Source organism: Gilliamella sp. X-57, assembly GCF_057063565.1.
The window spans coordinates 1-44735 of the sequence record NZ_JBXSQI010000025.1 but is presented as its reverse complement, the minus strand read 5'-3'; the positions used below and the strand labels follow the sequence as shown (position 1 = coordinate 44735).

35 protein-coding genes, 4 tRNA genes and 1 rRNA gene are annotated in these 44735 nt (G+C 36.1%); 11 read left to right on the top strand and 29 right to left on the bottom strand.

The genetic code is table 11. The features are described from left to right. Positions 1 to 110: 110 nt before the first annotated feature. From ACYIAL_RS11205 to ACYIAL_RS11160, 10 genes are all read right to left on the bottom strand, one after another. Positions 111 to 494: an integrase arm-type DNA-binding domain-containing protein gene (locus ACYIAL_RS11205; RefSeq protein ID WP_483751717.1), complete on the bottom strand. Its 384-nt coding sequence runs from the start codon at positions 492 to 494 to the stop codon at positions 111 to 113. A 183-nt stretch (positions 495 to 677) separates the two neighbouring features. After that, positions 678 to 753 (bottom strand) — tRNA-Ala (locus tag ACYIAL_RS11200). A 126-nt stretch (positions 754 to 879) separates the two neighbouring features. Continuing rightward, positions 880 to 1875 (bottom strand): protein translocase subunit SecF, encoded by a 996-nt coding sequence (gene secF / locus ACYIAL_RS11195; protein WP_174796752.1) that lies wholly within the window; start codon positions 1873 to 1875, stop codon positions 880 to 882. 15 nt (positions 1876 to 1890) lie between these two features. Further along, positions 1891 to 3747: a protein translocase subunit SecD gene (gene secD, locus ACYIAL_RS11190; protein WP_174796717.1), complete on the bottom strand. Its 1857-nt coding sequence runs from the start codon at positions 3745 to 3747 to the stop codon at positions 1891 to 1893. Positions 3748 to 3807: 60 nt separating this feature from the next. Next, complete coding sequence (yajC, locus tag ACYIAL_RS11185) at positions 3808 to 4137, bottom strand: preprotein translocase subunit YajC (protein ID WP_160430672.1); 330 nt, start codon at positions 4135 to 4137, stop codon at positions 3808 to 3810. Positions 4138 to 4321: 184 nt separating this feature from the next. Next, on the bottom strand, positions 4322 to 6064 hold the full coding sequence (locus ACYIAL_RS11180; RefSeq protein ID WP_483747907.1) for an NADH-quinone oxidoreductase subunit N: 1743 nt from the start codon (positions 6062 to 6064) through the stop codon (positions 4322 to 4324). A 6-nt stretch (positions 6065 to 6070) separates the two neighbouring features. Further along, a complete protein-coding gene (locus tag ACYIAL_RS11175; RefSeq protein ID WP_483751716.1) occupies positions 6071 to 7615 on the bottom strand; it encodes a complex I subunit 4 family protein in 1545 nt (514 codons plus the stop codon). Positions 7616 to 7632: 17 nt separating this feature from the next. Beyond that, a complete protein-coding gene (locus ACYIAL_RS11170) occupies positions 7633 to 9480 on the bottom strand; it encodes an NADH-quinone oxidoreductase subunit 5 family protein (protein WP_483751715.1) in 1848 nt (615 codons plus the stop codon). Beyond that, positions 9477 to 9779 carry an NADH-quinone oxidoreductase subunit NuoK gene (gene nuoK, locus ACYIAL_RS11165; RefSeq protein WP_174796721.1) on the bottom strand — a complete coding sequence of 101 codons (303 nt, stop codon included), beginning with the start codon at positions 9777 to 9779 and terminating at the stop codon, positions 9477 to 9479. The genes ACYIAL_RS11170 and nuoK overlap by 4 nt, the downstream gene beginning before the upstream one ends. A 1-nt stretch (position 9780) precedes the next feature. Next, positions 9781 to 10272: an NADH-quinone oxidoreductase subunit J gene (locus ACYIAL_RS11160; protein WP_160430667.1), complete on the bottom strand. Its 492-nt coding sequence runs from the start codon at positions 10270 to 10272 to the stop codon at positions 9781 to 9783. Between the two features lie 351 nt (positions 10273 to 10623). Here ACYIAL_RS11160 and ppc point away from each other — a divergent pair, with 351 nt between their 5' ends. After that, on the top strand, positions 10624 to 13269 hold the full coding sequence (gene ppc / locus ACYIAL_RS11155) for a phosphoenolpyruvate carboxylase (RefSeq protein WP_483751714.1): 2646 nt from the start codon (positions 10624 to 10626) through the stop codon (positions 13267 to 13269). Positions 13270 to 13831: 562 nt separating this feature from the next. Here the strand turns inward: ppc and ACYIAL_RS11150 are convergent. The 5 genes from ACYIAL_RS11150 to aspS all read right to left on the bottom strand — a co-directional run bounded on the left by ACYIAL_RS11150 (position 13832) and on the right by aspS (position 19244). Beyond that, positions 13832 to 14896 carry an SEL1-like repeat protein gene (locus ACYIAL_RS11150; RefSeq protein ID WP_483751713.1) on the bottom strand — a complete coding sequence of 355 codons (1065 nt, stop codon included), beginning with the start codon at positions 14894 to 14896 and terminating at the stop codon, positions 13832 to 13834. Between the two features lie 147 nt (positions 14897 to 15043). Beyond that, a complete protein-coding gene (gene ubiD / locus ACYIAL_RS11145; protein ID WP_483751712.1) occupies positions 15044 to 16507 on the bottom strand; it encodes a 4-hydroxy-3-polyprenylbenzoate decarboxylase in 1464 nt (487 codons plus the stop codon). An 89-nt stretch (positions 16508 to 16596) separates the two neighbouring features. Then, positions 16597 to 17013, bottom strand: a complete 417-nt coding sequence (locus ACYIAL_RS11140) for a hypothetical protein (protein WP_483751711.1) — start codon at positions 17011 to 17013, stop codon at positions 16597 to 16599. A 14-nt stretch (positions 17014 to 17027) separates the two neighbouring features. Next, a complete protein-coding gene (nudB, locus tag ACYIAL_RS11135; protein WP_483747912.1) occupies positions 17028 to 17477 on the bottom strand; it encodes a dihydroneopterin triphosphate diphosphatase in 450 nt (149 codons plus the stop codon). A 9-nt stretch (positions 17478 to 17486) separates the two neighbouring features. Then, the gene (gene aspS / locus ACYIAL_RS11130; protein WP_483751710.1) at positions 17487 to 19244 is read right to left on the bottom strand and encodes an aspartate--tRNA ligase; all 1758 of its coding nucleotides are present in this window, start codon (positions 19242 to 19244) and stop codon (positions 17487 to 17489) included. A 277-nt stretch (positions 19245 to 19521) separates the two neighbouring features. Here aspS and ACYIAL_RS11125 point away from each other — a divergent pair, with 277 nt between their 5' ends. The 5 genes from ACYIAL_RS11125 to dusC all read left to right on the top strand — a co-directional run bounded on the left by ACYIAL_RS11125 (position 19522) and on the right by dusC (position 23910). Then, complete coding sequence (locus tag ACYIAL_RS11125; protein ID WP_065638865.1) at positions 19522 to 20313, top strand: DUF3100 domain-containing protein; 792 nt, start codon at positions 19522 to 19524, stop codon at positions 20311 to 20313. Continuing rightward, positions 20310 to 20759, top strand: a complete 450-nt coding sequence (locus ACYIAL_RS11120) for a hypothetical protein (RefSeq protein WP_174796729.1) — start codon at positions 20310 to 20312, stop codon at positions 20757 to 20759. Before ACYIAL_RS11125 ends, ACYIAL_RS11120 begins: the two co-directional genes overlap by 4 nt. A 20-nt stretch (positions 20760 to 20779) precedes the next feature. Further along, positions 20780 to 22099, top strand: a complete 1320-nt coding sequence (locus tag ACYIAL_RS11115; protein WP_483747914.1) for an amidohydrolase — start codon at positions 20780 to 20782, stop codon at positions 22097 to 22099. 78 nt (positions 22100 to 22177) lie between these two features. After that, complete coding sequence (locus ACYIAL_RS11110) at positions 22178 to 22951, top strand: molybdopterin-synthase adenylyltransferase MoeB (RefSeq protein ID WP_483558681.1); 774 nt, start codon at positions 22178 to 22180, stop codon at positions 22949 to 22951. Further along, positions 22948 to 23910: a tRNA dihydrouridine(16) synthase DusC gene (dusC, locus tag ACYIAL_RS11105; protein ID WP_483751709.1), complete on the top strand. Its 963-nt coding sequence runs from the start codon at positions 22948 to 22950 to the stop codon at positions 23908 to 23910. The genes ACYIAL_RS11110 and dusC overlap by 4 nt, the downstream gene beginning before the upstream one ends. Before the next feature lie 1041 nt (positions 23911 to 24951). Here the strand turns inward: dusC and ACYIAL_RS11100 are convergent. Both ACYIAL_RS11100 and murJ read right to left on the bottom strand, forming a co-directional pair. After that, the gene (locus tag ACYIAL_RS11100; RefSeq protein ID WP_483751708.1) at positions 24952 to 25758 is read right to left on the bottom strand and encodes a hypothetical protein; all 807 of its coding nucleotides are present in this window, start codon (positions 25756 to 25758) and stop codon (positions 24952 to 24954) included. A gap of 747 nt (positions 25759 to 26505) precedes the next feature. Then, the gene (gene murJ / locus ACYIAL_RS11095; protein WP_174796734.1) at positions 26506 to 28044 is read right to left on the bottom strand and encodes a murein biosynthesis integral membrane protein MurJ; all 1539 of its coding nucleotides are present in this window, start codon (positions 28042 to 28044) and stop codon (positions 26506 to 26508) included. Between the two features lie 650 nt (positions 28045 to 28694). On the opposite strand from murJ, the gene ACYIAL_RS11090 reads away from it, so the two are divergent. Next, positions 28695 to 30254 carry an AbgT family transporter gene (locus ACYIAL_RS11090; RefSeq protein WP_483751707.1) on the top strand — a complete coding sequence of 520 codons (1560 nt, stop codon included), beginning with the start codon at positions 28695 to 28697 and terminating at the stop codon, positions 30252 to 30254. A gap of 20 nt (positions 30255 to 30274) precedes the next feature. Further along, on the top strand, positions 30275 to 31510 hold the full coding sequence (pepT, locus tag ACYIAL_RS11085; protein WP_483751706.1) for a peptidase T: 1236 nt from the start codon (positions 30275 to 30277) through the stop codon (positions 31508 to 31510). A 126-nt stretch (positions 31511 to 31636) separates the two neighbouring features. Here pepT and ACYIAL_RS11080 read toward each other — a convergent pair. The 8 genes from ACYIAL_RS11080 to znuA all read right to left on the bottom strand — a co-directional run bounded on the left by ACYIAL_RS11080 (position 31637) and on the right by znuA (position 40629). Next, positions 31637 to 31712, bottom strand: a tRNA-Lys gene (locus tag ACYIAL_RS11080). 131 nt (positions 31713 to 31843) lie between these two features. Continuing rightward, on the bottom strand, positions 31844 to 32584 hold the full coding sequence (gene ybgF / locus ACYIAL_RS11075) for a tol-pal system protein YbgF (RefSeq protein WP_483751705.1): 741 nt from the start codon (positions 32582 to 32584) through the stop codon (positions 31844 to 31846). Positions 32585 to 32651: 67 nt separating this feature from the next. After that, positions 32652 to 33131 (bottom strand): peptidoglycan-associated lipoprotein Pal, encoded by a 480-nt coding sequence (gene pal, locus ACYIAL_RS11070; protein ID WP_483751704.1) that lies wholly within the window; start codon positions 33129 to 33131, stop codon positions 32652 to 32654. 168 nt (positions 33132 to 33299) lie between these two features. Further along, the gene (gene tolB / locus ACYIAL_RS11065; protein WP_483751718.1) at positions 33300 to 34595 is read right to left on the bottom strand and encodes a Tol-Pal system beta propeller repeat protein TolB; all 1296 of its coding nucleotides are present in this window, start codon (positions 34593 to 34595) and stop codon (positions 33300 to 33302) included. A 408-nt stretch (positions 34596 to 35003) separates the two neighbouring features. Then, complete coding sequence (gene mutM, locus ACYIAL_RS11060) at positions 35004 to 35813, bottom strand: bifunctional DNA-formamidopyrimidine glycosylase/DNA-(apurinic or apyrimidinic site) lyase (protein ID WP_483751703.1); 810 nt, start codon at positions 35811 to 35813, stop codon at positions 35004 to 35006. A gap of 11 nt (positions 35814 to 35824) precedes the next feature. After that, entirely contained in the window at positions 35825 to 38158 is a 2334-nt protein-coding gene (gene mrcB / locus ACYIAL_RS11055) for a bifunctional glycosyl transferase/transpeptidase (RefSeq protein ID WP_202115342.1), read from the bottom strand. Between the two features lie 130 nt (positions 38159 to 38288). Next, positions 38289 to 39638 carry a murein DD-endopeptidase MepM gene (gene mepM, locus ACYIAL_RS11050; RefSeq protein ID WP_160430401.1) on the bottom strand — a complete coding sequence of 450 codons (1350 nt, stop codon included), beginning with the start codon at positions 39636 to 39638 and terminating at the stop codon, positions 38289 to 38291. A gap of 28 nt (positions 39639 to 39666) precedes the next feature. Beyond that, a complete protein-coding gene (znuA, locus tag ACYIAL_RS11045; RefSeq protein ID WP_483751702.1) occupies positions 39667 to 40629 on the bottom strand; it encodes a zinc ABC transporter substrate-binding protein ZnuA in 963 nt (320 codons plus the stop codon). 92 nt (positions 40630 to 40721) lie between these two features. On the opposite strand from znuA, the gene znuC reads away from it, so the two are divergent. From znuC to ACYIAL_RS11030, 3 genes are all read left to right on the top strand, one after another. Further along, the gene (znuC, locus tag ACYIAL_RS11040) at positions 40722 to 41504 is read left to right on the top strand and encodes a zinc ABC transporter ATP-binding protein ZnuC (protein ID WP_483751701.1); all 783 of its coding nucleotides are present in this window, start codon (positions 40722 to 40724) and stop codon (positions 41502 to 41504) included. Further along, a complete protein-coding gene (gene znuB, locus ACYIAL_RS11035) occupies positions 41497 to 42297 on the top strand; it encodes a zinc ABC transporter permease subunit ZnuB (protein WP_160430399.1) in 801 nt (266 codons plus the stop codon). The genes znuC and znuB overlap by 8 nt, the downstream gene beginning before the upstream one ends. 124 nt (positions 42298 to 42421) lie before the next feature. Beyond that, a complete protein-coding gene (locus tag ACYIAL_RS11030; protein ID WP_483751700.1) occupies positions 42422 to 43945 on the top strand; it encodes a YifB family Mg chelatase-like AAA ATPase in 1524 nt (507 codons plus the stop codon). A 5-nt stretch (positions 43946 to 43950) separates the two neighbouring features. On the opposite strand, the gene ACYIAL_RS11025 is transcribed toward ACYIAL_RS11030, so the two are convergent. The 4 genes from ACYIAL_RS11025 to rrf form a co-directional block, all read right to left on the bottom strand. Continuing rightward, a complete protein-coding gene (locus ACYIAL_RS11025) occupies positions 43951 to 44289 on the bottom strand; it encodes a MaoP family protein (RefSeq protein ID WP_160430397.1) in 339 nt (112 codons plus the stop codon). A gap of 132 nt (positions 44290 to 44421) precedes the next feature. Beyond that, positions 44422 to 44497, bottom strand: a tRNA-Trp gene (locus ACYIAL_RS11020). An 11-nt stretch (positions 44498 to 44508) separates the two neighbouring features. Beyond that, positions 44509 to 44585: transfer RNA gene (locus ACYIAL_RS11015), tRNA-Asp, on the bottom strand. A 33-nt stretch (positions 44586 to 44618) separates the two neighbouring features. Further along, positions 44619 to 44734: ribosomal RNA gene (gene rrf / locus ACYIAL_RS11010) — 5S ribosomal RNA — on the bottom strand. Position 44735 lies beyond the last annotated feature (1 nt).

Below are 44735 nucleotides of genomic sequence, written 5' to 3'. Positions count from 1 at the left end.
ACTCGTTAGTAAAGCTACGTTTTGCTCTTCGTGATGAATCGATTGCCATTGTTGTTACCTTCTCTTATTTTTAGTTTATCATAACAATGACCTTATAAAACTGGTACTAATTAGTGTAGCCGATCCAGTCCTTTGCCACTTTTAACTTTAAACCAATCAGCGGCTACCTTTTTAAAGGTGCTAGTAATTTCGTCATGCTTACGTTGTTCTTGTTCTGCTTTGTGCTCTTGAGGATCTACACCTTGCTTTATTAATTCTCGCGCTTCATCTCGTTGTTTTCGCGCTTGCTGTAGTGAAACCTCAGGATAACTACCGAAGCTAATTAATGCGCCCTTTTTGATATATGGACGCGTATACTTAAAACGCCAGATTTTAGAATTATTCGATTTAACTAAGAGATACATACCACCGCCATCAAATAAAGAGTAATCTTTATCTCTTGGTTTGGCTGCTTTTATTTGGGTGTCTGTTAATGGATGTGTTTTCCTTGCCATAATTATTTTAGGTATACGATATATAAGTATATTGCGTCTGTATACCTAAGCATATACCTAAAAATTATGGTTGTAAATGTACCTTACTGATACTTAATGGGCAATAAAATAGACTTTAAGGCTTGTTATTACTGGTTTTGGTGTGCTTTGTAGGGTTTAAAAGAATGTTACTGATTATTGAATTGGTGGAGCCAAGGGGGATCGAACCCCTGACCTCAACGCTGCCAGCGTTGCGCTCTCCCAGCTGAGCTATGGCCCCAAATAGAAAGGGATAAAACTGTGGCTAATAATATGCAACTAAATAATAAGTGTCAATCGATTTGATATTATTTGTTTGAAAAACAGCCAAATAAAACTCTGCCCATTGATGGCAGAGTTTACATAATTAACGCAATATTGAAGGTTGATCTGCACCTTCTGCTTCAATTTTAGGTGGCATAAAGTGTTCACGTTTTACGCCCAATTTAAGTGACATATACGCAGCCACATAAATTGATGAGATTGTACCAAGCACAATACCAACGCCTAATGTTTCAGAGAAGCCTTTTAACATTGAACCGCCAAAGATATACAGAATAACGACCACTGCAAGAGTTGTGCCTGATGTCATTAAAGTACGATGCAATGTCTGTGTTAACGAGATATTAATAACATCGTAAGGTTCTGCTCGGCGAATCTTTCTAAAATTCTCGCGAATTCGGTCGAAAACAACAATGGTATCGTTAAGAGAATAACCAATAATCGATAACATCGCAGCAATGATTGTTAAATCAAGTTCTCGTTCAAATAGCGATAAATAACCTGCGGTGATGATAACATCATGCGCTAAAGCCACAACGGCACCTGTACCGAATCGCCACTCAAAACGAAAGGCAATATAGATTAAAATACACACTAATGCGGCACAGATTGCCAAAACACCATCTTGTGCAAGTTCAGAACCAACAGTTGGACCAACAAATTCAATCCGTTTAATTTGAGCTTCTGCATCAATATCTTTATGGATTAAATTAGAAATTTTTGTGCCTAGTGCATTATCAATAGCGGATGAGGCACTATCATCTTCTTGCTTGGCCGAAGGTAATCTAATGATGATATCTTTACTACTTCCGTAATATTGTACTATCGGTTCGTGATAGCCAGCATTGCGTAAGCTGTTACGAAGGTCATCAAGGTTAACGGCTTTTGTTACGGTGAGCTCGACTGTTGTACCGCCAGTGAAATCTTGTCCTAGATTAAATCCTTTAACAAAAACAACCACAAACGATGCAACAACTAATAACATTGAAATAACAAAAGCAATAAAGCCAAATTTTAAAAAGTCGAGGACTCTGCGGCCATGATTTAATTCTCTAACATCATGATTTTGTTGTTTAGTAATACTCACAATAAACCTCTAAATTGATAACTTATTAACGCGACGACCGCCATAAATAAGATTGGCTAATGCACGAGTACCGACAATCGATGTAAACATCGATGTTACAATACCGATGCCTAATGTAATGGCAAAACCTTTAATTGATCCTGTACCAACTGCATAAAGAATAACAGCAGTAATTAAAGTGGTCAGGTTGGCATCAAAAATACTGCTCCAAGCGCCTGCGTACCCTTCGTTAATTGCATGCTGAACGCCACGTCCATTACTAAGCTCTTCTTTTATTCGTTCATTAATCAGTACATTGGCATCAACAGCCATACCCACAGTTAATACTATACCTGCGATACCTGGCATGCTTAGCGTTGCCCCAGGAAGTAAAGACATTGCACCAACAATTAAAATTAAGTTTGCAACTAATGCAAGGCTAGCAAACACGCCAAATAGACGATACATCACTAGCATAAAGATAACAGAAATCGCTAACCCCCATGCGCAAGATTCTAGACCTTGGGTGATATTTTCTTGCCCCATTGATGGCCCTACTGTTCGCTCCTCAATAATTTGAATAGGTGCAATTAATGCCCCTGCTCGTAATAATAGTGATAAATTTTTAGCTTCATCAATATTACCAATACCGGTTACTTGAAAACGATCACTAAAAATACCCTGAATAGTCGCTACGTTAATAACACGTTCTTGCTTTTCAAGTATTGGTTTGTCGTTTTCATCACGCTTACCGGTGTCTTTGTATTCAACAAATAAAGTTGCCATCGCTTTATGAAGATTTTTTTGGGTAAAATCAAACATTCTTTTACCGCCTGAACCATCAAGTGTAATAGCTACTTCGGGTTGGCCATATTGATTAACCCGATATGAAGAATCGGTAATATGATCCCCTGTTAATACAATACGTTTATACAGTAGTACAGGACGACCACTTTCCATATACTTAATTTCGGAACCATAAGGAATGCGCATATCACCATTTAGAATAGCAGGCAAATTAGGTGTACTCTCTTCGTTAACTTGTCTAAATTCTAATGTTGCCGTTGCTCCCAAAATACGCTTGGCTAATGCGGTGTCTTGTATGCCGGGTAATTCAACAACAATGCGATCTGCCCCTTGACGTTGAACAATTGGTTCAGCAACACCGAGTTGGTTAACACGATTACGTAGAATGGTAGTGTTTTGTTGTACAGCATCATTTTTCGCTTGTTGTAAACGTTGTTCACTGACATTGATGACAACACTGTTGTCGCGTTGAGAGATCACTTTGTAATCTTGTATTCCATTGATCTTAGTAATGGCTTTATTGCGATCTTCAGTATTATCAAATTGCATTACAATTTGCTGATTACTATCTTTACTTATCGTTTTATAATTTAACTTGCTATTAGTAAATTCAGCTTTGATGTTTTCGATAGATTGTTCAGTGAGTTTACTTAGTGCTGTGGTCATATCGACTTCCATTAAGAAGTGAACGCCACCACGCAAATCAAGACCCAGTTTCATCGGTTCTGCACCTAACACAGTAAGCCATGCAGGCGTTGCTGGCGCTAAATTTAATGCAACAGTATACTCTTCACCCAATGCTTCAGATATAAGTTCTTTCGCTTTAAGCTGGGTATCGTTATCGCCAACACGAATTAAAATTGATTTATTTTCATAAACCAATGATTTCGGTTCGATATGATTATCGGCCAAAAGTTTTTTGACCTTATCTTGCATAGCAACATCAATTTCAGCAGTCTTTGAACCTGAAATTTGTATAGCGGGATCTTCACCATAAATATTTGGAAGTGCATAAAGAAGGCCGAGGCAAATAACAACGACCAACATAATGTACTTCCACAAAGGATAGCGGTTTAACACGACATATTCTCTTGTGGGATTAGGTAATTAATACAATGAACGATAATAGATAACAGCCTATTATAGTGATTTCATTGTTCCTTTTGGTAAAACTGATGTAATAAAGTCACGCTTGATCACAACTTCAGTCGTATCGTTTAATTCTAGCGCGATGTAACCATTTTCGTTAACTTTTGCTACACGACCTATAAGCCCGCCATTGGTTAACACTTCATCACCTTTTGAAATTGATGCCATTAAATCACGATGTGCTTTAGCACGTTTTTGCTGTGGGCGCATAATCATAAAATAGAAAAATAAACCAAACACAACTAACATAATTGGCATAAAATAGTCGCCACCTGGTTGGCTACCATCGGCTGCATAGGCATTAGAGATTAAAAAATCCATACTGGTCCTCTTGTTTCAAACTAAATTTTTAAAGGTCGGAATTATAACACAATAAATAAATCTGTTATTAACTATTTCTTGTCAAAAAGTTTCAGAAAAGTATGCGTTTTAGTATAAAAAGTGTTTTAAGCTACTTTGGTTAATATACTCCGCCAATCAAGCGATGATGGCGGGTAAACGTTAATTACGTAGTTAAATATTGCGCCATGCTAACTAAGTTAAATAACCATTTAGGGTAAATTCCACAAAGCAGTGTCAATAAGGCACATAATACGATGATTAACTCGCTTATTCTAATATCCTGCCATTTTAATTTAATCGAAGCTCCACTTAACATTTGTCCATCACGACAAGGCGGCCTAATATAAAGATTGATAATTAAACGAGCATAAAAGTAAAGCCCCAATGCACTACCAATAACTACAGCGGCAACTAACCACCATAATTCCGCAGTTACGCCTAATAACACCAGTAAAAATCGCCCAACGAAACCCGCAGTTAGTGGTGTCCCTGCTAAAGATAAAAACCCAATGCCCATTGCTAATGCAAGAATTGGTCTGCGCCAAAATAGTCCTGAAAGATCAATTTCGTTTTCATGATCTTGCAGTTCGTTAGAATGCGAATCTAAACTGATCGCACCTAATATACAGATATTAGCTAAAATATACCCAATTAAGTAAACGCCAATGGTTTCTAATGCAAGTACTTGATATTGGACAGCAATTAAAGCCGTAAATAAATAGCCGAAATGCGCTATTGATGAATAGGCAAGTAATCGCTTTAAGCTACTTTGCTTTAACGCCAATAAATTACCCCACAAAATAGAACAAAAAGCCATAATCACTAAAATAATACGAATAGTTTCATTATTAACGATCGGTGCCAATAGGAATAGCCTTGCGATGGCACAGAAAATCGCAACTTTTCCAACTGTTGATAATAATAAGGCGACAATCGTTGGCGCGCCTTGATAAACATCCGGCAACCAAAGTTGAAATGGTACTAGTGATAATTTAAAACCAATACCAACCAACATTAAACAAACACCCATCAGTAATAATGTGCTTAGGTAAGGCATCGTTGAGAGTTGATAACTTAAACCACTAAAAGTGAGCTCTCCAGTAGTTGCATAATAAAAGGCAATGCCCATCAATAGAAATACACTGGCAACAGCAGATAAAATCATGTATTTAACTGCGGCTTCTAATGAATGAGTTTGTGTATATTGATAACCAATTAGTCCTACAAATGGAATAGATAATAGTTCAATCCCAATAAAAAGGGCGATTAAATGGCTAGCGTATACTAGTGTTACACCACCTAATGCCATAAAGAGCAAAATCAAATAAAATAATCCGTGCTGAATCTGCTCTTGTTTAAACCAGCGATAAGCAAAACATGCAACTGCAATGGATATCATTAAAATCAAACTGGTATAAAGTAAGCCATAGCCATCACAGGTAAAAAGTGCGGTAATATGGCGCGCTTTCCATTCATCCTTTGGACTACCATCAATCTTTGAATTATCATCAATATTAGTATGAGTATCGATATCTGTCGCTGTATTATCAATCTTACTGTTATCGATATTACTATCAATACTTGTATCTTCACTTCCACTTGATGAGCCTATAGCGTCATTAGGTACAGTATCAATTGCGATTGTTTCTTCACTTGCTGTATTTAGTTCTTTAGTTGGCTCAGAAACTGATACCGATATTTGCATATTGTCACTGCTGATATCAGTAATAGTCTGAGTACTAAGTGAAATTTTATAGCCAACCACTGCAGAACAGATCAACGCACAAACTAATCCACATACCGTTAAAATAGTGCAACCTCTGGTGCTTATTTTAAAAACAAATAGTGAAAATAACAAAACAATGATCGAAAAGCTTAATACAAAAATTGGCGATAAAGCTATCATAGATTATTACTCTCCCACTCGCTCTGTGGCTATGTATTGTTGTGTTTGATTCACGACAGAATAAGACATATCTAAAACCACTTGAGGATACAAACCAATAAAAATAAGGACAATTAAGATGCTCGATAATAATAGAAGATCTTTCTTGCTGAGTAGATGTTTTGTGGCAACACCTTTATCAATAACGCCATAAAAAATTGGCTGCATACGTACAATAAATGATATCGACAGTAATAATAAACCAATGACTAACAAAATTGTATAAAATGAAAAAGTGTTATAACTACCAAGTAACATCATATAATTACCAACAAAATTAGCAGTACCTGGAATACCTAATACCGCTAATATAAAATACAGGGTAAACGAAGATAGATAAGGCACCCGCTCTTTAAGCCCAACAAATTGACTTATATTTCGTGTTGAATAGCATTCAACTAACAATCCACTAATGATAAACATGCCAACTATTGCTAAATTGATGGCTATCATTTGAATAACCACGCCTTGATAAGCAATAACAGAACCACTATAAATAATTGCCGTCACAAATCCCATTAATGCGATATGAATATAAGCAATGAGTTTTTTTATATCTGTTTGATTAAATGCAACTAACGCAGCATAAATAATTGTAAGCAAAGCAAGAACCAACATAATTGGCATAATCATGATGGAAGCATTAGGAAATAGTGGTATAACAAAACGCAGTAAACCAAATGCAGCTGTATTGAGTAATAAACCACTGATCATCATTGAGCCTGTTGTTGAAGATTCGATATTGGCTTCAATAAACCAGCTATGAAAAGGAACAAAAGGAATACGCACAATAAAAGCCGCTAAAAATCCTAGCATGAGTAAAAATTCAGTATCACTTGAAATTGGCGTTTTTGTTAATACCTGATAATCAAACGTCCAATGCCCTGTTAAGTTCCAGTTAGTTAAGGCTAATGACACAATTGAGATTAACATAAGTAAACTACTCAATTGGGTATAAATCAAAAATTTGCTGGCACCGTTAAAACGTAATTGTGAGCTTGAATCTCGTCGTCCCCATAGTGAAATTAAAAAATAGATAGGTATTGCGACCGCTTCCCAAAAGAAGAACATTAAAAATAAGTCAGTGATGACAAATAACATCATAATGGCTGATGTCATAAATAACAGACATAAGTAAAATAGACCAAGATTGTTTAGGCTTTCTTTACTAGAATAAACAATTGTCAATAACACAATAAATAGTGTTGAGGTGATAACAACCATTGATAGACCATCTAAAACAAGATGAAAATGAATACCTAACAAAGGGATCCAGTCTAGGTTCACTTCCTGTACCCAATTTGTCCCTTGATTCAACACATTTATGGCATCTATCCAAAATACTATCGCCATCAATAATGTAATGCAAATTGTGATAAACGCTACAATTATTGGTAGTTTTGACCAGCGCATTTGTACATCGACGGAAACAACGCCCCTTTGTAAACATACATGGCATAACCAACCAATAAATCCGCCTATTACAGGTAAAAAAACAAGCCATAATAACATGAATGATTACACCTTTATTAAATAAAAATCAGTAACATTAATATGATAATGCTACCTATAACCATCGAGACCATATACCACCGAATTTGCCCATTTTCGAGATCAACGATGAACGAGTTTACTTTTTTGATTCCTCTCATTATCCAATCATCCCATAATGCTAAAGGGTCTTTTTTTAACAAATGGGTCAAATAGACATAAGGTTTAACAAATAGTGTGTTCAACAAATAATCATAATGCCAATCACTATTACATAAGCGTAAAAAGTATTTTACCATTGGCGTATTTATAATCTCGTGTACTTCACTATTTGGGCGTACATATAAAATATAGGCAATAAGAAAACTTAATCCTGTCACCGCCGCCAACAATAGCTGAAAGGGTAACTGCCCATTGGTATCTAACTCAGCGATTGAAATGATGCCGCGAATTGGTAATGGAAAATAGATAAACAATGCTGTGCTAAATATCGATAATATAAAAATTGGGCAAAAACTTATCCATTTAGTTTCTGCAAAATCATGCTTTTTGGATTTGTGATAAAATACCATGGAAATTAAACGCCAAATACCTAAGCTGGAAAGTAAAATACCGAGTAAACCAATGGTTCCGGATATCAATTTATCTTGAGCCATTAAGCCCAATATAATATCCCCCTTGATATAAAATGATGACGAAATCCAAGGCATAGCACTCAGTGACAGCATAATTAACAAAAAGACCGCATATAACATTGGAAACGATTTAATTAAACCACCAATTTTGCTTATATCACGTTCGCCCTGACATTTTTTGATTAAAATTGATGAAGCTAAAATCAGCAATGCGCTTGTTATGGAATAATTAATTAAGCAATTAAGAGACAAGCTCCAACTCTTGGTTGAAAAGGCATAAAATAGATAGCTAATTTGCGCTAAATTGATATAGGTGATAATTCGTTTAATATCATACTGCACTAAGGCGATCGTGCTAGCAAACAATATGGTTAATGATGATATTATCGATATAATAGCAAGGACATCGCTCGACATCATAAACAAATTACTAAGTCTTAAAACTAAATATACTCCAGCTAAAATCACTGTTGAAGATTGTAACAAAGCTACCGCAGGCATTGGTGCTAATGTTGTTTCGGCAAACCATGAATGCATAGGAAATAGTGCAGACTTACTCATTGCACCAAGAAACAACATTAAAGTTATCCAAAATATGATGTCTGAGTCAACGGCCAAGTTATCATGTGCTTGCGCCAATACATCATGAATATTTAATGTTTCTAATGTTTGATACAATAAAAATATGCCAATAATTAGAAAGATATCAGTTAAATGCATAATGATAAAGGCTTTTGCAGCAGCATAACCATTTCGAGCCTGTTTATAGTAGATACCGATAAGTAAGTAAGTACTTAGACTCACGCCTTCCCAGCCAATTAACATAACAAATAGATTATCAACTAATATGATGGTTAATATACTGGCAATTAATAAATTACTATAAGCATAAAAAGTATAAATATCCTTTCTTGACGTTAAATAGCAAGCCGCAAAAAAGTAAATCAAAAAACCAAAGAATGATATTAAAACTAAAAATGTTAGTGATAAACCATCCAATATTAAAGCAATCGGCACCGAAAATTCACCCACAGAAAACCATTTCCACAATGGTCTAGAATAAACTAAGGCCATGTCAGGTACCGTGTTTGAACTAAAATCAATATAAGAAAATAGAGTAATTAATACAATGATCAGCATCGTAGTAATGCCTATAATCATCACATTAATTGTTCGAATATGTCTCCCTAGCAAAACCAATATTAAAAAAGAGAGCAAGGGAACAATAATAGTTAAATAAAGTAAATTCATCCTTTCATTTCACTCAATGAGTCAATATTAAAGATTTTTCGACGGTAGAATAGTTTCATCATTAATGCAAGACCAACGCAAACCTCTGCTAAGGTTGTTATTACCGCTAATATTGCCAGTACTTGTCCATCGGATTGTTGCCAATAGCTACTTGCCGCAAATAATGCAACTATCGCCCCATTGTTCATAATAATCAGACTGAGTAATAAAAAATAGAGATGACGCCGAATCATTATTCCTAGTAGTCCAATCACAAATAAAATAGAAGCCAAAATAAGGCTGTGCATAAGTGGAATCATATTATTTCTCCGACATAAGCCGATGCATAAAATGGTAAGCAATCACTGCTGCACCCAATAATAAAAATATCGCTAGTTCAGCCATTAAAATGTAAGCATATACAGACATTTCATGCATTAATTCATGAGACTCTTTCAGTTCTGAATAGTTAGCATTTACTACGCCATAAATAAGAGCCACAAGTAAAATAAAAGCTAAAATTAGTGGCCCTAACCAAATTTTAGGGCTGATACCCCGTTTATTGTTTTCTACATTATCAACGCTAATTTTCAGAACGGATGCGACAAGTAAAAAAAGTGTCACCGAGCCACCAATAAATAATAGGATGTATAAAAAAGTAGAAAAATACGTTGCAAGCAGAATAAATATCAAGGCCGATGCAAAAAGTGAAATACCAAGGTATAAGATTGCTTTATCAATCCGTAAACTACTAATCACTTTTACACTGGCAAAAACAGCAATAATCGACGCAATATAAAAAACAGCGATCATTAAATAATCCAATATGTATTGATAATGCTTTAGTATATACCCAAATGATATTAAGATACAGTTTACAAACACAGTGTTCATCGAAAATTAAACTCGTTAAGCTGTATTGTCTTGAACATTTCACGATTAAGAGAATATTATTATTTCTTGATTTTTTCATAGTAAATATAATTAAAACAACTAAAAAAAATAAAAACCATAAAATTTTATTATTTAAATTCAAAGCAACATTGTTATAAAGTATATAACTTACGCACATTAACCAATAATTATACCTATCCCATTAATTTATCATTTGGGTCATGCAGCTTAAAGATGCTTAGGCATAATAAAATCGAAGACGAGAAAATCATGAATCATAAATATTCCTCAATGCGAAGTAATGTCAATATGTTAGGCACTTTACTGGGCAATGCGATAAAACGCGCCACTGGCAATGAAACCTTTGATTTAGTTGAAAAAATAAGAAAGTTATCAAAATCAGCTCAACAAGGAAACACCCAAGCACATAATGAGCTACTCAAACTAATTGAAAACCTTAATGATGATGATTTATTACATGTTGCACGCGCATTTAATCAGTTTTTAAATTTAGTCAATACGGCTGCTGAATATTATGGTATTTCTCCCCATGGAGAAGCATCTAGTAGCCCCAAAAAAATGACTGAATTATTTAGTACACTTAAAAATCTTAATTTTTCAACTCAAACTATTATAGAAGCGATTAATGAGTTATCGATTGAATTGGTGCTAACTGCACACCCGACCGAAATTAATCGCCGAACCATGATAAATACTTATACGGCTATTAATAACTGTTTATCTCAACTGGATCATGATGATTTAGCCGACTATGAAATAGAACGAATTATGCGCCGCTTAAAACAGTTAGTTTGTCAGGCATGGTATACCGATGAAATCCGCAAAAAACGCCCTACCCCCATTGATGAAGCAAAATGGGGTTTTTCGGTCATTGAAGATAGCTTATGGGAAGGAGTGCCTCTATTTTTGCGTGAGCTTAATGACCAGTTAGTAGATGCTTTTGATGAGCAATTACCAGTTGATCATGTGCCTATTAAATTCACCTCATGGATGGGCGGAGATCGTGATGGTAATCCAAATGTGACAGCAAAAGTGACCGAAAAGGTCATGCTACAAGCTAGATTAAAAGCCATTGAGTTATTTTTAGCCGATATTCAAATACTTGTTCGTGAACTTTCAATGACGGAATGTAGTGATTCAGTTATTGATCTGTTAGATGAAAAAAACAAAACCGTTTCCGAGCCCTATCGAGCTGTAATGAAACAGTTACGAACACGTTTAATTAACACTCATAATTATATTGAAGCTTTGCTGAATAATGAACGAGTATTACCACCTAGTGATATTTTAATTAAAAATGAACAATTATGGATACCGCTTTATACCTGTTATGAGTCATTAATTGATAATGGCATGTCAACCATAGCCCATGGTCCATTACTTGATACTTTACGACGCATAAAAAGTTTTGGTTTACAATTAGTCAGATTAGATATTCGCCAAGACAGCTCTGTACACACCGAGGCGCTTGACGCATTAACTACAGAACTTAATTTAGGTAGCTATGCAAAATGGTCAGAGAAAGAAAGACAAGCATTTTTATTAACAGAGTTACAATCTAATCGACCATTATTACCTTATAACTGGCAACCAGATCAAATGGTCCAAGAAGTATTAGATACTTGTCGTGTAATAAAAAAAGCTGGCGAAGAATCGATTGCCTCTTACGTAATATCAATGGCTAAAGCCCCTTCTGATATATTAGCCGTTTACTTATTATTGAAAATTGTTGATTGCCAAAAATATATTCCAGTTGCACCGTTATTTGAAACATTAGAAGACTTAAATAACGCAAAATCGGTGATGCAAAAACTGTTGGATATTCCTTGGTATCGCAATAAAATTCAAGGTAAGCAGATGGTGATGATAGGCTACTCTGACTCGGCTAAGGATGCAGGGACACTCGCAGCATCTTGGGCACAATATCGATCTCAAGAAGAATTAGTTAACTTATTTAAAAAATATAATACTAATTTAGTGCTATTCCACGGGCGAGGAGGTTCAATAGGTCGAGGTGGAGCACCAGCGCATGCCGCACTACTTTCGCAACCTCCAGGATCATTAAAAGGCGGGCTTAGGGTGACAGAACAAGGCGAAATGATTCGTTTCAAACTTGGTTTGCCAGAAGTGGCTCTCAGCAGTTTAATGCTGTATACATCAGCAATTTTACAAGCCAACTTATTGCCACCGCCAGCACCCAAACAAGCATGGCGCGATATAATGGATAAAATGTCAGAACTTTCATGCAATTGCTATCGTAGTTATGTACGAGAACGTGCTGAATTTGTTGATTATTTTAGAGCAGTAACGCCAGAAGCTGAATTAGGTAGATTACCACTTGGTTCCAGACCACAAAAACGCCGTACGGGCGGTGGTATTGAAAGTTTACGTGCTATCCCATGGATTTTTGCTTGGACACAAAACCGTTTAATGGTACCGTCTTGGCTTGGTGCTGGTAGTGCACTTAGAGCAGCAATTGCAGATGGTAAACAAAATCTTCTTAAAGAAATGTATCACAATTGGCCTTTTTTTAATTCCCGATTAGGTATGCTTGAAATGGTCTATGCCAAAGCGGCACCAAACATCCACGAATATTATGAACAACGTTTAGTTGATCCTGCTTTATGGCCATTAGGCGAAGAGTTAAGAAGTTTGTTAACCCAAGATATCAATACCGTGCTAACCATTACTGATGATATTAGCTTAATGGCTGATTTACCGTGGATAGCACAGTCGGTGGCTTTGCGTAATACTTATATTGAACCATTAAATTTATTACAGGCTGAGTTATTAAGTCGTTCACGAAAATACAACGATAACGAGAATATCATAGTAGAACAAGGATTAATGATTACTATTTCTGGAATTGCAGCTGGTATGCGAAACTCAGGATAAAAAAGATCAATGCTTTTTCTGTTGTTAACAAAGAACTCGCTTTTCAACGAGTTCTTTGATCTGCTTGATGTATAAAATAGCCAAAGCTATTACCCAATGCCGAAAAAACTCAAATGTTCTAAATCTAACCATATCAAATACAAATGCCTTCGGCCAAACAAGCAAGGGTCTTATTTACGATACAAAACGGTCAAAAAAAATTGATTTTATTGAAGTTTTTATTTTTGTTTTTTAATAAAAATCATTTACTTATGTAATATGAGAAAAAAAACAATTTCTGATAATAGATGATATATCAAGAGGGAAACCAAAAAGAAGTGTATTTATAATAGCCCAAAAAACACCGATATTTTTGCCACCAGACAGGTATAAATTGATAAAACAACTATCCAAAAATATCGCCATTATGACTAATCAAACACAGTGCATTATTATCAATAATAAACAAAAATGTATGTTAGACGATAGCATATTTATAAACCTTTTTGATAGCATCTCAATAAACAATAAACCTCGAATGATATCGAGGTTTGTCATCAATCTGAAAAAGCACAATGCTTTTTTATTTTTTAGGTAATAACTGTTCTAAATAAGCTTTAGCGTCTTGATCCCCTTGCTCGCTAGCTTTAGTAAACCAATAGATAGCACGCTCTTGATCTTTATCAACACTTTCACCTTCTAGATATTTAACGCCCAAATTATATTGAGCATCAACGCTGCCTTGCTCTGCAGCTTTTAGGTACCATTCAACGGCTTTTTTCTCGTCTTTAGCAACTCCACCGCCTACATCATACATCACGCCAATATTATATTGAGCATCAGCATTGCCGGCTTGTGCAGCTTTAGTAAACCAATAGGCTGCTTGCGTATTATCGGGTTTCGTTCCCGTTCCTGTTGCATACATAATGGCTAAATTATACATAGCTAGCACATGCCCTCGTTCTGCCGCTTGTGTATAAAAATAGCTGGCCGCCATATAATCTTGAGTCAAACCATCGCCATTTTCTGACATTAGTCCTAAATAATATTGTGCTTCTGGAATATTATCTTTCGCAGCTTTGCTAAACCAGTCCGCTGCAGTCATGCGATCTTCGGGTACGCCATCACCAAAAAAATAGATCATACCCAGATTTAAATAAGCATCATAAATACCTTCATTACCTGCTTGTGTAAAATAGTCAATTGCCGTTAATGTGTTTTTTTCTACGCCCTCACCTTCTTGATACATTAAAGCTAAATTATATTTAGCCAATGCATAATTTTGATCAGATGCTAATTTAAAATATTTAACTGCTTCGTTTAAATCACGATTGGTTCCCAATCCGCTTTGATACATAAATGCTAAATTATTTTGTGCTTTGGCAAGTCCTTGCTCTGCTGCTTTTTTATACCAAAAAAAAGCACGAACATCACTAGCTTCAACACCCAATCCTTGTTTATAAATACCACCTAATGAGTACTGAGCTTCTGCATTTCCTTTTTCTGCAGACAAGCGTAAAGACGGGAGCAGTGACTCTGACTCCTTAAGCTTTAATTGCGTATCGTCAGATTGGGTCCTATAATTTGTAGCCATTGCACCATAAGAAATAGATAATAATAGTACTAATAAAATTCGATTTTTTTTCATATTTTTTAATTATAGTGACATTAATAATAATTATACATAAATGTAGCCAAAGGGAATAGCGTTTGTTTAATACCTATTCAGTGTGAAATTATATTTTTTTCTCAAGCTGAATCACTTTATTTTCCCTTTAATAAACAATATATTAAACTATAAACCAAGTTCATCCCAAATTTCATCAATCCGAGCAACAACTTTAGGATCTTTCTTGATAACTTTTCCCCATTCACGATTAGTTTCACCCGGCCATTTATTGGTCGCATCCAACCCCATTTTAGAGCCCAATCCAGAAACCGGTGAGGCAAAATCTAAATAGTCGATAGGTGTATTATCAATAAAAGTGGTATCACGCTGCGGATCCATGCGTGTTGAAATAGCCCACATAACATCTTTCCAGTCACGGGCATTAATATCATCATCACAGACAATCACAAATTTTGTATACATAAATTGCCTTAGATAAGACCAAACCCCCATCATGACGCGTTTAGCATGACCTGGATATTGTTTTTTAATTGTCACAATCGCAATACGATATGAACATCCTTCGGGAGGTAAATAAAAATCGACAATTTCAGGAAATTGTTTTTGTAAAATCGGTATAAAGACCTCATTCAATGCAAGTCCCATTACCGCTGGTTCATCTGGTGGCCTACCAGTATAGGTTGAATGATAAATCGCATCTTTACGACGAGTTAAATGTGTCACGGTAAATACGGCAAATTGCTCAACTTCATTATAATAACCGGTGTGATCGCCATACGGGCCTTCTGATGCTAATTCATTAGGATCGATATAACCTTCAAGCACAATTTCTGCACTAGCTGGAACGTCTAAATCGTTTGATAACGATTTCACCACTTCGGTTCGACTACCACGTAATAACCCAGAAAAAGCATATTCGGATAAAGTGTCTGGCACAGGGGTCACTGCGCCTAAAATGGTTGCAGAATCGGCGCCAATCACAACGCTAACAGGGAATTTTTGGTTAGGATTTTCTTGTTGCCACTCGGCAAAATCAAGCGCCCCACCACGATGTGAAAGCCAGCGCATAATTAATTTATTTTTACCTAAAAGCTGCAAGCGATAAATACCCAAATTTTGCCGATCTTTATAAGGACCTTTAGTAATAGTCAGTCCCCAAGATAACAGCGGTGCCACATCATCGGGCCAGCAATGCATAATAGGTAAACGCGTCAAATCCACTTCATCATCCTTAAAAATCACCTCTTGGCAGGGGGCTGATGAACGATGTTTGACAGGCATATTAAGCACTTGTTTATATTTAGGTAATACATTAAAAAATTGCCGTATGCCTTTGGGTGGTTCGGGTTCACGCAAAAATGCCAATAACTCACCGATTTCACGCAAAGCTGAAGTATCTTCACGCCCCATACCCATCGCAACACGTTTGGCGGTACCAAACAGATTACATAAAACAGGCATATCATGACCAATCGGGTTTTCAAATAATAAGGCAGGACCTTCGCTGCGTAATACGCGATCAGCAATTTCGGTCATTTCAAGATAAGGATTAACAGGAAAAGTAATTCGTTTTAATTCGCCTTGCTGCTCAAGATAATCTAAAAAATCTCTAAAATTTGAAAAATGCATGTATTATTACTCCCTGTTACTGACTCATCTTGAGTTAACCAAATCTAAAAGTCTTTTAATCCTTGATGAAAAACTATCATGCAATTGAATTAATCAGCATCAAAGTTTTCACTGTAAATAGGTACTTGCTTATTTTGATTACACGCAACAATTTTAGGTAATAGGATTTCAAACTGTTTTTTGTCAATTTCAATAAATTCATCCTGATCAACTTGATAAAATAAATATTGTTCAGATTCATCATCGAATCGGAACGAGGCTAGCCAGTCATTGCGATCATCACTATTTTCATTAGCAAATATCTGAATAATACTATTTTCACGCTTTTCAGGTTGGTCATGTAATTTATAATCAATGATCTTTTCAGCAATTTTAGCGTCATATTCATCAAAAATAATATAATCACTTTGATTGGGTTGGCACTTTTTTATACTTATTTCAGCATGACTGATTGGTACAAAAAAACATAAACAGGAAAACACAAGAGCAGATAGACTCAATTTCATTTTCGACCTCTTAATTAAGATTTAATCAAACTATGAATTTTACTAATAGCCTCACTGTTATTTGGCGATAAAGTAAGACTGGCAGCCTCATCAATCGTTAGCCATTGATAAGCTAAATGTTCAGTAAGCACAGGTGTTACCTCATTAAGAAGAGGCAGATAAAACCAATGTTCTTTATTTATCTTAACTTCTGGCGCATATCTATGTCTAAATTGAGGAAAAATCTCAAACTCAACGGTATGCTTTGCATCAATTAACTCAAGATGTTGCCCTATAATATCAATGCCTGTTTCTTCAAAAACTTCACGAATCGCAGTATCTAATGGCGATTCATTGGCATCCATGCTACCTGTAACTGATTGCCAAAAACAAGGATCATCCTTACGCTGCAACATAAGGCAGCGATTTGTTGTCTGGCAGAAAATCACCACTAGAACAGATTCAGGATTTTTGAATTTTTGCATCAAATATCGCTATTTTTTACTTACTTCAATACCCAGTTCAGTTAATGCCGCCGCGTTAGCTGGGCTTGGAGCATCTGTTAATAAACATGCGGCAGCGGTTGTTTTAGGAAATGCTATCACATCGCGAATATTATCGGTTCCACTTAATAACATGCTTAATCTATCTAATCCAAATGCTAATCCTGCATGTGGTGGTGTGCCATATTTTAATGCATCAAGTAAAAAGCCAAATTTTTCACGTTGATCATGTTCATTAATACCTAAAATTGAAAAAACTGCTTGCTGCATTTCACTACGATGAATACGAACCGATCCACCACCAACTTCATAACCATTTATAACCATATCATAAGCATTTGCAACTGCATTTTCTGGATTCTTGATAAGTTCTTCTGGTGTATAGTCTTTTGGTGACGTAAATGGATGATGCATTGCACTTAGTCCTTCGTCGGTTTCTTCAAACATAGGGAAATCAACAACCCAAAGCACTGCCCATTTACTTTCATCAGTTAAGCCTAAATCCTTACCAACTTTTAAACGTAATGCGCCGAGTGCATCACTCACAACTTTATAACTATCAGCACCAAATAACAGAATATCGCCATCTTTAGCATTGGCTCGATTAAGTAGGGCTTCCATTTGTGATTCATCAAAGAATTTTGCTACAGGACTTTGTACGCCTTCTAGCCCTTTATGACGTTCATTAACCTTAATCCATGCCATACCTTTAGCACCATAAACCGAAATGAATTGTGTATATTCATCTAACTGCTTGCGAGTTAATTGAGTGCCATTTGGTACACAAAGTAAAGCTACACGACCTTTAGGATCATTGGCTGGAGTTGAAAACACTTTAAAATCAACATCTTTAACAATATCAGCCACATCAATAATTTCGAGCGGATTTCGTAAATCGGGTTTATCGCTACCAAAACGACGCATCGCCTCAGCAAAAGTCATGATAGGGAACTTACCTAAATCGACATTCTTAACATGCAACCAAAGTTCACGAATCATTTGTTCCATAACCTCACGCACTTGTTCGGCTGTCATAAATGAAGTTTCAACATCGATTTGAGTAAATTCAGGTTGACGATCGGCTCTCAAATCTTCATCTCGAAAACATTTTACAATTTGATAATAGCGATCAAATCCTGACATCATCAGCAATTGCTTAAATAGTTGTGGCGATTGTGGAAGCGCATAAAATTCACCTTTATGAATTCGGCTTGGTACTAAATAGTCTCGAGCCCCTTCAGGTGTTGCCTTGGTTAACATTGGGGTTTCAATATCTAAAAAACCATGCTCGTTCATAAATGAACGAACAAACGCAGTAATTTTGGCACGAGTTTTAAAAATCGTTGCCATTTCAGGGCGACGTAAATCAATATAACGATATTTTAAACGCTGTTCTTCACTATTGTTTTGATTGAAATCAAGAGGTAAAACATCGCTACGGTTAAATATAGTCAGCTCAGTGGCCAAAATTTCAACCTCGCCAGTTACCATCTCTTTGTTGATTTGACCTTCAGGGCGAGCTCTCACTTTCCCTTTGATCTGAATACAAAATTCATTACGTAACTCACCAGAAAGTTGATACGCTTGTTGATAATCAGGGTCGAAAAACACCTGAACAATGCCTTCACGATCGCGCATATCAATAAAAATCATACCGCCTAAATCTCGACGTTTATTGACCCATCCACACAATGTTACTTCTTGATTAATATGAGATGCCGTTAACTGACCGCAATAAATTGAACGCATAAAATATCCTGTTTAAGTATCAATCTTTAAAAATAGCGTTTATTATAAAACAAATAAAACCCTTATAAAGGCATTTATTGAGATTTCTTCTTTAATTGTTTAAATATTTTGTGCTGTTATTACCATATTGTTTACTAACGCGTAATTGATGAAACTTGTTTGTTGACGTAAGTAAATTAGGTTATGTATATTAACTACACAATGATAATTGTTGATTACGATTTTAGTGACCATAACTAATTTTATTAACAATAAAATATTCTATGAGGCCATAAGGATGGAAATTTTAAAAGACTATAGAGTACATGCTCTTGCACTAGTCGTTGTTTTAGTATGTGAGTTCATCGGTAAACAATCGATCTGGACTATCTCAGTGTATCCGATGTTATACGCCATGATTATTGGCGGAATAATTAGCCTGCCCAAATTAAAAATATTAAAACTAAAAAATATGAATCATGCTAGTGCTATCATGATAGTCACTTTAATGCTGCTTGTTGCCAAGCTTGGCGTCTCGGTTGGTCCTAAAATTGATATGATTCTAAAAGACGCGAAGTTAGCCTTAATTTTTCAAGAGTTGGGGCATTTTGCCGGCACGATTTTATTAGGTTTACCACTGGCAATGATATTAGGCATGAAACGTGAAGCGGTGGGCGCAACGTATTCAGTTGCTCGCGAACCCAATATCGCGATCGTTGCCGATAAATATGGATTAGATTCTGCTGAAGGTCGAGGCGTTATGGCGATGTATGTTTGTGGCACACTTTATGGTGCTATTTGGATGAGCATACTTGCTAGTGTAATGGCAAAATTAGATATCCTTCATCCTTATGCGTTAGCGATGGGAGCTGGGGTTGGAAGCGGTAGTATGATGGCGGCTTCACTTGCACCAATAAGTGACCTTTATCCTGAAATGGCTAGTGAAATAAAAGCCTATGCAACAACCGCAAACTTAATGTCGAGTATTGTTGGCATTTATATTTATACGCTATTTTCGTTACCTTTTGCCTCTTTCTTATATAACCTTTTTGCCCGCTTACGACGTAACAAAGAAGGATCGCTATCATGAAATGCCTAGAAACAATATTTTTACTGATCTTAGTTGCTATTATTATGGCTGCCGGCAATACTGTAGGTTACAAAATTGATTTTATGATGTCATTACAAGCATTATCAATCTTAGTTGCTATATCAATAGCCGGCTATTTTGTTGGTAAAATTCCACTATTAAACAAATTTCCAGTTATTTTATGGGTATCAGTCGTAGCCGCAGTAGCTTCATCACCAATATTTCCTTATCACGAACAAGTTGTTTCAATGACTGATCAGGTTTCTTTATTGGCTGTTTGTACCCCAGTACTTGCTTATGCAGGACTGGCTATTGGCAAAGATTTAGCATTATTTAAAAGTATCTCTTGGCGAATCATCCCTGTTTCGTTAGCCGTGTTTTCAGGTACCTTTATTTTTGCGGCAATCATTGCACAAATCACCTTGCATTGGGAAGGTGTCATCTAATTTGAATTAGGATTTAACGTATGACGAAAGAAGAACTTAAAAAAAAGGTTTGTAACGCAATAGCAAACCGAAAAGCTGACATCAAAGCGATTGCTCAGTCAATTTGGGCTGAACCAGAACTTGGTTATAAAGAACACAAAACCGCCAAAAAAGTCGAAGAAGCCTTTGAAAAATTAGGTGTGCCATTTAAAAATAAATTGGCTATAACTGGCGTAAAAGGTCGCTTAAAAGGAGGAAAAGGTAGTCAGTACAGCATTGCTGTTATTGGTGAACTTGATGCCATTATTTGTGCAGATCACCCTGCTGCTGACGAAATCTCTGGCGCTGCGCACTGTTGTGGGCATAATGCGCAAATTGCCAATATGATGGCAGTCACGATGGGATTAATTGATGCAGGGGCTATGCAATTTTTAGCGGGCGATGTCGTACCTTTTGCAGTACCTGCTGAAGAATATGTTGAAATCACTTATCGCAATCGCTTAATTGAAGAAGGTAAAATCAAATATATTGGTGGCAAACCAGAACTAATTTCGCGGGGTGAATTTGACGATGTTGATATGGCACTACAAATACACTTAACTAGCGTACCCAATGACCGCCAAGATGGTTTTATCGAAATATCAACCACCAGTAATGGTTTTATCGGTAAACTGATTAAATATAAAGGCGAAGCGTCACACGCGGCTGCTGCGCCACATGCGGGTGTCAATGCTTTAAATGCAGCAATGATGGGAATGATGGGTGTGCATGCTATTCGCGAAACATTTCAAGAAAAAGACTATATTAGATTCCACCCGATTATTACCCAAGGTGGTGATTTAGTTAATGTGATTCCAAGCGATGTAAGAATGGAAAGCTATGTACGAGCAGGCAATGTGCCCGCCATGATTGATGCCAATGAACGAATTAATCAAGCACTAAAAGCAGGCGCTATGGCAGTTGGTGCCACCTGTGAAATTAAGGACTTGCCTGGCTATCTACCATTAAATAACAACTCAACGCTTAACGAGCTTTTAAAACGTAATGCCGAAGAGTTAATTGGTGAAGAAAATGTTTCAGTTGCCCCTCATATGACAGGAAGCACGGATACTGGCGATCTATCCCATATTATGCCTGTTAGCCACCCATGGATTGGTTCGGTTCGAGGTGTTTTACATGGTAAAGATTATACCGTATTTGATGAAGATATGGCTTACATCCGTCCTGCGCAAATGATGGCCTGTACAATTATCGATTTACTTTATGACGACGCAAAACCAGCACAAACACTGATGTCAGAATATAAACCACTCATGACCAAAGAAGAATATTTAACATTCCTGTCTGGCTTTGACAAATAATCTTAATGGCTTGGCACATTGTTGTGCCAAGTTTCTGTTATAATGCTTCTTCATAATTAACCACAATAAACACCCACTATGCAAGAACTGACTGATCAAGAACTGTTTCGTTATGATAGACAAATCACATTGCGTGGTTTTGATATTGATAAACAACAAATATTAAAAAACAGTTCAGCACTGATCATCGGTTTAGGTGGACTCGGCTGTGCGGCATCGCTCTATTTGGCAGCATCAGGTTTAGGTAAATTAACGTTAGTTGATTTTGATACCATATCAAAATCCAACTTAAATCGACAAATCTTATATACCGAAAGAGCTATCAATCAATACAAAGTCGAGGTTGCAAAAAAAGCCTTAACCAATATCAATGCCAATACGTTAATTGAAACAGTGCATCAGCAACTTGACGATGACAAGCTCATTGCGCTTATCAAACAGCATAATATTGTCATCGACTGTACTGATAACTTAGTGACACGAGAGCAAATTAACCGTTGTTGTTTTCATGTAAAAAAACCACTAGTTTCTGGAGCAGCAATCCGTATGGAGGGATTATTAAGCGTATTTACTTATCAGCCTGATGAACCTTGTTATCACTGTTTGAGCCGCTTATTTGGTCAAGATCAACTCACTTGTGTTGAAGCGGGTGTCATGGCACCACTTGTTGGCATGTTTGGCACCATGCAAGCCTTAGAAGCCATCAAAGTGCTAACCCAATATGGAAAACCATTAATTGGTCGTGTATTAATGATTGATACAATGACAATGGAATTTAACCAAGTTAAATTTACCAAACAACTTAACTGTCGCATTTGTGGAAATAGTCATACTAATCAGGTTTCTCAATGAAAATTAATCTCATTATTTTAGCGCCCATGGAGGGTGTGCTTGATTATCAAGTCAGACAACTTTTAACTTCAATTAACCAATTTGATTATTGTGTGACTGAATTTATTAGAGTAACCCATCATAAATTATCTAATCGAACCTTTTATCGCCTATGTCCTGAGCTTTACCATAACGGAAAAACTAAATCTGGCACGCCAGTTCGGGTGCAAATTCTTGGCCAGTCGCCAGAATGGATGGCGGAAAATGCCGTTAAAGCTATTGAATTAGGCTCTTATGGTATCGATATCAATTTTGGTTGCCCAGCCAAAACGGTCGTTGGCAGTCACGGAGGCGCTTATTTATTACAATATCCCGAGCAGATATTTAATATTGTTAGCCAAGTAAGGCAAGCAATTGGGGCAACGCATAGATTATCAGTCAAAATTCGCTTAGGATGGGATAATAAATCACATTGTCACGACATCGCCAGCGCCATTGAACTTGCCGGTGCCAATGAAATTGCTATTCATGGCAGAACCAAAGAAGACGGCTATAAAGCCGAAAAAATAGATTGGCAAACAATAGGTCAAATCAAGCAACATCTAAACATACCCGTTATTGCTAATGGTGAAATTTTTTCTATTGAGGATGCAAAAAATTGCATAAACCAAAGCCAAACTAACGACATTATGCTAGGGCGTGGTATTTTAACGATTCCTAACTTAGCTAATATGATTCGAACTGAACAATCAGCATTCAGTTGGCAACAAGTGATGGAAATTTTAATCCACTATGCGACATCCTCCGTTGATGACGTTAAAGCGCTTTATCATTCTGCACGCATCAAACAGTGGCTTGCTTACTTAAAACAGCACTATGCTCAAGCAGCAGACGTCCTACAAAATATTCGAACACTCAAATCACAGCAAGAGATCAGTGATTTCTTAACGAAGAACAGCCAAAATAACTTCCTTAGGTAATAACAAAATAGCAATTGGTGTTCATTTATTATAACGATGTAGGGGGATAAGGTTTCATAAAAATCAGTCAGGAAAGACATTGATTTTATTAAAGTTTTTTACAAGCTATTCCATCAAAAAACTTTAATAAATCAATACTTTTTTGTGATTACAATTGATTGGGTGCAATGGTTTCGGACGTATTAGCGTTGTTGAACAAAATAAACTTCGAATTTAAACCACAACAACCGCACTCCCAATAAAGCCCCCCAACTACGCTAGGGCGCTGTTCTTTAATAAATTATCCTCGTTTGCACCATCTCCCTCCCTCCACGACCTAAGGATTAAGGGCTAAGAAATAAAAGCTAAGGTGTGGTGCAATAAATGTGCTCGCGGTACGACCCATCTCTAATGCGGACATCACCGCCATAGACAATAAAGTGGACACCGCTATCTGTAGCGTCGCTTGTCCAGCTGGAGTCCCAGAAGCCTATAAAGTTGGAGCCCCCGTCAATGTAATAATGGCCTAAGTCGCCCCACTCCGTGAAAAATCCTGCGCCTATATAACGCGTGTTATACCATGTATTTGACGACGGCGTGGCACCATCTATGCCATCATAACATGGGAACCGATTATCTGAACCACACTTCGCGTTAGTTAACTCCTTGAGCTTTGGCGCACGATAACCCAAACGACCACACCAAGATATTTGGTTAGACCAATAATCCTGTTTAGTACCTCGATGGACAAACCACTGTCTCAACACAAATCCATACCTCACCTCATTCCCACTACTATCTCTACCCACCAACTCAAATGTCTGCGGCAAAGATGGCACGGTTAAAGGGCTAGGATTATCTGACTGCATTTGAGCATCACTTGCCTTAGGGCCCGTTAAGGTTACTCGCGTTACATAACTAGATCTATCATCATCCTCATAAATCCACGCATCCTCTTCCTCACCTTGTTTTGGCAGTCTCCAACTCACCCTAGCTGTTATCCCTCCACGCGAGACTGAAGGCCATGTCAACTGACTGGCATCAACCCCAGCTATGAGTAAATCAAAATACAAACCATCCCCCCCCCATTGTTGGAAAATTAAGGCCGTAAGATGACGAACTTGTTGACTGAACTAAAAATCCCTTATTAGGAACCATGCTAGAGGGTTTGAAGACAGAACCATTAGTATTCGGCCTGACAAAACAAATACGAGTACCACCATACGGATTAATATAATACGTCACTGTTTGACTACTAAAATTTCTTGTATTAGGTAACCCGTACTTTGTTTGTAAACCTCCTCCTGTACTACTTAATGTCATCTTATAAGGAACCTTACAAATATCTAATGCTTCACTACGACTTACAGTATTATTATCCGCATCAGTAAAACTCACCGATACACTTCCCGTCGCAGTAACACCATTAGTACCCTGGCCATCCCCATCGTCATCTCCCCAATTACCTTGAGTAATTAAGTCATTTAAACTGACTGTATTTACCGATAATGGCACCACCATGTGTATATCATTAAAAGTAGTTCCATTGACTAGCTTTATCGGATTTCTCGAACTTGATGTGTTAGTTGATGGCTTGAGGGTTCTACCATCCGGCAACTCAATAGCTAATAGATTATCCGTCGAAGTCACTTTAGTTAGTCCACCATCAAACGTTAAATACGGCGCGTTACCCTCAATTTTCCTTGATGTATGCGATGTTAATGCCTGAGAACCCTGCGTGTATGATAATAAAAGCAGTGGTGCAAAGAACAGCGAGAATTTAGTTAATTTAAATAATTTATGTGATTTAGATAACCCAAATAAATTAGATAGGTTAGAGAAGAAAAATGAAAAAGGTAAAAAACTCAACCTCCACAAAAAAAACACCGATATATCCGACGACTTTACTAAACGTGATGATTTCGATAACTTCGGTGATAAAAATAAGAAAAGAGTCTGATTTTGACTATAGTGAAAATAAAAAAGATTTAGGGCGCAGGTTTGGCAAGCCAGATGCCAGATATGATAGTCATGGTAACGCATTTCGATTATCCAGTCAATTAAATTTATGTTTTTATTTAAATTTAAATAAAAACAGCTCAATTAATGAGCGCTACTTTATTTTAAAGTGCCTGTATCATATCCTGTTGATTAATAATGCGCTATTTTTTGTTGAAAATTTGTAAAGTTTTATTAAATAGATAGCTCGTAGAAATAAATAATTATACTTTGTTGAATAAATGCAGCAATTATTGAAAATATTATCATCATAAAAATCAATAATATTACATTGATTTTATTAATAATATGAACATTTTTGTAATGAAGAACAAGCGACAACACGCCAAAAACCCATAATGTATCTACAAATTTATTTTGATAGAAATAAAATGAAATACCAAAATCTAGTAACCGAAATACGTCTAAAAAAGTTTCGTAATGGTATTGCACAAATGCGAAATACATTGAAAAAAACAACTCAATAAAAAATAAACTACACCCCCAATAATGGGGAGAGTAAAAAAAGACACTTTTTTCATCTTATTTCCTTATTAATTTTTACTTAAACGTTCCTATTACCTAAATTTTTAATAAAATTTTAATGATTGTTTGTTGTTAATCAATTCGTTTAATAAAGTGTTTGATCTTAAATCCCATAGAAATCAATGACGCAAAATAAACAACGATTCCAACAATTACCAATGCAAACAATCGCCCAATACGAACCAACATTGAGCCGGTTGACCAGTCAGGTAATAAGTGTGAACCAAACCATAACACAGCAGACATTACTATTACAGCAATAATGACTTTAATCAAAAACCGATACCAACCAGGTTGGGGTTGATAAAGTTGTTTTTTACGCAGTTGCCAATACAATAATCCAGCATTAAAGCAAGCAGCTAAACCAATGGATAGTGAAAGGCCTGCATGCTGTAATGGCCCAATAAAAACGAGATTCATTAGCTGTGTTAAAATTAACGTGACAATTGCAATTTTGACGGGGGTTTTAATGTCCTGACGCGAATAAAATGCGGGTGCTAACACTTTAATTAAAATCAATCCAAGTAGACCGATAGAATAAGCCACTAAGGCTCGCTGTGTCATCAATGTATCATTTAAGGTAAATTGGCCATATTCAAATAACGTTGATATAAGCGGTCGAGAAATAACACCTAATGCAATCGTGCTTGGTAAAGCCAATAAAAAGCAGAGGCGTAATCCCCAATCTAACAACTCTGAATATTGTTTATGATCGCCTTTAGAAAAGCTTTTGGCTAACGATGGCAATAATATGGTACCTAATGCCACACCAAGTACACCGGCAGGGAATTCCATTAATCGATCTGCATAATACATCCACGAAACCGAGCCAGAAACGAGAAATGATGCAAAAATCGTATTAATAATTAATGATATTTGCCCAACAGATACCCCTAAAATTGCCGGCCCCATCTGTTTTAAAACGCGCCAAACACCGCTATCTTTAAGACTAATACGGGGCAATACTAGCATGCCAATCTTTTTTAAATAAGGTAGCTGATAGAGTAATTGCAAAATCCCGCCAACTCCAACCGACACGGCAAGTGCTAATACGGGAGGGTTAAAGTAAGGTGCTAAAAATAGTGTGAATATAATCATACTCACATTGAGTAGTGTTGGTACAAAAGCGGGAACCGAGAAACGATTCCACGTGTTGAGTATAGCGCCAACAAGTGAAGCCAGAGATATAAAAAAGATATAAGGAAAGGTTATACGCAACATGGTCGTTGCAAGTTCAAATTTTTCGGTTGTCTCTTGCATAAATCCTGGTGCTGTTAGCATAATAATAAAAGGTGCTGTGACAACACCAATTAAGGTAACAATAGCTAATACTAGCGTTAATAATCCTGCAATATAAGCAACAAAAGTACGCGTTGCTTCAATACCTTGCTGATTTTTATATTCAGCTAAAATAGGCACAAAGGCTTGTGAAAAAGCCCCCTCTGCAAAAATACGACGTAGTAAATTAGGAAGTTTAAAGGCAACAAAAAAAGCATCGGTCGCCATACCAGCACCAAAAAAACGCGCAATAATGGCATCACGCACAAAACCTAATACGCGAGAGACCATCGTCATTGAACTAACTGTGGCTAAAGATTTTAAAAGATTCATATTCAATTTATATACAAAGTATACAGCCTAAAACCGATAATTGAGCATAGTCTACAAACTATTACTTTAAATCACCATGCTTTTTTCAATAAACTTAGCTTTTTACAAATCAAACTGATAGTTGATATTTTTGCAAAAGTAATGTGTTGTGTATCACCTTGATAAGCTTAGGTATCCAACTACCATTCAGAGCCGATCACGAATTTTCTGCAAAATGAGGACATATTGTAGGTAGCCTTAATAGATAGGAATATGTTAATTAATAACAAAAATAGCTATTAAACTTTTATGTTGATTAGGTTAGTTTAGTATTTTACTCACAAACTACATTCTATTTTTAAAACCAAGTAGTCAATATGTAATTTTATGATCGTACTTACAATTAACAAAAAAATGTAACTAAAGTGAATAATAGCTCGCAAATTAATCCTAATACCGTTTAAACGATATTCAAGATCAATGAGTACAATACTTAGCTACATGCGTATTAACGTTAGTTTAAAGATAAACTTATCTACAAGAATTGTAGTGTAAAAAAGCTTCAGATAAAAGCGTGTTTAAGTATAAAAATATAGCGATTTGCGTTATTTACCAGCATAATAAATCTGTGTTAAATTATCATCCCGAATAATATTTATACTAATTTTATCATGAATCAAACAACTAATCCGTCACCAATAAGAACGGGTGGCTTTCTAAATACTATTGAACGAATTGGAAATAAGATCCCTGATGTAACCACACTGTTTTTTTATGCTTTAATCATCTGTTTTGTTGCTTCTTTATTACTCTCTTGTGTGAACTTTAATTTTATTAATCCTGTTACGCAAGGCAAACTGGTCGTTGTCAATATGCTGTCCCCCGATCATCTTGTCACTTTTTTTACCAAGATGGTGCCTAATTTTGTCTCTTTTCCACCACTTGGCATCACAATTGTGGCAACATTAGGTATTGGTATTGCTGAAAGTAGTGGTTATATCCATGTGCTACTTAAAAAATTACTGGCTATCACCCCTAAAAAATTAGTCACTCCATCGGTTATTTTTGTCAGTATGGTTTGCCATATTGCTGCTGACTCGGCTTATGTGATTTTAATGCCTGTATCAGCGATGATGTTTTATGCAATCGGGCGCCATCCGCTGGCGGGTATTGCTGCTTCATTCGCTGGCTTAGCTGGGGGATTTAGCTCAAGTTATACGCCGTCAATTATCGATCCAATTATGCAAGGATTTACCCAAAGTGCTGCACAAATTATCGATCCTTCTTATCAAGTCAATGTACTTTGCAACTATTTCTTGAGCTTTGGTGGTACCTTTTTTGTATTGTTAGCTTGCTGGTTTGTTACCGACAAAATCGTCGAACCTCGTTTGAATGCAACCATGCCTTTAAATAATGATTTAAAGTTAGATAATATTGCCAATTCACCAGCAATCACACCAGTTGAGAACCGTGCATTTAAAGTCGCTTCAATTGTCTTTTTAGCGATTGCTATTGGTTTAGTGTTATTATTATTACCAGAAAACTCTTTATTACGTGCGCCTGATGGAAGCATGACGAGTAATAAAGCACCAATTATGCAAATTATTGTGCCATTATTATTTATATTTTTCGCCATTCCAGGTTTAATACATGGTTTTATAACCGGTGCATTTAAATCGTCGCGCGATATTGTCAAAGCAATGGAAAACATCACTAAATCTCTTATTCCATTTATTGTTTTTGCTTTCTTTTGTGCACAATTTCTATATGTCTTTTCTCACTCACAAATTGGAACATTAATTGCGATTGGCGGCGCTGAGTTTTTAAAAGCATTGCATCTACCTTCAGTGGTCACAATCTTCGGTGTGATAATTCTAACAAGCATGTTAAATGTGTTAATTACTTCAGCATCGTCTAAATGGGCCATATTAGCGCCGATTTTTGTACCCATGCTTATGTCAGTTGGCATCTCACCAGAATTAACGCAAGCCGCTTACCGTATCAGCTCGGCAGTCAATGTCAGTACACCTATGTTTGCTTTTTATCCTTTGATTATTGCTTATTGCCAGCAATACTGCAAAAACACCGGTGTAGGCACATTAAGTTCAATGATGATTCCTTATACCATTGCACTGCTTATTGCATTAACAGTCAATTTATTACTCTTTTGGTTCTTAAGTTTACCAATCGGTTTTGACAGTGGTTATATCTATCCACCTGTAAATTATTAATCACCATAAGGAGTCAAAGTATGATGAATATTACCGAACAATTAGTTGAGCGTTTTTTACGTTATGTCAGTATTCCAAGTCAAAGTGCTCTTGGATGTGCGCATGTCCCATCAACCCCAGGGCAAACAGAATTAGCCAAATTACTCAAACAAGAGTTGATCAAGCTTAATCTACAAGATGTTCACCTTGATGAGCATAGTATTGTAACAGCTAAACTACCAGGCAATAATCCAAATGCACCGAAAATTGGTTATGTTGCCCATCTTGATACGGTCGATGTTGCCTTATCAAATAAAATTAACCCACAGAGAGTGACCTTTACCGGTCAAGATATCCTGTTGAATAAAGATAAAAATATCTGGTTTAAAGTTGATGAACATCCCGAATTGAATAAGTACCTTAATGATGAATTGATTGTGACGGATGGTACAAGTGTTCTTGGGGCTGATAATAAAGCCGCCATTGCCATTGTAATGACCATGTTAGATCAATTACAACAAAAAAATCTTACACATGGCGATATTTATGTGGCATTTGTACCTGATGAAGAAGTAGGTTTAAATGGTGCTAAGAAACTTGATTTAAATCGCTTTAAACCCGATTTCGCTTATACAATCGATTGTTGTGAACTAGGTGAAGTCGTTTATGAAACTTTCAATGCTGGCTCTGCAACCATTGAGATTACAGGCGTATCTGCTCATCCAATGTCGGCAAAAAATGTTTTAATCAACCCTATCTGTGTAGCTAATGATATTATTAACTGTTTTGATAGTTTCGAAACACCTGAACATACCGAAGGTAAAGAGGGTTATTTTTGGTTTAATGATATTGTTGGCAATCAAAGTACCACAACATTAAAAATGAGTATTCGTGACTTTGATTTCGCTAAATATGAAGCACGTAAAGCTTATATCCAAGAAGTGGTGAGCTTTATTAGCCAAAAATATCCAAGGGCTAAAATTGAGTGTAAAATTACCGATATTTATAGCAATATAGCTAACCATTTAGGTAATGATCGCCGCAGTATTGATTTAATTTATCAATCATTTGAGCAACTCAAGATTCAGCCAAATACGATCGCTATGCGGGGGGGAACGGATGGTTCAGCACTTTCTGCTAGAGGCCTTACCACACCCAATTACTTTACTGGTGCACATAACTTTCATTCGTGCTTTGAGTTTTTACCATTATCATCATTTCTTAAATCTTTTGAAGTAACGATGAAAATTATCGAATTAGCCGCCAAAGATAAATAATATAAAAAAGAGGGGGGGATATCTCCCTTTTGAGCATACTGATAAATATAAGAATTTATTCTGTTGACAATGTAAACATTGAAAAGGTCTAACCAAAAATGAAGTATTGAAGATTTATGAGATAAATGGTGGGTCGTGAGCGATTCGAACGCTCGACCAACGGATTAAAAGTCCGCTGCTCTACCGACTGAGCTAACGACCCATTTGACAAAACCACTTTACATTTAATACTTAAAGCTACAAGCGATTTCGGGTTGGTATAATACTTATAATTGTAAGGCTACGCAACCCTTTTATTGTCATTTTCATGCAATAGCTGGTTATTTATACACTTCACTTTAGCGATGCTAATTTTTTATTCGCACGATCAACTATATTCTTATCTTTTGGGTATTTATTTACCACTTGTTGGAAAACAGTTTTAGCTTTTTTCGCATCCCCTTTATCAAGTAAAATCAATCCTACTTTATAAAGGCTATCAGCAGCTTTCGGAGATGATGGAAAATCTTTTACGACGGTTGCGTAATAAAATGAAGCATCGTCTTTTCTGTTTTGTCTATATGAAAGTTGACCAAGCCAATAATTAACATTAGCTCGGTACTTAGACTTTGGGTAGGTTTTTAAATACTTTTGAAATGCGGCAATAGCCTCATTATTTTGTTTACCATCATTAACAAACTGCATTATAAAATTATAATCGGCTTTATCATCACCTGAAGTCCCCCATCCTGATAAATCTGACGAAGAAGATCTTGATGAGGTCGAGTCAGAAGATGGTGTTGAACTATTTTCTTGTGAGTCAGAATTAGAATTCGATGAAAATCCAGAACCATTAGCCATTTGCTGAAAAATCATTTTTTGACGTTCAATTATTTGATTAAGTTGATATTTTGTTTCTTCTAACTGACCACGAAGGGTATCTACATCAGCTTGTAAATCGCTAATTTTTTGTTGGTTTTGAATCAACAACTGCCCTTGGGCTTGAATGGTTCGATCGATATCAGAGCTACCCGCAGCACAACCGTAACCAGTGAATAAAAGAAATAAGAACAATGTCAGTATTTTTTTATGCATATTATTTGACTCGTCGTGAACTTAGAAAATAAAAAACGGCTGAATAATCAGCCGTTATAAAATGCAATTAATATCCAGCATAGGTTACTACAGCGCGACGGTTTTTAGCATAAGTCGCTTCATCATGACCTAATACAGCTGGTTTTTCTTTACCATAAGAAACGATTTCCATTTGGCTTGCAGATGCACCATTACTTTGTAAGTATGACTTAACTGCTGCAGCACGACGTTCACCTAAGGCGATGTTATATTCTGGAGTACCACGTTCATCAGCATGACCTTCGATAACAACTTTTAGGTTAGTTGAACGAATAAATACAGCGTGCGCATTTAATAAAGTTTCATACTCAGATTTAACATTGTATTTATCAAAATCAAAATATACTGTATTGATTTGTTGTAATTTTTGAAGTTGCTCTAAAGCTTCTTTTGATAAAGTACCGTTTAAATTACCACTCTCGTTGTGGCTGCTATTAGACGAACATGCAGTTACAGCGATTAATGGTAAAGCAACCGCGGCTACTTTAAAAAATTTAGAAAATTGCATTGTATTAACTCCTTTTGTTTAAATAAATTATTACTTATATATTATACATCTAACCAACTTCAAAGTAACACTTGTTACCAACCTGAAAGATTAGACGTATATATTATAACGCCCTTATACTTAACACAATTTTAATCATCGCAATATTGTATAAATGCTAGGCTCTTCTTATAAATATGGTGACCATGCAGGGAATTTTACTTGCCCATCGGTTGCAGGTAACCTTGCTTTAAAATTACCATCGGTAGAAACAAGATTCAAAATGGTACCTAATCCTTGTGATGAACTATAAATGATCATAGTACCGTTTGGCGCAATACTTGGCGTTTCATCTAAAAAAGTATCTGTTAGACGTTGATAAGTTTTTGTATCCATATCATATCGAGTAATATGTTGTTCACGATTATTAGTTGAGATCATAGCAATAAAAGAACCATCAGGTGACACTCGAGCATTTTGATTTTGCGTATTATCCCAAGTTACTCTCTGTGATTCCCCCGTATTGATGTTGATACTATATAATTGAGGACGACCCGCTTGGTCAGACGTGTAAACAATAGTTTGATTATCCGGCATCCAAGATGGTTCTGTATCATTACTACGACTAGAAGTAATTTGCGTGATTTTTTTGCTACTTAACTCCATCATATATAAATTTAAGCTTCCCCCTTTAGATAAAGCAAAAGCTAATTTACTACCATCAGGAGAAAATGCCGGAGCGCCATTATGTTGAGGAAAAGATGCAATTGTTTGAACAGCACCGCTCTCTAATGTTTTTAAAACCAATGCAGAATGACCGCCTTCAAAAGTCACATAAGCCAATTTTTTACCATCAGGTGACCAAGTAGGAGACATTAACGGCTCTTTAGAGCGATGAACAGTGGTTTGATCATAACCATCATAATCAGACACTCTTAATTCATGCGAAAAAGGTCCTTTGGTTGTTTTAACAACATAAGCAATTCGCGTTCTAAATGCACCTTTAATACCCGTTAGTGATTCAAAGATTTCATCACTAGCAGTATGTGCCGCATAACGAATCCAGCGTTTTTCAATAGAAAATTGGTTTTGTGCCAGAACGGTACCAGGACGGTTGACTGTATCAACTAATTGATAATTTATAAGGTATTTTCCAGATGCATCAGGTTGAATTGAACCAACTACAACAGCTGAAACACCAAGATTGTTCCATACCGCAGGAGTAACCTCTGAAGCAGTGGTTGGTTTTTGAGGCATTTGATTAACGTCAATAGGATTGAACTTACCGCTGTTACGCAAATCAGAAGCAATAATATCTTCAATAATTTGTGGCGGCTCTCCACCACCAGTCCATTTAAATGGAGCAACAGCGATTGGTTTAGCAGAACTCACTCCATCGGTAATGATAATTCTGACCTCAGAATTAGCCATCGTGGTAAAAAATAAAATAAAGCAAGTTGTCAAAAAGCGAGAAGCGAATTTGATCATCTTAAATTCCTTAATAAAAGCAAGAAACATTGAGTTAAATTAAACATAAACCGAAAAACAGAAAAAATTTTTGAAAATTAATGTATTGCCGTTAACTAGCTCCACATACTAAACTTTACAAAACATAAACAATTTTATAGCGAGAAAGATAGCCGATATCAAGTAACAAGTCCATAGTCTTTAAAATAAAAAGATTTGTGTAATAATAATGCCTTTACTATATAAAATACTCAAAGTAATAATAAAAAATTATTCTATTTCAAGTATCTATACTAATCCTATTTAAATAAGGTTTAAAGAGTTTGAAAAGATATTTTTATACATGAAAAAGAACGAATATATCAAAAGATATACAATTTTGGTGGTGCCCATAAGAAAGCGATAATTTTGCTTAAAAAGATGCCATTATTTTTGGCAATTTTCACAATAAAAAGTATTACGCTGTCCTATTTTTTGTGATTTTATTTCTATTCCACAAATTATGCACGGTTCATCTTTGCGCCCATAAACTTGTAGCTCTTGTGCAAAATATCCAGGTTTGCCATCAGACTGAAGGAAATCCTTTAGTGTTGTTCCGCCTTGTTCAATTGATTTGGTAAGAACCTGTTTTATGGAAGCAACCAACCTTTCCAATTCATTTAATTGTAAATCTTTTACTTTACGATTGGGATTGATTTTTGCCATAAATAACGATTCAGAAGCGTAAATATTACCGACTCCAACCACAATATGATTATCCATAATCCAGCTTTTAATGGCAACTTGTCGATTTCGGGCTTTTTCGAATAGATATTCCGCTGAAAATTCATTACTTAAAGGCTCTGGTCCTAAATGTTGTAATTGAGATATTTCGTCTAATGAATTTGCCCAAAGCCAAGACCCAAAACGCCTAGGATCGGTATAACGTAATATGACACCATTACTTAAGACAAGATCGATATGATCGTGTTTTTCTGCTTTTTGGCGATTTTGTAAAATACGTAAGCTACCTGACATGCCTAGATGAATCACGATCCAATTATTAGATAACTGTAATAATAAATATTTTGCACGCCGTTTTATATCTAAAATCACTTGTCCATGAGCATTACTTATAGCCCTATCAACTGGCCAGCGTAATTTAGATTGTCGAACAATAATTTTATCTATAGTTTGTCCCTTTAAATACGGTAAGATGCCTCGGCGACTTGTTTCAACTTCCGGTAATTCAGGCATATTCTTCTCTCCTAATTATTCAATAGGTCTGTAACCCAAGTTGGCGCTTGCTGAGCAGGCACTGACTGGTTATTGCCAGAGCATAAGCTCTGAGGATTAATCGTCCATACAGGTAAAGATCGAATGCCACTTCCATTACATTGCCACCGCCCATCGCTATCAATAGGTACCATAAAAATATTTTGAGGTTGTTGTAATACTAATTTCTTTGGTGGATTATTTTGTAAATATTCACTATAAATTTTTAAAGCACCCGTTGCACCTGTCAATTTCATTGGAGAATGATCATCTAAACCAATCCAAATAACAGCAACATTTTTACCGTCAATCCCTGTAAACCAGCTATCACGAGAATCATTACTTGTACCTGTCTTAGCGGCTAAATTAAACGAACCGTATTTAGCTTTTAATGAACGAGATGTCCCAGAATTAACCACTTGTTGCATAGCATAAGTAGTTAAATAAGCCGATTGTTGAGATACTGCCTGAAGCTGTTGTGGATAGCGTTGATAAACAAGCTCACCTTTATCCGTCAATACATATCTTAAAATAGAAAGTGGAGAACGTTGACCATTATTAGCTATCGTTTGAAACATCTGTGCAGTTTCTAATGGTGTTAATTCTAAAGCACCAAGTAACCTTGATGGTAAATTAGGTATACGCTCTGCGGGTATGCCCAACGCTTGTAAAGTATTCTTTGTGGCATCAAGCCCCAATGCCATACCTAAATTAACAGTAGGTACATTGAGTGAAAGCGCTAGGGCGTCGACCAACATAACACGATCGCGGAATTTACGATCATAGTTTTTCGGTTCCCAATACCCCCCGCCATCAAGCTTAATCGATAAAGGATTATCGTTAAGCCAAGTATTAAGTTGGTAATGCTCGGGTTGCCCAAGTGCAGTTAGATAAGTTGACGGTTTAGCTAATGAACCAATTGCTCGCTGAGTTAACCAAGCACGATTATAACCCGGATAACGCGGCTCTGCGCTACCAATAATTGCGCGAATTTCCCCAGTCTCGCGACTGACAATCACCATTGCTGTTTGTAATTCTTTATTGGTTGATGTACGCAGTTTCTCAATTTCGTTAGTGACCGCTTGCTCCGCAGCGGATTGAGCAACAGGATCAAAGGTAGTAAAAATCTTCATACCAGACAAATGATCTGCTTTATCACCTAATTGTTTTCGAAGTTCGCTGCGCACAACTTGCATAAATGCTGGTTGTGGTGAAATCACACCACCTTTAGGTAGAACTGTTAGTGGGCGCTGACTTAATAAAGTATACAGCTCATCATCAATAATACCTTGCTGCTGAGCGAGTTTTAAAACCACATTACGACGTTCGATAACTTGCTTTGGCTGTGTCCAAGGATTATATAGCGAAGCTCCTTTTACCATACCAACCAGCACTGCTTGCTGATCCAATGTAAGTTCATTAACTGGACGACCAAAATAGTAAAGACTAGCTAATGGAAAACCATGGATCTCTTCACTACCCGCTTGTCCAAAATATACTTCATTTAAATAAAGTTCTAAAATACGCTCCTTGCTATAACGACCATCCAAAATCAACGCCATATATGCCTCACGTATTTTTCGGCTTAAACTACGTTCATTAGTTAGAAAAAGATTTTTGACCGTTTGCTGAGTTAGTGTACTGCCACCTTCAGTACGACCTGTTGTTAAATTAACAAAAATAGCGCGACCAATAGAATATAAACTTACACCATGATGATGGTAAAAACGTTTATCTTCTGTTGCTACCAATGTTTGTAACAATGAATCAGGGAATTCTTTTAATGGCACAAATAACCGCTGTTCGCCATTTGGAGAATGCATCATGGTAATTAATTTAGGATCAATCTTAAGCAATCCAAAATCACGTCCTGTATCTAGATTAGTAATACGTTCGATACGATTTTCATAAAAAGTGATTCTTACTCTAAACGCTTGCTCTTCACCATCAGGAAAAGTAAAAGGCCGACGATAAACTTCGATCGCCTCATGTCTTACAATAAATTCACCTGGGCGGGTAGCTTTCGTCTCTTGCTGACGATATTGTGCACCAACTAACATAGTAATCACATCATTTAAGCTATATTCACTATCAGGCTCAAGATCAATAATTTGCCCATAAACTGCAGCGGGCAATTCCCACACATTCCCATCAATCCGCTCTTTGATTTGTTGATCGAGATAGACACCATAAATAATAGCCACAGCAGCAAATACAAGAAATAACTTAAATAATAATGTTAAGAATCGTCGCCAAAGTGTAGGCTTTGTATTTTTTTTAGGCTTTTTAGAAGATCGTTTTTTTGCTGTTTTAGTTGATGTGTTCAAACTGCACCTAACATTTATTATTCAATAAAATTAACTTATGATAACATAATTTTTTAAGGATACCTCGCTCTTCTTTTTGTAAAAAAGTTTCAGGTAAGTAGGTGTTTAAGTATAAAACAAATGCATAAATTTAAAAATTGAGCTGGGATCCAACACTTTTAACTTTTGCCAGAAACGCCTTTTTCGACTTACCTGTTAATCCTTCCGAAATAGGTAAGCTTGCAGTTAACGGATTAACAGGCTTATTATTAATATGTAATTCAAAGTGCAAATGAGGTCCCGTGGAACGTCCTGTGTTTCCTGATAGTCCAATTTTATCGCCTTGCTTAACTTGTTGCCCTGGTTTGACTAAAATTTTATCCAAGTGCATATAAGTAGTCATATACTGACGACCATGCCGGATAGCAATATAGTTACCTGCTGAACCGCTATACTTTGCAATGACGACTTCACCATTACCAACGGATAATACAGGTGTGCCACGCGATACCGCAAAATCAACACCATTATGAGGGGCTATTTGTCCCGTAACTGGATGCAAACGACGCGGATTAAATCCAGATGAAACACGCGCTTTTTTTGCTAAAGGATAACGGAAAAAGCTTTGGGATAAACTGCTACCGTTGATGTCATAATATTTACCATCATCAGCTAAAATAGCATAATAGTCTTTTGTTCCATTTTTAACACGGACACCTAGCAACTGGCTATTGGATAAAGTTTTGCCATGCATTTCTCGTGTTAAAACAACTGAAAATTTGTCACCAACTTGTAATCGTCGAAAATCCAAACGCCATTGTAAAGCGCGGGTAATAATACCAATTTCATTACTGGTTAGACCACTTTTGCGAGCATCAGCAACAAAATTAGTTTTAATATCACCTTTTATAACAATATCTTGTGGTACTACTTCAGCTGTTTCAGAACTTTCTACAAATTTATCGCCCGATTTTTCATAGATTCGAATATTATTACTTGATATTGTCCAACTAAAAGTTTGCAAATTATGGTTATCATCAGTCGTCCAGCTAATTTGTTGGCCTATTCTTAAATTTGCGAGTTGTTTAAATTTAGTCGTTAACTGATAAATATCATTTCGATTAACATTATAGCGAATTAAAATATCATGTAGAGTATCGCCGCGCACAATAGTATATTGCACTGAGTTATCTTTATCATCAACGATATCATCTAATTCATCTTTAACGATCTCATCTTCAGGAACATCTGATGATTCAGCAACTGTAGCCGTTTTTCCATTTACCATCTCAACTCTGCCATCATCAGCAAGAGAGTGGGAATTATTATTTACAGTAATTTCAACTTGAGGAGTTAAAGGAACATAAACCGTTCGATCCAAATTGAGTGGACGCCACAAAGCAGTAAATAAAATAACAATAAAAAGAACACCTAATATTGAAAAATAGGGAGTTTTAAAATTATTTTTTTCAATATCAGGAGATTTTATTTGTCTTGCCAAAATTAACCTTAACTATTTATTATTAAAATTAGTTTCTATCTAAACAATCCAACAGTTGCTGTGTTAATTTTAATAAAAATTGTGAATATGCATCTTTGGAAAGAGCAATACCTGTTCCTAATGGATTTAATTCTCCAATTCGAACATCTGTTCCATCCACTAATTTTTCAATAACTGCAGGGCTAAACTGTGGCTCACGAAATACGCATACTGCTTTGTGTTCTTTGAGCTCTTGTTGAATAGCATAAACCTTTTGAACACCGGGTTGAACTGCTGGATTTATAGTAAAACTACCTAGTTTTTTTAATCCAAACCGTGCCTCAAAATACCCATATGCATCATGAAACACAAAATACCCTCTATTTTGTACGGTAATGAGTTTTTTTGCAATGTTTTGTTCTATTTCTGCGAGCTTAATGTTGAATTCGCGCAAATTTTCATCAATCAATACACTTTTATCTGGATATAGTGTAATAAGCCTATCATGGATTGACTGCGCAATAATCTTAGCAATGTTAGGTGAAAGCCAAATATGCTCATCATATTCACCATGGTGATCTTGAGCTGTAATATCAGCAGAATGATGTTCTTCATGCTCATGCTCATGATCATCATGACTAGTTCGTAGTAACACTTTAATCTCGGGTATTGTCATTAATTCAATTTGATTTTGATTATCAATACTTTTTAGGATTGTAGGCATAAAAACTTCCATATCTTCACCAACCCAAATCACAAGTTCAGCTGACTTTAGTTTAGCCAAATCAGATGGCTTTAAATTATAGGTATGGGGAGAGGCGCCATCAGGAAGTAAAATATCAGTATCGGTCACTCCTGAAGCAATGGCTTGCGCGATAAACCCTATCGGTTTTACAGATGAAACAATTTTCGCGTTAGCATAATTAGTAATGCTTTGGATAAATACTAATGAAACAAGTATTTTTAAAAAAGAGACTAATCGTTTACAATTTAATAAAATATATTTTTTCACACCATTATCCTATATTTATAAAGTATGATAGAATAGAACTAATTATTGTTATAATATAACATAACATATTTATGGGCAAGGCTTTTGACAATATGACACCACTAATTTCGCTTGATAATGTTTCGGTGGAAATTGAGCATCGAAAAATATTATATGACGTTTCATTAAAAATACATCTGAATCAAATTATTACATTATTAGGTCCTAATGGTGCAGGTAAATCGACCTTAGTAAAAGTCATTTTGGGATTAATTCCGAACACTTCAGGAACAATCAAGCGTTCACCCAATTTAACAATTGGCTATGTGCCACAATCAATAAACTTAAATTCAACTCTACCTATTACTGTTAAACGTTTTATAAGCTTAAATAAACATTTAAATAACGAAGATATTTTTAACATATTATCTATGGTTAAAGCTGAATATTTAATCAACACATCGATGCATCAATTATCGGGTGGTGAATTACAGCGTGTTTTACTAGCTCAAGCCTTAGCAAAGAAACCTCAATTATTGATTCTTGATGAACCAACTCAAGGCGTAGATGTCAATGGTCAGGTACTATTATATGATTTAATCGCAGATGCTAAAAATCAGTTTAATTGCGGTGTCTTAATGGTTTCTCATGATCTTCATTTAGTCATGGCAAAAACAGATGAAGTAATCTGTTTAAATCATCATATCTGTTGCTCTGGTACGCCAGCAATTGTTTCTAATGACCCAGAATTTATTTCTCTTTTTGGTCAACATGGGGCATCACAAATCGCTGTCTATAAACACCATCACAATCACCAACATGATTGTTGCAAATCCCCTATTAAACAAAATAAGGTAATTGTTTTACCTAGCCATGAAAGGAAAAATAATGATTGAGTTACTATTACCATCTTTATTAGCTGGATTATGCTTAACTAGTATAACAGGACCGTTAGGTACTTTCGTTGTTTGGCGTAGGATGTCCTATTTTGGTGATACGTTATCACATGCTGCTTTACTTGGTATCGCATTTGGATTTTTACTGAATATCAATTTATTTTATGCTGTCATTTTTATAACTCTTTTACTCGCCTTAGGATTAATTTGGTTAGAAGCTCAAAAACAACTTCCCATTGATACTTTACTTGGTATTTTAGCTCATAGTGCATTATCGCTTGGCTTGGTAGTAATCAGTTTAATGAGCAATATTCGTATTGATTTAATGGGATACTTATTTGGTGATCTGTTATCAGTAACATATTCAGATCTTTATCAAATTATTATTTGTGTAGCATTTATTGGTGCTTTATTATTTTGGCAATGGAATAACATTTTATTCATTACTGTGAGTGAAGAATTAGCTTTTAGCCATGGAATTAATGTACAGATCACAAAATTACTTTTGACGCTACTATTAGCGTTAACAATAGGTCTATCGATGAAATTTGTCGGAGCCCTGATTATAACTTCTTTGCTTATTATTCCTGCCGCAACAGCCAAATATTATTCAAGAACCCCCGAAACAATGGCATTAGTTGCAATAATAATCGGTATGTTATCAGTTATTACTGGGTTGATGTTTTCATTTATTTACGACACCCCAACAGGTCCCTCAATAGTATTAAGTAACACTTGTCTATTTTTTATATCATTATTTATTTCAAAAATCATTTTAAATAAAAAGAATTGAAATCATTGCAAAACCGTATTATTTATTGCGTGTCACATCCCATTAATAAAATGGCTTTAATGAGTTGCTTGATATTTTCTAATATTATTACAATACAAATTCACCATATTAATAATTAGAAACTATGTCACTAGCAATTATTTATACGCGAGCATCTATTGGAATACAAGCCCCCTTAATAAACGTAGAAGTTCACATTAGTAATGGCTTGCCAGGCTTTGTCTTAGTTGGTCTACCTGAAGCAACAGTTAAAGAGGCCAAAGATCGAGTTAGAAGTGCCATTATTAATAGCGGTTTTACCTTTCCAGCTAAAAAAATAACGGTAAATTTATCTCCAGCAGATCTACCCAAAGAAGGAAGCCGCTTTGATTTACCAATAGCGATTGCCATTCTTGCCGCAACAGAACAAATTCCAACAGAAAATTTATTACATTATGAATTTCTAGGTGAATTAGCGTTATCAGGAAATATTAGAGCAGTAAAAGGGGCGATTCCTGCTGCTATTTCTTCCCAAAAGAAGAATCGTACCTTAATAATTTCTGCTGAAAACCAATCTGAGATATCTTTGATTCATCAAAACAATACATTAATTACTAATAATTTATTAGAGTTATGTCAGTATTTATCCAAAGAAATTGATTTACCGACAGTACAATATCGTGAATATCATGATGTTGATAATAGCTCAGCTAGTCTACAAGACGTAATAGGACAGGAACATGCCAAAAGAGCATTAGAAATTGCGGCAGCAGGAGGTCACAATTTATTATTAATTGGACCTCCAGGCACAGGGAAAACGATGTTAGCAACTCGTTTAACATCCTTATTACCTCAACTGTCAGATGACGAGGCACTTGAAAGTGCAGCAATTACCAGTTTAGTTAGCCCAAATGGCTCAATTAAAAACTGGCGGAAAAGACCTTTTAGATCACCTCACCATAGCGCATCAACCGCAGCACTAGTTGGCGGTGGAACAATTCCCAAACCAGGAGAAATTTCACTAGCACATAATGGAGTATTATTTTTAGATGAATTACCTGAATTTAATCGAAAGGTATTAGACGCATTGAGAGAACCGATTGAATCGGGTGAAATTATCATTTCGAGAGCAAACGCAAAAATAAAATTTCCTGCTAAGTTTCAATTAATAGCAGCTATGAATCCAAGTCCAACAGGGCATTATCAAGGAACACATAATAGAACGACACCACAACAAACTATACGCTATTTAAATCGACTTTCAGGACCTTTTCTTGATAGGTTTGATATTTCTATTGAGGTGCCTTTACTACCGAAAGGTACACTGAGTAAAATAACTACTCCCTCAGAATCAACTGAAACAATAAAACAACGAGTTTTACAGGCAAGAAATATTCAGTTTAAAAGAAATAATAAATTAAATAGTCAGTTAAGTACAAATGAAATTCAATGCTATTGTCAGCTATCAAATGAAAATAATGAATATTTAGAGCAGGCACTGATAAAATTGGGACTCTCTGCTCGGGCATGGCATCGAATATTGAAAGTATCACGCACAATTGCTGATTTAGATTTGTCAGAAAATATAGAACGAAAACACATTTCAGAAGCATTGAGTTATCGTTCTATGGATCGATTACTAATTCAATTACACAAAAATATTGGTTAAAAGAATTAGTCATCACTATCTACAAAATCATCACTCACATCAACTTGCGGTTTTCCACCAGATAATGTATGAAACCTTTTTGGTTTATTTATACGAGAAAGATATTTCAGCCACGTTTTTTCAAAATCTGTAGATGGTTCTTTTTTACCTTTGCAAACAGCTACAAATGATCTTTCTTCCGCAGTAGTAGGATTTCTGGTTTCTGCATCAAGATCTTTAAAAGCACAACCATGCTTTTCTAAAATCAAAGCTTCTTTAATAGTAAAATCCCCGTGTCGGGAAAAACCTCTTGGATAATTTTTATTATCAAAAAAGCGTTGTTGACTTACAAAACTCTCAGCCATGTTCTATCCTCTAGATTGTAAAAGTGTTTGGGCGAGAATTATAATTAACTAAGTTAATCTGTAAACAAAATTTTTTTATTTATATAGATGAAAATAATCAAGTGACTAAAATTAGAACAAGTTATCATTTTTTGGCAGGGGCGGAGAGTCTCGAACTCCCAACACCCGGTTTTGGAGACCGGTGCTCTACCAATTGAACTACGCCCCTAAAAATAAAGGTGGCGGAACGGACGGGGCTCGAACCCGCGACCCCCTGCGTGACAGGCAGGTATTCTAACCAACTGAACTACCGCTCCACCGAATTTGGTGTGTATATATAAAATTTAAAAGTCTGGCGGCCCCCTACTCTCACATGGGTAATACCCACACTACCATCGGCACTACGGCGTTTCACTTCTGAGTTCGGCATGGGGTCAGGTGGGACCACCGCGCTATTACCGCCAGAC

Excerpts from the sequence above, each read along its gene's own strand:
- ACYIAL_RS11205 (WP_483751717.1), bottom strand. The coding sequence starts at position 494 with ATGGCAAGGAAAACACATCCATTAACAGACACCCAAATAAAAGCAGCC.
- yajC (WP_160430672.1), bottom strand. The coding sequence starts at position 4,137 with ATGGATTTTTTAATCTCTAATGCCTATGCAGCCGATGGTAGCCAACCA.
- ACYIAL_RS11180 (WP_483747907.1), bottom strand. The coding sequence starts at position 6,064 with ATGATAGCTTTATCGCCAATTTTTGTATTAAGCTTTTCGATCATTGTT.
- ACYIAL_RS11175 (WP_483751716.1), bottom strand. The coding sequence starts at position 7,615 with ATGTTATTATGGCTTGTTTTTTTACCTGTAATAGGCGGATTTATTGGT.
- ACYIAL_RS11170 (WP_483751715.1), bottom strand. The coding sequence starts at position 9,480 with ATGAATTTACTTTATTTAACTATTATTGTTCCCTTGCTCTCTTTTTTA.
- nuoK (WP_174796721.1), bottom strand. The coding sequence starts at position 9,779 with ATGATTCCACTTATGCACAGCCTTATTTTGGCTTCTATTTTATTTGTG.
- ACYIAL_RS11160 (WP_160430667.1), bottom strand. The coding sequence starts at position 10,272 with ATGATCGCTGTTTTTTATATTGCGTCGATTATTGCTGTTTTTGCCAGT.
- ppc (WP_483751714.1), top strand. The coding sequence starts at position 10,624 with ATGAATCATAAATATTCCTCAATGCGAAGTAATGTCAATATGTTAGGC.
- ACYIAL_RS11150 (WP_483751713.1), bottom strand. The coding sequence starts at position 14,896 with ATGAAAAAAAATCGAATTTTATTAGTACTATTATTATCTATTTCTTAT.
- ubiD (WP_483751712.1), bottom strand. The coding sequence starts at position 16,507 with ATGCATTTTTCAAATTTTAGAGATTTTTTAGATTATCTTGAGCAGCAA.
- ACYIAL_RS11140 (WP_483751711.1), bottom strand. The coding sequence starts at position 17,013 with ATGAAATTGAGTCTATCTGCTCTTGTGTTTTCCTGTTTATGTTTTTTT.
- nudB (WP_483747912.1), bottom strand. The coding sequence starts at position 17,477 with ATGCAAAAATTCAAAAATCCTGAATCTGTTCTAGTGGTGATTTTCTGC.
- aspS (WP_483751710.1), bottom strand. The coding sequence starts at position 19,244 with ATGCGTTCAATTTATTGCGGTCAGTTAACGGCATCTCATATTAATCAA.
- ACYIAL_RS11125 (WP_065638865.1), top strand. The coding sequence starts at position 19,522 with ATGGAAATTTTAAAAGACTATAGAGTACATGCTCTTGCACTAGTCGTT.
- ACYIAL_RS11120 (WP_174796729.1), top strand. The coding sequence starts at position 20,310 with ATGAAATGCCTAGAAACAATATTTTTACTGATCTTAGTTGCTATTATT.
- ACYIAL_RS11115 (WP_483747914.1), top strand. The coding sequence starts at position 20,780 with ATGACGAAAGAAGAACTTAAAAAAAAGGTTTGTAACGCAATAGCAAAC.
- ACYIAL_RS11110 (WP_483558681.1), top strand. The coding sequence starts at position 22,178 with ATGCAAGAACTGACTGATCAAGAACTGTTTCGTTATGATAGACAAATC.
- dusC (WP_483751709.1), top strand. The coding sequence starts at position 22,948 with ATGAAAATTAATCTCATTATTTTAGCGCCCATGGAGGGTGTGCTTGAT.
- murJ (WP_174796734.1), bottom strand. The coding sequence starts at position 28,044 with ATGAATCTTTTAAAATCTTTAGCCACAGTTAGTTCAATGACGATGGTC.
- ACYIAL_RS11090 (WP_483751707.1), top strand. The coding sequence starts at position 28,695 with ATGAATCAAACAACTAATCCGTCACCAATAAGAACGGGTGGCTTTCTA.
- pepT (WP_483751706.1), top strand. The coding sequence starts at position 30,275 with ATGATGAATATTACCGAACAATTAGTTGAGCGTTTTTTACGTTATGTC.
- ybgF (WP_483751705.1), bottom strand. The coding sequence starts at position 32,584 with ATGCATAAAAAAATACTGACATTGTTCTTATTTCTTTTATTCACTGGT.
- pal (WP_483751704.1), bottom strand. The coding sequence starts at position 33,131 with ATGCAATTTTCTAAATTTTTTAAAGTAGCCGCGGTTGCTTTACCATTA.
- mutM (WP_483751703.1), bottom strand. The coding sequence starts at position 35,813 with ATGCCTGAATTACCGGAAGTTGAAACAAGTCGCCGAGGCATCTTACCG.
- znuC (WP_483751701.1), top strand. The coding sequence starts at position 40,722 with ATGACACCACTAATTTCGCTTGATAATGTTTCGGTGGAAATTGAGCAT.
- znuB (WP_160430399.1), top strand. The coding sequence starts at position 41,497 with ATGATTGAGTTACTATTACCATCTTTATTAGCTGGATTATGCTTAACT.
- ACYIAL_RS11030 (WP_483751700.1), top strand. The coding sequence starts at position 42,422 with ATGTCACTAGCAATTATTTATACGCGAGCATCTATTGGAATACAAGCC.
- ACYIAL_RS11025 (WP_160430397.1), bottom strand. The coding sequence starts at position 44,289 with ATGGCTGAGAGTTTTGTAAGTCAACAACGCTTTTTTGATAATAAAAAT.